This window comes from Paraherbaspirillum soli (assembly GCF_042654985.1).
GTDB classification, from domain to species: Bacteria; Pseudomonadota; Gammaproteobacteria; order Burkholderiales; family Burkholderiaceae_D; genus Paraherbaspirillum; species Paraherbaspirillum soli.
Map to the genome: position 1 here is coordinate 230687 of NZ_JBHSMT010000014.1, position 57671 is coordinate 288357.

50 protein-coding genes and 1 riboswitch (2 of these 51 running past the window's edge) are annotated in these 57671 nt (G+C 59.8%); of the genes, 23 read left to right on the plus strand and 27 right to left on the minus strand.

All coding sequences use genetic code 11. The features are described 5' to 3' along the window. The 4 genes in view from ACFPM8_RS11365 to sbnA are tightly spaced (at most 8 nt apart) and all read right to left on the minus strand, a layout consistent with a single transcriptional unit that may run on beyond the window. Positions 1-1051 carry the 5' portion of an MFS transporter gene (locus ACFPM8_RS11365; RefSeq protein ID WP_378997656.1) on the minus strand. Its footprint begins 152 nt before the window's first position, so the window shows 1051 of its 1203 coding nt (coding positions 1-1051); it begins with the start codon at positions 1049-1051; its stop codon lies beyond the left edge, outside the window. Next, complete coding sequence (locus tag ACFPM8_RS11370) at positions 1048-2799, minus strand: IucA/IucC family protein (protein ID WP_378997657.1); 1752 nt, start codon at positions 2797-2799, stop codon at positions 1048-1050. Before ACFPM8_RS11370 ends, ACFPM8_RS11365 begins: the two co-directional genes overlap by 4 nt. A 5-nt stretch (positions 2800-2804) precedes the next feature. Continuing rightward, the gene (gene sbnB, locus ACFPM8_RS11375) at positions 2805-3845 is read right to left on the minus strand and encodes a 2,3-diaminopropionate biosynthesis protein SbnB (protein WP_378997658.1); all 1041 of its coding nucleotides are present in this window, start codon (positions 3843-3845) and stop codon (positions 2805-2807) included. Between the two features lie 8 nt (positions 3846-3853). Next, a complete protein-coding gene (sbnA, locus tag ACFPM8_RS11380) occupies positions 3854-4858 on the minus strand; it encodes a 2,3-diaminopropionate biosynthesis protein SbnA (protein ID WP_378997659.1) in 1005 nt (334 codons plus the stop codon). A 197-nt stretch (positions 4859-5055) separates the two neighbouring features. Here sbnA and ACFPM8_RS11385 point away from each other — a divergent pair, with 197 nt between their 5' ends. The 4 genes from ACFPM8_RS11385 (at position 5056) to aroG (ending at position 8315) form a co-directional block, all read left to right on the plus strand. Further along, a complete protein-coding gene (locus tag ACFPM8_RS11385; RefSeq protein ID WP_378997660.1) occupies positions 5056-5538 on the plus strand; it encodes a GNAT family N-acetyltransferase in 483 nt (160 codons plus the stop codon). Positions 5539-5611: 73 nt separating this feature from the next. Next, positions 5612-6826, plus strand: a complete 1215-nt coding sequence (locus tag ACFPM8_RS11390; RefSeq protein ID WP_378997661.1) for a DUF4382 domain-containing protein — start codon at positions 5612-5614, stop codon at positions 6824-6826. A gap of 4 nt (positions 6827-6830) precedes the next feature. Further along, the gene (locus ACFPM8_RS11395; protein WP_378997662.1) at positions 6831-7160 is read left to right on the plus strand and encodes a hypothetical protein; all 330 of its coding nucleotides are present in this window, start codon (positions 6831-6833) and stop codon (positions 7158-7160) included. 84 nt (positions 7161-7244) lie between these two features. Beyond that, positions 7245-8315 (plus strand): 3-deoxy-7-phosphoheptulonate synthase AroG, encoded by a 1071-nt coding sequence (aroG, locus tag ACFPM8_RS11400; RefSeq protein ID WP_378997663.1) that lies wholly within the window; start codon positions 7245-7247, stop codon positions 8313-8315. 363 nt (positions 8316-8678) lie between these two features. Here the strand turns inward: aroG and ACFPM8_RS11405 are convergent, their stop codons facing one another. Together ACFPM8_RS11405 and ACFPM8_RS11410 are read right to left on the minus strand one after the other, a co-directional pair. Next, entirely contained in the window at positions 8679-9320 is a 642-nt protein-coding gene (locus tag ACFPM8_RS11405) for a retropepsin-like aspartic protease family protein (RefSeq protein ID WP_378997664.1), read from the minus strand. Positions 9321-9425: 105 nt separating this feature from the next. After that, the gene (locus tag ACFPM8_RS11410; protein WP_378997665.1) at positions 9426-9911 is read right to left on the minus strand and encodes a YajQ family cyclic di-GMP-binding protein; all 486 of its coding nucleotides are present in this window, start codon (positions 9909-9911) and stop codon (positions 9426-9428) included. A gap of 113 nt (positions 9912-10024) precedes the next feature. Between ACFPM8_RS11410 and murB the strand changes: the two genes are divergently transcribed. Next, a complete protein-coding gene (murB, locus tag ACFPM8_RS11415) occupies positions 10025-11062 on the plus strand; it encodes a UDP-N-acetylmuramate dehydrogenase (protein WP_378997666.1) in 1038 nt (345 codons plus the stop codon). A gap of 328 nt (positions 11063-11390) precedes the next feature. On the opposite strand, the gene ppnP is transcribed toward murB, so the two are convergent. The 6 genes from ppnP to ACFPM8_RS11445 all read right to left on the minus strand — a co-directional run bounded on the left by ppnP (position 11391) and on the right by ACFPM8_RS11445 (position 16757). Beyond that, complete coding sequence (gene ppnP / locus ACFPM8_RS11420; protein WP_378997667.1) at positions 11391-11705, minus strand: pyrimidine/purine nucleoside phosphorylase; 315 nt, start codon at positions 11703-11705, stop codon at positions 11391-11393. A 91-nt stretch (positions 11706-11796) separates the two neighbouring features. Beyond that, positions 11797-13044: an argininosuccinate synthase gene (locus ACFPM8_RS11425; protein ID WP_378997668.1), complete on the minus strand. Its 1248-nt coding sequence runs from the start codon at positions 13042-13044 to the stop codon at positions 11797-11799. A gap of 34 nt (positions 13045-13078) precedes the next feature. Next, positions 13079-13477, minus strand: coding sequence for a VOC family protein (locus ACFPM8_RS11430; RefSeq protein ID WP_378997669.1), 399 nt, complete (start codon positions 13475-13477; stop codon positions 13079-13081). A gap of 12 nt (positions 13478-13489) precedes the next feature. Continuing rightward, complete coding sequence (gene argF, locus ACFPM8_RS11435) at positions 13490-14413, minus strand: ornithine carbamoyltransferase (protein ID WP_378997670.1); 924 nt, start codon at positions 14411-14413, stop codon at positions 13490-13492. A gap of 156 nt (positions 14414-14569) precedes the next feature. Further along, entirely contained in the window at positions 14570-15493 is a 924-nt protein-coding gene (gene rsgA, locus ACFPM8_RS11440; RefSeq protein ID WP_378997671.1) for a ribosome small subunit-dependent GTPase A, read from the minus strand. Further along, positions 15486-16757: a M48 family metallopeptidase gene (locus ACFPM8_RS11445; protein WP_378997672.1), complete on the minus strand. Its 1272-nt coding sequence runs from the start codon at positions 16755-16757 to the stop codon at positions 15486-15488. Before ACFPM8_RS11445 ends, rsgA begins: the two co-directional genes overlap by 8 nt. A 58-nt stretch (positions 16758-16815) precedes the next feature. Here ACFPM8_RS11445 and orn point away from each other — a divergent pair, with 58 nt between their 5' ends. Further along, positions 16816-17412 (plus strand): oligoribonuclease, encoded by a 597-nt coding sequence (orn, locus tag ACFPM8_RS11450; protein ID WP_378997673.1) that lies wholly within the window; start codon positions 16816-16818, stop codon positions 17410-17412. 113 nt (positions 17413-17525) lie between these two features. On the opposite strand, the gene ACFPM8_RS11455 is transcribed toward orn, so the two are convergent. From ACFPM8_RS11455 to ACFPM8_RS11470, 4 genes are all read right to left on the minus strand, one after another. After that, positions 17526-18224, minus strand: coding sequence for a YecA/YgfB family protein (locus ACFPM8_RS11455; protein ID WP_378997674.1), 699 nt, complete (start codon positions 18222-18224; stop codon positions 17526-17528). Positions 18225-18339: 115 nt separating this feature from the next. Next, complete coding sequence (locus ACFPM8_RS11460; RefSeq protein WP_378997675.1) at positions 18340-19221, minus strand: PhzF family phenazine biosynthesis protein; 882 nt, start codon at positions 19219-19221, stop codon at positions 18340-18342. 36 nt (positions 19222-19257) lie between these two features. Beyond that, positions 19258-19644, minus strand: coding sequence for a VOC family protein (locus tag ACFPM8_RS11465; RefSeq protein WP_378997676.1), 387 nt, complete (start codon positions 19642-19644; stop codon positions 19258-19260). A 45-nt stretch (positions 19645-19689) separates the two neighbouring features. Then, positions 19690-19986: a cupin domain-containing protein gene (locus ACFPM8_RS11470; protein WP_378997677.1), complete on the minus strand. Its 297-nt coding sequence runs from the start codon at positions 19984-19986 to the stop codon at positions 19690-19692. 64 nt (positions 19987-20050) lie between these two features. Here ACFPM8_RS11470 and ACFPM8_RS11475 point away from each other — a divergent pair, with 64 nt between their 5' ends. Then, on the plus strand, positions 20051-21043 hold the full coding sequence (locus tag ACFPM8_RS11475) for a serine/threonine protein kinase (protein ID WP_378997678.1): 993 nt from the start codon (positions 20051-20053) through the stop codon (positions 21041-21043). 122 nt (positions 21044-21165) lie between these two features. Here ACFPM8_RS11475 and ACFPM8_RS11480 read toward each other — a convergent pair whose 3' ends face one another. Continuing rightward, positions 21166-21495, minus strand: a complete 330-nt coding sequence (locus ACFPM8_RS11480) for a DMT family transporter (RefSeq protein WP_378997679.1) — start codon at positions 21493-21495, stop codon at positions 21166-21168. Positions 21496-21552: 57 nt separating this feature from the next. Continuing rightward, a complete protein-coding gene (locus ACFPM8_RS11485; RefSeq protein ID WP_378997680.1) occupies positions 21553-22449 on the minus strand; it encodes a LysR family transcriptional regulator in 897 nt (298 codons plus the stop codon). Positions 22450-22610: 161 nt separating this feature from the next. Between ACFPM8_RS11485 and ACFPM8_RS11490 the strand changes: the two genes are divergently transcribed. Genes ACFPM8_RS11490 through fahA form a run of 3 tightly spaced genes read left to right on the plus strand, consistent with a single transcriptional unit; the run spans position 22611 to position 26661 of the window. Next, entirely contained in the window at positions 22611-24011 is a 1401-nt protein-coding gene (locus tag ACFPM8_RS11490) for an MFS transporter (protein ID WP_378997681.1), read from the plus strand. Between the two features lie 17 nt (positions 24012-24028). After that, the gene (gene hmgA, locus ACFPM8_RS11495) at positions 24029-25348 is read left to right on the plus strand and encodes a homogentisate 1,2-dioxygenase (protein WP_378997714.1); all 1320 of its coding nucleotides are present in this window, start codon (positions 24029-24031) and stop codon (positions 25346-25348) included. Positions 25349-25389: 41 nt separating this feature from the next. After that, a complete protein-coding gene (fahA, locus tag ACFPM8_RS11500) occupies positions 25390-26661 on the plus strand; it encodes a fumarylacetoacetase (RefSeq protein WP_378997682.1) in 1272 nt (423 codons plus the stop codon). Between the two features lie 40 nt (positions 26662-26701). Here the strand turns inward: fahA and lpxO are convergent, their stop codons facing one another. Next, the gene (gene lpxO, locus ACFPM8_RS11505; protein ID WP_378997683.1) at positions 26702-27604 is read right to left on the minus strand and encodes a lipid A hydroxylase LpxO; all 903 of its coding nucleotides are present in this window, start codon (positions 27602-27604) and stop codon (positions 26702-26704) included. A gap of 373 nt (positions 27605-27977) precedes the next feature. Continuing rightward, positions 27978-28143: riboswitch (yybP-ykoY riboswitch) on the plus strand. 101 nt (positions 28144-28244) lie between these two features. Here lpxO and ACFPM8_RS11510 point away from each other — a divergent pair. Next, complete coding sequence (locus ACFPM8_RS11510) at positions 28245-29255, plus strand: sodium:calcium antiporter (protein ID WP_378997684.1); 1011 nt, start codon at positions 28245-28247, stop codon at positions 29253-29255. An 8-nt stretch (positions 29256-29263) separates the two neighbouring features. On the opposite strand, the gene ACFPM8_RS11515 is transcribed toward ACFPM8_RS11510, so the two are convergent. After that, positions 29264-29596: a YnfA family protein gene (locus ACFPM8_RS11515; RefSeq protein WP_378997685.1), complete on the minus strand. Its 333-nt coding sequence runs from the start codon at positions 29594-29596 to the stop codon at positions 29264-29266. Between the two features lie 142 nt (positions 29597-29738). Further along, complete coding sequence (locus ACFPM8_RS11520) at positions 29739-30320, minus strand: DJ-1/PfpI family protein (RefSeq protein WP_378997686.1); 582 nt, start codon at positions 30318-30320, stop codon at positions 29739-29741. A 383-nt stretch (positions 30321-30703) separates the two neighbouring features. Here ACFPM8_RS11520 and folE point away from each other — a divergent pair, with 383 nt between their 5' ends. Then, the gene (folE, locus tag ACFPM8_RS11525) at positions 30704-31333 is read left to right on the plus strand and encodes a GTP cyclohydrolase I FolE (protein ID WP_378997687.1); all 630 of its coding nucleotides are present in this window, start codon (positions 30704-30706) and stop codon (positions 31331-31333) included. Between the two features lie 50 nt (positions 31334-31383). Here folE and ACFPM8_RS11530 read toward each other — a convergent pair whose 3' ends face one another. Together ACFPM8_RS11530 and ACFPM8_RS11535 are read right to left on the minus strand one after the other, a co-directional pair. Further along, positions 31384-32613, minus strand: coding sequence for an MFS transporter (locus tag ACFPM8_RS11530; protein ID WP_378997688.1), 1230 nt, complete (start codon positions 32611-32613; stop codon positions 31384-31386). Positions 32614-32728: 115 nt separating this feature from the next. Beyond that, on the minus strand, positions 32729-33637 hold the full coding sequence (locus ACFPM8_RS11535; protein WP_378997689.1) for a LysR family transcriptional regulator: 909 nt from the start codon (positions 33635-33637) through the stop codon (positions 32729-32731). 102 nt (positions 33638-33739) lie between these two features. Between ACFPM8_RS11535 and ACFPM8_RS11540 the strand changes: the two genes are divergently transcribed. From ACFPM8_RS11540 to ACFPM8_RS11565, 6 genes are all read left to right on the plus strand, one after another. Beyond that, entirely contained in the window at positions 33740-34636 is an 897-nt protein-coding gene (locus ACFPM8_RS11540) for an MBL fold metallo-hydrolase (protein WP_378997690.1), read from the plus strand. Further along, a complete protein-coding gene (locus tag ACFPM8_RS11545) occupies positions 34630-35271 on the plus strand; it encodes a DsbA family protein (RefSeq protein WP_378997691.1) in 642 nt (213 codons plus the stop codon). The genes ACFPM8_RS11540 and ACFPM8_RS11545 overlap by 7 nt, the downstream gene beginning before the upstream one ends. A 292-nt stretch (positions 35272-35563) precedes the next feature. Next, complete coding sequence (locus ACFPM8_RS11550) at positions 35564-35941, plus strand: hypothetical protein (protein ID WP_378997692.1); 378 nt, start codon at positions 35564-35566, stop codon at positions 35939-35941. Between the two features lie 288 nt (positions 35942-36229). After that, positions 36230-39046, plus strand: a complete 2817-nt coding sequence (locus ACFPM8_RS11555) for an autotransporter domain-containing protein (RefSeq protein WP_378997693.1) — start codon at positions 36230-36232, stop codon at positions 39044-39046. 261 nt (positions 39047-39307) lie between these two features. Further along, a complete protein-coding gene (locus ACFPM8_RS11560; protein WP_378997715.1) occupies positions 39308-39718 on the plus strand; it encodes a DUF4336 domain-containing protein in 411 nt (136 codons plus the stop codon). Next, complete coding sequence (locus tag ACFPM8_RS11565; RefSeq protein ID WP_378997716.1) at positions 39619-39909, plus strand: hypothetical protein; 291 nt, start codon at positions 39619-39621, stop codon at positions 39907-39909. Before ACFPM8_RS11560 ends, ACFPM8_RS11565 begins: the two co-directional genes overlap by 100 nt. Before the next feature lie 85 nt (positions 39910-39994). On the opposite strand, the gene ACFPM8_RS11570 is transcribed toward ACFPM8_RS11565, so the two are convergent. Next, positions 39995-41155 carry a saccharopine dehydrogenase family protein gene (locus ACFPM8_RS11570; RefSeq protein WP_378997694.1) on the minus strand — a complete coding sequence of 387 codons (1161 nt, stop codon included), beginning with the start codon at positions 41153-41155 and terminating at the stop codon, positions 39995-39997. Between the two features lie 350 nt (positions 41156-41505). On the opposite strand from ACFPM8_RS11570, the gene ACFPM8_RS11575 reads away from it, so the two are divergent. Further along, positions 41506-41952, plus strand: a complete 447-nt coding sequence (locus tag ACFPM8_RS11575; protein ID WP_378997695.1) for an Lrp/AsnC family transcriptional regulator — start codon at positions 41506-41508, stop codon at positions 41950-41952. 457 nt (positions 41953-42409) lie between these two features. Here ACFPM8_RS11575 and ACFPM8_RS11580 read toward each other — a convergent pair whose 3' ends face one another. Both ACFPM8_RS11580 and ACFPM8_RS11585 read right to left on the minus strand, forming a co-directional pair. Then, a complete protein-coding gene (locus ACFPM8_RS11580; protein ID WP_378997696.1) occupies positions 42410-42718 on the minus strand; it encodes a panthothenate synthetase in 309 nt (102 codons plus the stop codon). A 78-nt stretch (positions 42719-42796) separates the two neighbouring features. Continuing rightward, on the minus strand, positions 42797-43459 hold the full coding sequence (locus ACFPM8_RS11585) for a tRNA-uridine aminocarboxypropyltransferase (RefSeq protein ID WP_378997697.1): 663 nt from the start codon (positions 43457-43459) through the stop codon (positions 42797-42799). A 470-nt stretch (positions 43460-43929) separates the two neighbouring features. Between ACFPM8_RS11585 and ACFPM8_RS11590 the strand changes: the two genes are divergently transcribed. Then, positions 43930-54450, plus strand: coding sequence for a non-ribosomal peptide synthetase (locus ACFPM8_RS11590; protein WP_378997698.1), 10521 nt, complete (start codon positions 43930-43932; stop codon positions 54448-54450). A 184-nt stretch (positions 54451-54634) separates the two neighbouring features. Here ACFPM8_RS11590 and ACFPM8_RS11595 read toward each other — a convergent pair whose 3' ends face one another. Next, positions 54635-55036, minus strand: a complete 402-nt coding sequence (locus tag ACFPM8_RS11595; RefSeq protein WP_378997699.1) for a hypothetical protein — start codon at positions 55034-55036, stop codon at positions 54635-54637. Positions 55037-55388: 352 nt separating this feature from the next. Between ACFPM8_RS11595 and ACFPM8_RS11600 the strand changes: the two genes are divergently transcribed. The 3 genes from ACFPM8_RS11600 to ACFPM8_RS11610 form a co-directional block, all read left to right on the plus strand. Next, entirely contained in the window at positions 55389-55658 is a 270-nt protein-coding gene (locus ACFPM8_RS11600; RefSeq protein WP_378997700.1) for a hypothetical protein, read from the plus strand. Between the two features lie 158 nt (positions 55659-55816). Continuing rightward, entirely contained in the window at positions 55817-57187 is a 1371-nt protein-coding gene (locus ACFPM8_RS11605) for a radical SAM protein (protein ID WP_378997701.1), read from the plus strand. A gap of 4 nt (positions 57188-57191) precedes the next feature. Beyond that, a protein-coding gene (locus ACFPM8_RS11610; RefSeq protein ID WP_378997702.1) for a cupin domain-containing protein crosses the window boundary here: on the plus strand, positions 57192-57671 show its 5' portion. The gene runs 435 nt beyond the window's last position; 480 of the gene's 915 nt are visible here — the first part of the coding sequence; the start codon lies at positions 57192-57194; the stop codon falls past the right edge of the window.

Here is a 57671-nt window from a genome sequence, read left to right on the forward strand (position 1 = left end):
CGAGCACCATGAAGCTGCGGCTGATGCCGGTGATGTGGCCATAGGCCGCGGCCGGCAACTGGCGGCTACAGGCCAACAACATCGACTGCATCAGCGCCGCGTAGCATCCGCCCTGAATCACGCGCAGCAAGCCTGCCAGCCAAAGTTGATCGACGCCGGTCAACAACGCCATGCACAGCGCGCAAGCGCCGGCCGCCAGCATGAAATTTCGGCGCGGGTCGCCGCGATCGTTCAGATGGCCCCATAGCGGACCGGTCAGCATGGTGGCCAGCCAGCCCAACGCATGCAGCAATCCGGTCTTGCTGGCCAGCGCGCCGGCATGCGGAAAGCGGGCGGCGATATACAGGGCGAACACATTGATCAAGGCGAATACGGCGGCTTGCACCAGGCAGGCAGCCAGCATCCAGCGCCGCAGGTCGGGCGCGGCCAGCACGCTGCGCAAACCGGCGAACTGCACGTGGCTTGAGGAAGCCGTCCTTGGCGGCTCGCTCAGCTGGCTCCACAGGATCGCGCCGGCGACGCCGGTCACCAATGCGCTGGCGGTCAGCAGCGGCTTTAGCGACCAGTAATCCAGCATCATGCCGCCCAACACCGGACCGGCCAGCGCACCGCAGGCGACCGCGCTTTCCTGCAAACCCAGCGAACGTCCGCGTGAATGGTCGCTGCTGACATGGCCGATGAAGGCGGTCAGCACCACGCCGATGGTGCTCATGCCCTGTAGTAGCCGGCCCAGCATGAAGCCGGCAATCCCGGGACTCAATGCCATCAGCAGCATGCTGATCATGAACGCTATCAGCGACACCAGCAGCATGCGGCGATAGCCGAAGCGGTCGCACCATTGGCCGGCGTATGGCGCGAAGCACAGCGTGCCCAGTCCCGGCGCCGCCAGCGCCAGGCTGCTCCAGCGCGCGGCACTGACGGCATCCACCGCATCGACCGGCAGCAGGGTGGCGATGTAGAGCGGCATGATCGGCACCAGCATCATCAGCCCGAGCGTGGTCACTGCCTGGCAGGTCAGCAGCAGCACCAGGTTGCGGGAGTTGGCGCTCATGCCGGATGACTGACTGGATTGTTGATGCGGCCCATCGCGCTAGGCATGCCGGTGCCGAAACTGGCGCGGCCGAGCAGCGGCGCCAGTACTTGCTTGAACGGCCAGTCGGCGGCGTCCAGCAGCAGGCTGCGGATGTCAGAGGCGATGTGCGGCGGCAGCGGCACGCATGCCAGGCAATCTTCCAGAGCGCTGCGGACAAGCTGCCAGCCATGCGCCTCGTCGCGCCGGTAGCGTTCGGCCAGCGCCGCCAGGATGGCGTACAGGTTGACCTCGATCGCCAGCGTTTGCAGATAAGCTAGCAGCGCCTGCGGGCTGTCCAGTTCCAGCGTGTTGGGCGTGCTGCGATCTATTTCGTAAGCCGGCACCGTGACGCCTTGGGCCTGCATCAGCGGCGGACAGATGCGCAGGGTGTCGTGGTCGCGCAGCAGCAACCCGCCGACGTCTCGGCCGCGGCAGACCAGCAGCACGTTTTGTCCGTGCAGTTCCGGCATCACGCCATGCGCCAAGCAGCGCAGGCTCAGCTCCAGCAGCATGCGGGCGATGGTGCCGAATAATGTCCAGGCTGCGTCTTCATCGGCGGTGGCGAGCAGGTGTTCGAACGCCGGCAGCGTGCCATTGGCGGCTTGCACCGGCAAGGCCGCCATCGGGATCAGCGTGGCAGCGGGCGGCGTCGGGTAAGTCCGGATCTGGCAGGCCAGTTGGCCCGGTTCGGCTGCCAGCGTATTTTCTTGCGACAGCGCCCACCAGCGATCCTCGTCGCACAAGGACAGATGCGCGGCCAGCCAGGGGTCGCGCTGGCGCAGCTGTTGCAGGCAGGCGCTGGCCAGCATGCCGTTGTGCAGATAGCGCGGCGGCAGCGTGCGCAGCGCGCCCAGCGCGTTGACCGAGAGCGCCAGTTTGAGGTGGGTGGCGCCGCATCCGGTGACGGCGAGCGAACGCAGCGAGGCGGTCGGGGTCGCCGTGCCCGGGCCGCTGCCGAGGTCGACGCAGGCGTTCAGCACCGATGCTGCTGCGTTGCGCTTGAACCAGCTCCATTGCCATGGATGCACCGCTAGCCATAAATAGGCGTCGCCGGCGGCATTGCAAGCGTGGGCTGTGGCGTGCAGCGCGGCTTGTTGCGCCGGGTCGAGCAAGGTTGCCGCTAGCGGCTGGCCGGCGTTGTCGGTTCCGCGCACTTGATCGCGTGGTACGGCGACCCAGTGCAGCGTCAGCGCCGTCGTGCTTTCTGCAGAATAGGAGGTGGCGTCGATGTTGCCCCAATCCTTGGCGCGCGCAAGTGGGTGGAACGGCCGGTCTTTCAGGCAGCTCAAGGCTTCCCAGCTCAGTAATTGCTCCGGTGCGGCCGCCAGCCGCGCCAGGATGCGCGCTTCGTGTTCGGCGGCGTGCGCCGCCTGGCGTTCGGCCAAACGGAAGAAGCGGGCGCAGCGGCCGCTCCGGTCCTGCCACCAGTCTGCGCTTTGCAAGGTGTCGACCGCCTTGACCAGTTCCAGCTCGAGCTTGAGGGTGGCGGTATGCAACACGGCAGGGCGGCTAGCAACCCGGAACGGCCGCAAGCCGCTAGCCGGCCGGCCGTGCCAGTGCAGCGAGCGCTCGGCGTCCAACACCACCTCCAGCACCGCTGCGTCGTCGTTGCCAGCGGCCGGCGGATGGAAAATGCACCGGCTGCGAAAGCCGTACAGGTCTTCCAGCCAGAGTGCGTCGAACAGGTCCTGCGCCAGCCGTTGCTGATAGGGATGCGTGGAATGCATGGGCTTCAGCCGTACAGCGGCAGTCGGGTGCCGACCTGGCCCGCTTGCGCCAACTGGTAGAAGTGGCGCGCGCACACCAGGTCGTCGAGCGCCATGCCCATCGGATTGAGCAGGATGATTTCGTCATCGCTTTCGCGGCCGGGTTTTTCGCCGATGACGATCTGGCCAAGTTCGGCATGCAATCGTTCTCGGCTGAAGCGGCCTTCCAGCACCAGTTGGTTGATGATTTTTTTCTCGCGATTGGATTGCTCCCAATCGTCGACCACGACCTTGTTGGCCTTCTCATAGACATCCTTGTGCACATCCATGATCGAGACATTGCTGACGAAGGTGCCGGGCTTGAGCCAGTCGAAATGCAGATAGGGCGCGTCGGCCACGGTGCAGGTGACGATCACCTCGGAGGCACGCACGGCGGCTTCGGCCGAGACGGCGCGGATGCAGGCGACGGCGGGGAAGCGCTCGGCCAGCGTGCTGGCCAGGGCGTCGACGGCCGCCGGCGACAGGTCGAACAGATGCAGTCTGGTGATCGCCGGGAACTGCTCCAGCAAGGTCAGCATCTGCATCCGCGCAATCGGGCCGCAGCCGATGCAGGCGACCTCACTAAAGCCGCTGCGCGCCAGGTGGCGAGTGGCGACGGCTGTAATGGCTGCGGTGCGCATGCCGCTGATCAGTCCGCCTTCCATCAGTGCGATTGGGTAATTTGTTTGAGCGTCGTTCAACACAATCACGGCGCTGGCGCGCTCCAATCCGAAGCGGGCCGGATTGTGCTGGCGGCTGCCGATCCATTTCAGGCCTGCCACCGCCTGCTCGCCGCCCATATAGCAGGGCATGGCGATGATGCGGTCGGCGATGTGGTCGGCGCCGTCCCAGCGCAGATAGGGTTTGAGCGGTTGCACGTAGTCGCCGCGGGCGTGCGCCGCCAGTCCGGCACCGATCGCATCGACGTAAGGTTGCGAAGTGGCGCCGCCGAGCGCGACCAGGTCGGCCCGGCTCAGATACAGCAGTTGCGGCGCAGTTGGGGTAGCAGTTGAGGAGGTGGTAGTCATATTGTTGCTCATGCTGTTTGTCCAGTATTGGCGTGGATGGAAGTTCCGCTGATGCGGGTCAAGTGGCGTTGGTGCATGCGCGCCAGCCAGTCGTCGTCGTAGACCGTGTCCAGGTAGCGATCGCCGCGGTCGGGCAGGATGGTGAGGATGCGCGCCGGTCGCGGCAACTCGGCGGACAGGCGCTGGATGGCGGCGATCACCGAGCCGGACGAGCCGCCGGCGAAAATCCCTTCGCGCTCGACCAACTGGCGGCAGCCGATCGCCGATTGGTAGTCGTCGATGTGGATGACTTGCGTGATTTCGTCGCGCTGCAACAGTTCGGGCACGCGGCTGGCGCCGATGCCGGGCAGGTCGCGTGGAGTGGGCGGGGTGCCGAACAGTACCGAGCCGACCGCATCGACGGCGACCGTTTTCAGGTCCGGCCAGGCTTGGCGCAAGCGACGGGTGACGCCGTGCAAGGTGCCGGATGTGCTGACCCCTAGCACCAGGTAGTCGGCCGGACGGTCCAGCTGACGCAGTATTTCCTCGCCTTCGCCGTGGTAGTGGCTCTGCCAGTTGCGCTCATTGGCGTACTGGTTGATCCATACCGATCCCGGCAGCTCGTGCAGCAGGTGCTTGACGCGTTTGATGCGGGTTTCCAGGTAACCGCCCTGGCTATCTTTTTCGGTAACGATGTCGACCTGGCCGCCGTAGCAGCGAATGATATTCAGATTGGTGGGCGAGATTTTCGGATCGACCACCGCCGTGAAAGACAGGCCGTGGATGCGGCACACCATGGCCAGCGCGATCGCCAGATTGCCAGAGGAGCTTTCGACGATATGCGCATGCGCCGGGATCGAGCCGTCGGCCAGACCGCGCTCGACGATGTAGCGCGCCGGCCGGTCCTTGACGCTGCCGCCGGGATTGGCCAGCTCCAGCTTGGCCAGGACCTCGCAGCGCGGATCGTTGAACAAGCGGGACAGGCGGACGATCGGAGTCTCGCCGATGCTGTCCAGGATATTGTGATGAACCATTTTGTTCCCCATGGTAAATTTTGTTAATGCGAATAGTAATGATTCGCATTTAAAATGTAAACGAGAATTTCTCACTGGCATCTTTAACAGGGTGTTGGGTGGTCGGTGTGGCCGCTACGCCCCGCTGCCGTGCGGCAAGCCGCAGTACAATTCGCGCTTTGTTCACTCCCAAACTGCGTATGACGCTGGAGATAAATATGTCAAACGGAAAGAACCGCGACTCGATGCTGCACTGGCACTGGCTGCCGTTCCAGCAACTGACAACGCTGCAGTTGTATGCAGCGATGCAATTGCGGCAGCGGGTTTTTGTGCTGGAGCAGGCTTGCCTGTTCCAGGATGCCGATGGCCTCGATCCGCATGCATGGCACGGCCTCGGCTATCTGCCGGATGGCGAGTTGGCGGCATACGCCCGCATCGTGCCGCCGGGCTTGGCATTTGAGCAGCCGTCGATCGGGCGGGTAGTGACCGCGGCGGCTTTGCGCGGATCCAACGCCGGTCATGAACTGATGCAACAGGCGATGGCGCAAGCGGCCAGCTTGTTTCCCGGTAGCGCCATCAAGATCGGTGCGCAAGCGCATCTGCAGCGCTTTTACGGTCGATTCGGGTTTGAAGCGGTCGGTGAAATTTATGATGAGGACGGGATTGCGCACATCCATATGGTGGCGCCGGCAGAGTGTTGATCAGCGTATTGCGGTCGATTTATATATGATGCTTATTTTTACCAAAAGCAACTATTGAAGATAAGGAAATGCCATGAAATATCGTATTCGCCTCCTCTGCCTGTCAGCTGCCATATCGGCCGCGGCCTTACTCGCGGCCTGTGGCGGCGGTGGTAGCGCTAGCGGCTCATTTCAAGGGGCGGGTGGCTTGAGCGTGGCGCTGACCGATGCGCCGTCGTGCGGGTTCGATGCGGTCAATGTCACCGTCAACAAAGTGCGCGCGCATCAAAGCGCGGTGGCCGGCGACAACGATCCGGGCTGGGCCGACATTACGTTGAACCCAGCGCGCAAAATCAATTTGCTTGACCTGACCAACGGCGTGTTGGAACAGTTGGGCCAGGTTAATCTGGTCGCCGGCCATTACACCCAGTTGCGCCTGGTGCTCGATCCCAACCTGGGTTCGGGTTTCGCCAATTCGGTGGTTCCGGCCGGCACAGTCAATGAGATTTCTCTCGATACTCCGAGCTCGGTACAAAGCGGCGTCAAGCTCGGTAACCAGTTCGACGTCGTGTCAGGATTGCGGACCGATCTGGTGCTCGATTTCGATGCCTGTAAATCCATCGTGCAGAAGGGCAATGGCGGATTCGCGCTGAAGCCTGTGGTCAAGGTGATTCCGACCGACTTGAACGGCATCGACGGTTTTATCAATCCGGCCTTGCTGAATAATCACGTGATGGTCACCGCGCAGCAAAACGGTACGGTGGTGCGCTCGACGGCGCCGGATATGACGACCGGAGAGTTTTTGCTGGCTCGTCTGGCGCCCGGCAACTATGACGTCGTGATCACCGCTGACAACAGCGCCAGCACCGTCATCGCCAACGTCCCGGTCACCAGCACCACCGGCAAAGTGGTGGTCAGCAGCGCTAACGTGCCTATCAATTTGCAATCCGCGGCCACGGCTGCCGGCATCATCAGCGGCACGGTCACCTTGAATCCGGCCAGCGCCACTGAAATCGGCTATGTCGCAGCCAAGCAAAGCTTCGCCGCCGGTCCTACGGTGACGATCAAATACCAGGGCGCGAATGTGACGACCGGCGCATACGCATTGAATCTGCCGACAGCCGCGCCGCAGCTTGGTCAATTCAGCACCAATTTGCCGATCGTGTTTGCCACCCAGACCAACACCAGGCCCGGCACCGGCAAGTACGCGCTGGAAGCGTCGGCCAACGGTTATTTGACGATATCGAATCCATCGGTGGACATCACCAACGCCAATCAGTCGGGGATCAATTTCACATTGACGCCTTAACAGGATGTTGAAAAACTACTGCGCGTGCCGATTTTTGGTCTGCGGTGCTCACCGTACAATCCGTACGACTCCGCTCCTCGACCAAAACTCGACCCGCTCGCGACGTTTTTCAACACCCTGCTTAGCGTTGCCTCCGACGCGCATTTTTCACGAGTACGCGCCGGAAGATGCGCGGCGTTCGGCCGCCGGGCTTGCCAAATGGCCGATTTTGCTGCACTATAAGTCTCGCTTTTTAAAAAACCTGTTGAAAAATATGTCTTTCGCACGCGCTTACTTCTTTTTTTACTTTAGCTATTCCAGCCCCAAGGCGGTGAAAAGCGGTAAGCGTTCGTAATAAAAGAGCCAACCGAATTTTCTAAGAAACCGCCCCCGAGGGCGGTTTTTTTATATCCGTCACTTTTAGAGTCAGGAGAAAACCATGCTACGCACCGACGATTTGCGCATCCGAGAAATGAAAGAGTTAGTCCCGCCATCCCATTTGATTCGCGAATTCGCCTGCTCCGAGAAAGTTGCCGATACCGCGGCAAATTCCCGGGTTGCGCTGCACCGCATTTTGCACGGCCAGGATGACCGCCTGATGGTGGTGATCGGACCATGCTCGATTCACGATACCAAGGCAGCGATGGAATATGCGCGCCGGCTGGCGGGCGAGCGCGACCGTTTCAAGGGCGAGCTGGAAGTGGTGATGCGGGTCTATTTCGAAAAACCGCGTACCACGGTCGGCTGGAAAGGCTTGATCAACGATCCGTACATGGACAACAGTTTCCGCATCAACGACGGCTTGCGCATGGCGCGCGAATTACTGATGAATATCAACGAACTGGGCCTGCCGGCCGGTACCGAGTTCCTCGACGTCATCAGTCCGCAATACATCGCCGACCTGATTAGCTGGGGCGCAATCGGCGCTCGCACCACCGAGTCGCAAGTGCATCGCGAACTGGCATCCGGCCTGTCCTGCCCGGTCGGCTTCAAGAACGGCACCGACGGCAATATCAAGATCGCGGTCGATGCGATCAAGGCTGCGTCGCAGCCGCATCATTTCCTGTCGGTGACCAAGGGCGGCCATTCGGCGATCGTGTCGACCATCGGCAATGAAGATTGCCACATCATCCTGCGCGGCGGCAAAACGCCGAACTACGATGCGGCCAGCGTCGATGCGGCGTGCAAGGACATCGCCAGCAGCGGTCTGGCATCGCGCCTGATGATCGATGCGTCGCACGCCAACAGTTCGAAGAAGCCGGAAAACCAGATTCCGGTCTGCGCCGATATCGGCCGCCAGGTGGCCGCCGGCGACAATCGTATCGTTGGCGTCATGGTTGAGTCGCACTTGATCGCCGGCCGTCAGGATCTGGTGCCGGGCAAGGAATTGACCTACGGCCAGTCGGTGACCGACGGCTGCATCAGTTGGGAAGAAAGCGTGGCGGTGCTGGAAGGGTTGGCGGCGGCGGTCAGGGAGCGGCGGTTGTTGAATAGCAGTGCTGGAAACTAAACTGCTTTTCATTGCAATTGAAGCGTCGTTTCTGACACATCGAACGCATGTGGCGCATCAATCGGCGGATAACGCTGCGCTCATCCGCCCTACGGCCGGCTACGGATTTCGAACGGGCTCTTGAACTCGATCCCGCAATGAATTGAAGAGTTAGAACCTCTTCGTCAGCACCATCATTTCACCCTCGCGCCGTATTTCAGCAAGTAGCAAGTAGGGCGGATGAGCGTAGCGTTATCCGCCGTTTCTGACACATCGAATGCATGTGACGCATCAATCGGCGGATAACGCTGCGCTCATCCGCCCTACGGCCGGCTATGGATTTTGAACGGGCTCTTGAACTCGATCCCGCAATGAATTGAAGAGTCAGAACCTCTTCGTCAGCACCATCATTTCACCCTCGCGCCGCATTTCAGTCCGGTTCAGGAACGACATGCCGAGCAGGGCGAACGGCAGGCCGCGTTCTTGCACCAGCGCTTCAACCTGATTCATTTCAATATCGCCGATCTTGACGGTGTTTAGCGTGACCATAAACGCCGGCGCCGGACCGTTGGCGGTATTCACCGTTATCGGGCGTCCCTTTTTGTAATCGACGCCGAGCCGGCCCGCATCCGAAGCAGGCAGGGCGATCATGGTCGCCCCGGTATCGACCAGCATCGTCATCATGCCGCCGTTGATCTGGGCTTGCGCGACAAAATGGCCTTGCGGATTGACTTTCAGGGTGACGCTGGCCGATGCGCCCGGAGTGCTGCGGCTGACGTATTCGCCAATCCCGATCACTTGCCGCTTGCCCTTGACTTCCAAGGTCGCGCTGGAGCCGTCGGCCTTGACCAGCAGCACGTCGTCGGTCACTTTGCTGCCGACCGAATAGGTCTTGGGCGAGGAGCCGTTGATGACCAGCACCGCTTTGCCGGGAAACAGGCCGACCACGCCGATATCGGCCGCTTGGGCCGGCATCAGCATGGAGGAAAACAGGAACAGGCTGGAGCTCAGAATCAGTGGGCGCATGAGGTATTCGATTTTCTTATTGAAGAATTGAGGGTGCGCCGTAAGGCGGATCAGCGCAGCGCTATCCGCCGGAAGTTGCAGAGAACAGGTGACTGATCGCGGTGATTAGTCGCGGAAGTTGTTGAATTCCAGCGGCAAATCAGCCACTTCCTTGCGCAGCATCGCCATCGCGGCTTGCAGATCGTCGCGCTTGGCGCCGGTGATGCGCACGGCGTCGCCCTGGATGCTGGCTTGCACTTTCATCTTGCTGTCCTTGACGATGCGGACGATTTTTTTTGCGGCATCGGATTCGATGCCGTTTTTGATCTTGATGACTTGCTTCACCTTGTCGCCGCCGATTTTCTCGATCTTGCCCTTGTCCAGAAAGCGCACGTCGACATTGCGCTTGACCAGTTTTGAGGTCAGTACATCGAGCACCTGGTTCAATTGAAATTCGGAATCGGCATACAGGGTCAGGTCGCGCTCTTTCAGCTCGATCCGGGCGTCGCTGCCCTTGAAGTCGAAACGGGTCGAGATTTCCTTGTTGGCTTGGTCGTTGGCATTCTTGACTTCGACCAGATTGGCTTCCGAGACGGTATCGAATGATGGCATGGTGGTACTCCTTCAATGGGTTCAAACTATTTCAAGTAACGCGCATTCTATCGGACAACAAACCGGGTGGCTATTGCGTTGTCCCGGAGCGATGCGTCTATAATCCCGAAGCTATGACTTCTACCGCATCCACACTCCCGCTTCAATACGATTTTTCGCTACGCCAGCATAATACTTTTGGCATCGACGCCGTCGCTCACGCTTATTTGCCGGTCACTTCCGTTCAGACCTTGCACGCATTCAGGCGCGCATCCGATTTGTCCGGGTTGCCGCGCCTGGTGCTGGGCGGCGGCAGCAATCTGGTGTTGACGCAAGACTTTGCCGGGCTGGTCTTGCATATGTGCAATCGCGGGCTGGAAATTGTCGGCGACGACGCCGACGCCACTTATGTCCGCGCTGCCGCCGGCGAGAGCTGGCATGGGCTGGTGCAATGGACGCTGGCGCAAGGATTGGGCGGCCTGGAAAATCTTTCGTTGATTCCCGGCAGCGTCGGCGCCGCTCCGATTCAAAACATCGGCGCCTACGGGATTGAGCTGCAAGACCGTTTTCATGCGCTGACGGCAATCGACATCGACACCGGTGAAATATTGACGTTGGACCGTGCCGCTTGTGCTTTCGGTTACCGCGACAGCGTCTTTAAACATGATTTGCGCGATAGGGCGGTGGTGCTCGACGTCACGCTGGCGTTGCCCAAGCGCTGGCAGCCCAATCTGCGTTATGCGGATGTCGCGCAAGAACTGGATGCGCGAGGGCTGCAAGCGCCGACCGCGCGCGATGTCAGCGATGCGGTGATCGCGATCCGGACCCGCAAGTTGCCCGATCCGGCATTGATCGGCAATGCCGGCAGTTTTTTCAAGAACCCGATTGTGCCTGCCGCACAGCGCGACGCGCTGCTGGCGCAGCATCCGCAATTGGTCAGTTACCTGCAGCCGGATCAGAACTTCAAACTGGCGGCGGGTTGGTTGATCGATCAATGCGGTTGGAAAGGGAAAACCCTGGGCGCCGCCGGCATCTACGAAAAACAGGCGCTGGTATTGGTCAATCGCGGTGATGCGACTGGGCAGGATATTGTGCGGCTGGCGCAGGCAGTGCAGGCTGATGTGATGGCGCGTTTTGGGGTGGCGTTGGAGCCGGAACCGATTTTTATTTAGCGTCTGACAGGTATTGTAGGTCGGAAAAGCGCAGCCCTTGCAGGGCGCGTATTCGCTTGCAAGCGAATACCGTTCCGCAGGCAGATGGCATGCCATCTGAAATCCCTGCTGCACCCTTCCGACGGCGTGAATTGCATCAGCCAGTCAAGCCCTTAACACTCTTCGGCGGCTCGCCGCACGTCGGAAGACGCTGCGCTTTTCCGACCTACCTTCCAGTCCTTGTCATAAACAGGTCACATTGAGGCATTAAAGTGTGGGCTGTCTCATCCACACTCCCTAAGGTTTGGATTTTGCCCGCAGCGTGCGCATGCCCTGCGGGCTTTTTTTATCAGCCGAAATGGCAAACGTAATTCACCGTTTCCGCCGCCTCGATATCGAAGCTGGAATTGGCCGGAACATCAAACCGATCGCCGGCGGAATATTTGATCCACAGCTGTTGTCCCTTTTGACGCACGCGGCAAGCGCCGCTGGTGATTTCCATGATTTCGGCGACGCCGGTGTTGAAGCTCAGCGAGGACGGCAGGATGACGCCCAGGGTTTTTTTGCTGCCGTTCGGCAGGATGACGGTGTGCGAAACGCACTTGCCGTCGAAGTAGACGTTGGCTTGCTTGAGCACCGATACGTGGTCGAATTGCGTATTCATCTGAAGAGGCTCCTGAGGTTAAATTTGTCGAAAGCAGCACACCAATAAAAAACGCCCCGGAAAAAGGGGCGTTTCTTGTTCATCCAGCCTGTTACTTGCCGCGTGCATTGCGTGCATTTGCCGCAATCCGCATCCGCAACGCGTTGAGTTTGATAAAGCCGCCGGCATCGGCCTGGTTATAGGCGCCGCCGTCTTCGTCGAAGGTCGCGATCTTCATGTCGAACAGCGAATCGGTTTTGGAATCGCGCGACACCACGATCACATTGCCCTTGTACAGCTTGACTCTGACCCAGCCGTTGACTGTCGCCTGGGTGTGGTCGATCAGGGTTTGCAGCGCGACCCGTTCCGGCGCCCACCAGTAGCCGTTGTAAATCATCGACGCATAGCGCGGCATCAGATCGTCTTTCAGATGCGCGACTTCGCGGTCGAGCGTGATCGATTCGATTGCACGGTGCGCGCGCAGCATGATGGTGCCGCCCGGGGTTTCGTAGCAGCCGCGCGACTTCATGCCGACGTAGCGGTTTTCGACCAGGTCGAGACGGCCGATGCCATGCTTGCCGCCGAGGCGATTCAGTTCGGTCAATACGGCCGCAGGCGACATGCGGGTGCCGTTGAGGGCGACGATGTCGCCTTTTTCGTATTCGATATCCAGGTATTCAGGCTGGTCCGGTGCGGCTTCCGGGCTGACGGTCCAGCGCCACATGCTTTCTTCGGCTTCAGCGCTTGGGTTTTCCAGGTGACGGCCTTCAAAGCTGATGTGCAGCAGGTTGGCATCCATCGAGTACGGCGCGCCGCCGTTCTTGTGTTTCATGTCGATGGCGATGCCGGCATCTTCCGCATATTTCAGCAGCTTTTCGCGCGACAGTAGATCCCACTCGCGCCATGGGGCGATGATCTTCACGTTCGGCATCAGCGCATAGGCGCCGAGTTCGAAACGAACCTGGTCGTTGCCCTTGCCGGTGGCGCCGTGCGAGATGGTGTCGGCGCCGGTTTCGCGAGCGATTTCGATCAGGCGCTTGGCGATCAGCGGACGGGCGATTGAAGTGCCGAGCAGGTATTCGCCTTCATACACGGTATTGGCGCGGAACATCGGGAATACGAAATCGCGGACGAATTCTTCGCGCACGTCGTCGATGTAGATGTTTTCTTCCTTGATGCCGAATTTCAATGCCTTCTGGCGTGCCGGTTCCAGCTCTTCACCTTGGCCGAGATCGGCGGTGAAGGTCACGATTTCGCATTGGTAATTATCTTGCAGCCATTTCAGGATGACCGAGGTGTCGAGTCCGCCGGAGTAAGCCAGCACTACTTTCTTTACGTCTACTTTTTTTGCGTCGCTCATGATTCGCTTTCTGATGTCTCTGTATGAATGATGATTATGGGGATTCGTGACAGACAGCTTCAATATTGTGGCCATCCGGGTCGGTCACAAATGCGCTGTAATAATTCGGGTGATAGTGGGAGCGCACGCCGGGTGCGCCGTTGTCCTGGCCGCCGGCTTTTAGCGCGGCGTCATAAAACGCATGCACCAGTGCGCGGTTCGACACGCGGAAGGCGAAATGCATTGTTTGCTGGTGCGCAGGTTTTTGCGCGGTTGCATTGGATAGCCAGAAGTCGGGTTTGTGCGGTTCGCCGAAACCGGCGACGTCGGTGTTGCCGGTGACGCTTGCCGGAAATTCCAGCAGCAGCAGATAGCCGATGGCGCCCAGAGCTTGTGTGTAAAACGCCTTGCTTTTGGCGTAATCGGCAACGGTAATGCCGGTGTGATCGATCATGTCTGTCCTTAACTAATCAGATTCCGCAATTCTGCCCATCACCAGATATTCCAGCAGTGCCTTTTGCACATGCAGGCGATTTTCCGCCTCGTCCCAGACCACCGACTGCGGGCCGTCGATGACTTCGGCCGAGACTTCTTCGCCGCGATGGGCCGGCAGGCAATGCATGAAAAGCGCATCGGGTTGCGCGCGCGCCATTTTGGCTTGATCGACGATCCAGCCGTCGAAGGCTTTCAGCCGCGCCGCGTTTTCGGCCTCATAGCCCATGCTGGTCCAGACGTCGGTGGTCACCAGGTCGACCCCTTCGCAAGCGTCGGACGGGCTGGCGAACAGCGTGTAACGATCGTTGTCGGCGGCCACCTGGGCCTGGTCGATGTCATAGCCTTTGGGGGTCGAGACGTTGACGTGGAAGCCGAACACTTGCGCCGCTTGCAGCCAGGAGTACAGCATGTTGTTGGCATCGCCGATCCAGGCCACTTTTTTGCCGGCGATCGAGCCGCGATGTTCGATGTAGGTAAACACGTCGGCCAGCACCTGACACGGATGTTGCTCGTTGGTCAGGCCGTTGATCACCGGTACTCGCGAATGGGCGGCGAAGCGCTCGATGATGTCCTGGCCGAAGGTGCGGATCATGATGACGTCGCACATGCGCGACATGACTTGCGCCGCATCTTCCACCGGCTCGCCGCGTCCCAGCTGGCTGTCGCGGGTATTCAGGTAGATTGCGGCGCCTCCCAGCTGGTGCATGCCTGCTTCAAACGACAGGCGGGTACGGGTCGAGTTTTTCTCGAACACCATCACCAAGGTGCGGTCGAGCAGCGGATAGTGCTGTTCATAATCCTTGAATTTGCGCTTGATGACACGGCTACGCTCAATCACGTATTCGTATTCGTCCAGCGAAAAATCGGAAAACTTCAGATAGTGTTTGATTGCCATAAATGAAAATGGCGCCCAGTTTGGCGCCTGCCGCCGAAGATTGTAAGTGCTTCAATTATAAGGGATTTGCTTGGAAAAGATACCCATGAAGACAGCACAGGTGGGAGGGCTGCGGAAGCATCGCCTGTGCCGATAAAAGGAGTCCGGCAATCGCGCTCAATATAGTTTTTGCGAAGATTCATGCAGCAATTGCACATACAGCTGATGCCGCATGGCCGAGATTTCACCGGCCTTGACCGCTTCCAGCACGGCGCAGTTCGGCTCGTTCAAATGATGGCAGTTGTAAAACTTGCATTTTCCCAGACGCGGTGAAAATTCACGGAAAGCGCGTTCCAGCATGCCTTCGCTCAGCTGATATAGGCCGAACTCCTGGAACCCAGGGGAGTCGATGATGCTTGCGGGGCTGTCGGTATCGGCGTCGATTTCGTACAAGCGGGTGAAGGTGGTGGTGTGTTTGCCGGTATCCAGCGCCGCGGAAATTTCACGGGTGGCAATATCGGCATCCGGCACGATCAAATTGATCAGCGACGATTTGCCCATGCCGGATTGACCGATCAGGATGGTCGACTGGCTCTTGAGCAGCGGCATCAGCGTGGCGCAGGTTTGTTCCGGGAATGCGCGCGCCGATACCTCGTGTACCGGATAGCCGAGGCTGGCATAGGTTTGCAGCCGCTGCCGGGTTTTCGGCAGCGCGTCGGCGATATCGGTCTTGTTCAGCACGATGTGGGCGGTGACGCCGGACGCTTCCGCCGCCACCAGCGCACGCGAAATCAGGTCGTCGGAAAAGCCCGGTTCGGTCGCCACCACGATAAACAACTGGGTGACATTAGCCGCCAGCAGCTTGGATTTGTACTGGTCCGAGCGATACAACAAGCTATGCCGTTCGCCGATGGCTTCGATCACGCCCTGATTGGGCGAGGTCAGTTTCAAGTTGACCCGGTCGCCGACGGCGACATCGCTCTTTTTTCCGCGCGTCACGCATTGCAATTTAAGCGATTCCGATCCAACCGTGGCATGTACCAGATAGTGACGGCCATGTGCGGCGATAACGATGCCGGTGCCGATAGCGTGATCAAGCATGAGCGGCCATCAGGTGATTGATGCGGGCCGTTGCAGACGGGTGCGAATCGTAGAAGGCGGAATACAGCGGGTCCGGCGTCAGGGTAGAAGCGTTGTCTTCATACAGCTTGACCAGTGCCGCCACCAGATCGTTGGCGTCGGTGTATTTGGCGGCAAAGGCATCGGCTTCGAATTCATGCTTGCGCGAGGTGATCGACGCCAGCGGCGACAACAGGAAAGTGAAAATCGGCAAGGTCAGCATGAACAGGATCAAGGCCATCGCGTCGTTGTTGCTCAGATCGGCGGCTAGCAACGGATTGACGCCGAGCCCGGTGTAGAACCAGACTTGCTGCTTCAAATAGCCCAGCAAGGCCAGGAAGGCGAGTGAAATCGCGAACATTACGACGATCCGTTTGACGATGTGCTTAAGCTTGAAATGGCCGAGTTCATGCGCCAGTACCGCTTCGATTTCCTGCGGCGCCAGGCGTGCCAGCAGGGTGTCGAAGAAGACGATTCGCTTGCCGGCGCCGAAACCCGAGAAATACGCATTGCCGTGGGCGCTGCGCTTGGAACCATCCATCACGAACAAGCCTTTGGAGGCGAAGCCGACCCGGCCCATCAAGCCTTCGATGCGGGCGCGCAGGGTGTCGTCGGTCAGCGGCGTGAACTTGTTGAACAGCGGCGCGATCACGGTCGGGTAGAGCACCAGCATCAGCAACTGAAAGCCGCTGAACACCAGCCACGCATACAGCCACCAGTGGTCGCCCGATTTGGCCATCAACGACAACACCACCCACACCAGCGGCAAGCCGATGACGGCGCCGATCAATGTGTTTTTCACCAGGTCGACAAAAAACAGGCGAGGAGTCATCTTGTTAAAGCCGAAGCGGGCTTCCAGCACGAATTGTTTGTAATACTCCAGCGGCAGGTCGATCAAGCTGGAAATCACCGCCACCGCGACCAGCAAGCCGAGTTGATATGTCATGCCGGGTCCGGCCTGGTTGAACAGCAAACCCGAAACCCACTGCAAGCCGCCCAGCAGCGTGAAGCCGATCAGGACGACGGCATTGACCAGCAATGAGATCATGCCGAATTTGGTCTTGGCGATGGTGTAGTCGGCCGCTCTTTGATGCGCGGACAGCGGGATTTTTTCGGCAAAATCGGCTGGCACCGCGCTCCGATGACTGAGTACATGGCGAATCTGGCGCGAAGCCAGCCAGAAGCGTACTCCCACGGTGATTGCCAGAAAAACTACGAATAAAACCGAAAATGCAAGTGAAGACATGCCGCCCCTATGTGAGAAAATACCGAACTTGCCGAACCAAATACAGAAGAGAACAATTATGTCACAAGCCACCGAGATTGCCGCCGCTCCCGCTCCTATGGGGACGCCGCTGCGGCCCAACGAGTTCAACCTGATCTGGCTCGACATGGAAATGACCGGGCTCAACCCGGACACCGATCGCATCATTGAAGTTGCGGTTGTGGTCACCGATCCGCAATTGAATATCCTGGCGGAAGGGCCGGTGTTCGTGATTCACCAATCGGATGAGATGCTGGATGGCATGGATGCCTGGAATAAAGGTACGCATGGCCGTTCAGGACTGATCGAGCGAGTCAAAAGCTCGACCGTCACCGAGGCTGACGCGGAACAGGTGCTGATCGAGTTCCTGAAGAAATACGTGCCGAAAGGGAAGTCGCCGATGTGCGGCAACTCGATTTGCCAGGATCGCCGTTTCATGGCGCGCAGCATGCCCAAGCTGGAAGCGTTTTTCCATTACCGCAACCTGGATGTGTCGACGCTGAAGGAATTATGCCGGCGCTGGAAACCGGAACTGGCAAGCGGTTTCAAGAAGCATCAAAAGCACACCGCGCTGGCCGACATCATTGAGTCGATTGAAGAGCTGCGCTATTACCGTGAGCATTTTATTAATGCGTAATTAGCGTAGGGCGGATGAGCGTAGCGTTATCCGCCGTTGGATGTACCACATGCGTTTGATGCATCCAACACGGCGGAAGGCGCTGCGCTTTTCCGCCCTACGTACCCGCCAGCTTAATCCTCCGCCGTTTCTTTCCCGCAGCACTTCTTGAATTTCTTGCCGCTGCCGCAACTGCACATGTCGTTGCGGCCGACTTTCGGCGTTTCGCGCTGGATGGTGGTGACCGCCGATTTGCGGTGCGGCAGCCAGTAGCGATAGATTTCGGGAATCGCAGCTTCGACTTCGACCGCTAGCTTGTGCCGTTGCACCGGATCTTCGCGCAGGCGCATTTCGTCTTCTTCCAGCTCTTCGGCGCCCAGCAGGTAAATCGGCCGCACTACCGTTGCCAGGTTGGAATGCCAGATCGGTTCCCAGGCTTTGGCGCGCAGATTGATGCCTTCCCAGAAGCCCCAGCTCCAGGCTTCGCCGTCCAGCAGGTTCTTGCCTTCGTGTTCGTGCTCGCAAAATAGCGGTTCGTATTCTTTCGGTGCGACTTCCAGCGTGACCGCGATTTCATTCATGTAGCGGGCGATCAGGCCGACGATTTTTTCGTATTCCTTGTCGGACTTGAACTTTGGCGCGTCTTTCAGCGACGGCCCCCATACATGCGGCAGCCACTCGCCCAGCAATACCTGTTCCGGGCCGACCACCAGCGCGGTCAGGTAACCGTGCAGCGTGTCCATCGTCATGCAGTCTTCGGCACAGCGATCGGACAACAAAAAATCGTCCAGTTCGTCAAATTCTTTGTCTGACAGGGGTTCGTCGAGATTCATGGGGATGAGCTTAAAAAATGAGGATACGGATTTTATGATTGAAATCCGCTCAAGCTGCAAAATATTTAATGAGTATCCATAAAAAATCGCTCGCTACGATGTTTTAGCAATGCCTCTATTCAATATCCACGCTGCCGCGTCCGAGTTCTATCACTCTGCCGCCAACCTGTATTTCCCGGTTTTCAGTGACAGTAAGCAATAAACGGCAGGGCCGGGCGACCGCCTCGCCCTGGCTTACCTGGATGTGGGCAGGAATTGCCCGTCCTGTTTCAAGCAGCCAGCCGCCCAGGTTGGCGCAAGCCGATCCGGTGCCCGGATCTTCGCCGATGGCGCCGCCCTGCATCGCGAAAAAATAACGCGCCAATACCCGTTGCTCTTCGCCATCGTTGACGAAGGCGAATACGTACACCGTTTTTCGTCCCAGGCTGCTGACCGGCCAATGCCCCAGCTGGTCGCTGGCCGGCGCTGCGCGGCGCACCGCGTCCGCCGAATTGAGCGGGACCAGCAATTGGTCGCTGCCGGTATCCACCCATAGCGGATCGCTGAGGAGGTCGTCCTCCTTGAGACCGAGCATGCCGGCGATGAATGCATTGGGCAGCCCGCTGCTGCGCGTGAAGGATGGCGTTGCTGCCTGGTTCGCTGAAGCGGGCGCGGTAAACGTCCAGACATTGCCGTCGGCCGATGCCGCGACCACGCCGGCCTTGAATTCCAGCTTGACGCTATCGCCTGTTTTCCGCAGTTCGCGGACGACGTGCGCGCTGCCTAGCGTCGGATGCCCGGCGAAGCGCATTTCAAAACCGGGCGTAAAAATCCGGACCCGGGCGTCGGCGATCTCGGATGGCAGAACGAATGTCGTTTCCGAAAGATTGAACTGGCGCGCCAGGGCTTGCATGGTGTCGTCGCTCATGCCGCGGGCATCCTCGAACACGCACAAGGGATTGCCGCCAAAAGTCGTTTCGGCAAACACATTCAAAATACGATACTGGTAGCGCGGCATAAGGTGTTGTTCTCGATCTGCTGGTTGAGCTGCTTGTTAAGCCGTCATTGCAAAATTCAACTCGACGCCGTTCCCGGCCGGGTCCTGAAAAAAGATTTGTTTCTCCGTCGACGCCGGCACATGCGCCACTTCGTATTGCACCTGACGCGCCTGCAAGCGCGCTTCCATTTGCTCCGGATCGACGCAGCTAAAGGCAACATGATCAAAGGTGGTGGCGGTATGCGTCGCCCTGGGATCGCCGGCCTTGGCCTCGCTCAAATGCAGGATTGGGTGGCCGCCGGCATACAGCCAGTAGCCGAAACTGTTGAAAGGCGGCCGCGGGCCTGGTTCCAGTCCGACCACTTCGCAATAAAAATCCTTCAGTTGCAGCAGCAGGTCGCGCGGCGCGCGCAGATTGTAGTGATTGAGGGCGATGGCGGGCAAAGTTGGCTCCTGGAGTGGAAGTTATTTTTTTTGGAAAATAGTCTGTCAAACGTCGACGAACATCAAAGTGCCGTGACTGCCCGGCGCTACCGAGTGCGGGACATGGGCATCGACCACAAACATTTCGCCGGCGCGGATGCTGACGGTCCGGCCTGCAACGATCAAATTCATTTGGCCGTCCAGCACCAGAAACGCTTCATTGTAGTCATGCGTTTCTTCTTCGTAAGGCAAGCCATCCATGCGCAGGATCTTCAACCTGGCTGCGCCGACTTGTCCGATCACAGCGGAGCGCCAGGCCGATGGCAATTCGGACGCGGCTTGTTTTAAATCGATGACTCCCATCAGGTTTTCCTCGGCGTTGGCAAACGCTTAGTTTAATAGTTTGCAGGCGTTTACAATAGCCGCCATGAATACTCCAAACCCTGCATCATTCACAACCCTGACTCCCGACACCGTACTGGACGCGCTCGACAGCATCGGCTTGCATGGCGACGGCCGCCTGCTGGCGCTGAACAGCTATGAAAACCGGGTGTACCAGATCGGCATGGAAGAGGGGCCGCCGCTGGTGACCAAGTTCTACCGGCCGCAACGTTGGAGCGATGCCGCGATCCTGGAAGAGCATGGTTTCGTGCAGGAGTTGGTCGAGCGCGAAATCCCGGTGGTGGCCGCATGGGCGGACGCGGACGGTCGAACGCTGCATCAATTCGAAGGCTTCCGGTTTGCGGTTTTTCCGCGTCACGGCGGCCGTGCGCCGGAGCTGGAAGATCGCGCCACGCTGGAATGGCTGGGCCGTTTTCTAGGGCGCATCCATGCGGTCGGCGGTTTGAAGGTTTATCAGCAGCGGCCGACCCTGGATATCGCCAGTTTCGGCGAAGACCCGAGCGCCTATCTGCTGGCGCAAGGCTTCGTGCCGGACGATTTGCTGGAGGCCTACCGCAGCACCGTGACGCAGGCGCTGCAAGGCGTACGCCACTGTTTTGAGCGCGCCGGCAGCGTCCGCCATCTGCGCTTGCATGGCGATTGCCACGGCAGCAATGTGCTGTGGACCGATGCCGGACCGCACTTCGTCGATTTCGACGATAGCCGGATGGGGCCGGCGGTGCAGGATTTATGGATGCTGCTGTCCGGCGAACGCAAGGATATGGTGCGCCAGTTGAGCGACTTGCTGGCCGGCTACGAGGACTTCTGCGATTTCGAGCCGCGCGAATTGTATTTGATCGAGGCGCTGCGCACCTTGCGGCTGATTCACTATGCCGCCTGGATCGCGCGGCGCTGGGACGATCCGGCGTTTGCGGTGGCGTTTCCCTGGTTTAATACCCAGCGCTACTGGCAGGACCGGATACTTGAATTGCGCGAGCAGATTGCGCTGATGGATGAGCCGCCGTTGTGGCCGGCTTGATGCAGGGCGGTGAAAAACGTAGCGAGCGTGCCGAGTTTTGGTCGAGGAGCGGAGTCGTACGGATTGTACGATGAGCACCGGAGACCAAAAATCGGTGCGCGCAGTAGTTTTGCAACACCCTGCTAATGCGCGGCTGATTTCGAGAACAGATTCAGCACCACGACGCCGGACACGATCAAGCCGATCCCGCACAGTGCCGCGGCATCCAGGCTTTGCTTGAGAACCAGCCAGCCGACCAGCGCAATCAGTGCAATGCCGGCGCCCGACCATATCGCGTAGACCACCGCCACCGGTAAGGTGCGCAACGTCAGCGACAGGAAATAGAACGCGGTCAGGTAGCCCACGCCGACGATGATCGACGGCAGCGTGCGGGTGAATTCCGCGCTGGCTTTCAAGGCGCTGGTGGCGATGACTTCGGCGATGATGGCAATGCCCAGATAAATCCACTGCATGAAATTCTCCTAAAGGTGGGGGAGTGCCACATCTTACCGGCAATTATTTGTAAAACGTCAATCCAGACCGGCAAAAAGTTCAGTCACGAAATCGACAAACACCCGCACCTTGGCTGACAGCTGATGGCTTTGGTGATACACCACCGACACCGGCGGCCCGGGTGTGGCCCAGTCGGCAAGCACCGGCACCAGCCGGCCGTCGCGCATCTGCGGGTTGAGCGACAAGGTCAGCAACTGGACGATGCCGGCGCCGCTGACCGCCGCCTGGATCAGGGTTTCGGCGTGGTTGATCGAGATATTGCCGGGCGGCTGCCAGCTCAACTGTTGCTTGCCCTTGCTGAAAGTCCACGGCACGTTCTGGCCGCTGTTCGGATGAATGAAGGCCAGACAGCGAAAGTCAGCCAGCTCCTGCGGCGTGCGCGGCGTGCCGTGACGCGCCAAAAAATCCGGCGCGGCGCAACACACATTGCGCGGTTGATAGATGCGGCGAGCCACCATGCCGGAATCCTTCAGCTCGCCGATCCGCAGCCAGACATCGCCGCGTCCTTCCACCATATCGACCATGCGGTCGCCGACATTAACCCGGATCGACAGTTCCGGGTACAGCTCGGTAAAGCGCGACAGCGCCGGCGCCAGGTAAACCCGCGCAATCACGGTCGGCACATCGACCCGCAACACCCCCTGCGGCGTGGCGCGCCCGCCTTGCAATGCGCCTTCCAGTTCCATCATGTCGCCCAGCAGCCGTTGCGCACGCTGGTAGCAGCTATGGCCATCGTCGGTCATCGAAATCTTGCGCGTGGTGCGGTTCAGCAGGCGCACGCCGAAATGCCGTTCCAGGCTGGCGATATGGTTGGTGATGGTGGCGTTCGACATTTCCAGCTGCTCCGCCGCGCGGCTGAAGCTATTCAGTTCGACCACCTGGCAAAACACCCGCAGCGATTCCAGCCTATCCATGATTGTTTAATCTATCTAAAAAATGATTTTAATTATTACCTATTTTTATGCAAAATAAAAAGGATGATAATGGCAAAATTATCCGACGCGGCCAGCACTCGATCAGCGCTTCGCCTGATTCGGTACGGTCGCGAGACACTAAAAATAACCAGGAGACATGGATGGTCGCGACAGCGAACAACGATGCAACGGACGCAGTAGGTGCCATAGGCGCAGCAGGCGCAATCGACATTCCCGCCTTGATCGACCGCAGCAGGATCGGCGGATTTCAAATCGTGATGCTGATGTTGTGCGGCATCTGCCTGGTCATCGACGGCTTCGACGTGCAGGCGATGGGTTATGTGGCGCCGGCCATCATCCATGACTGGGGCATCGCCAAGGCGAATCTGGGGCCGGTGTTCGGCGCCGGTTTATTCGGCATGCTGGTCGGCTCGTTGACCTTGAGCATGCTGGCCGATCGTATCGGCCGGCGTCCGGTGCTGATCGGCGCGACCTGGTTCTTTGCCGCTTGCATGCTGCTGACGCCGATGGCGGGCAGCGTCGGCCAGCTGGAAATCCTGCGCTTCATCACCGGCCTCGGCTTGGGCGCGATCATGCCGAATGCCATGGCACTGGCGGGGGAATACAGTCCGCTGCGCAAGCGCGTGACGCTGATGATGCTGGTCTCCTGCGGCTTTACGCTGGGTGCTGTGCTGGGCGGATTGCTGTCGGCGGCGTTGATTCCGCGTTTCGGCTGGCAGTCGGTGTTCCTGGTGGGCGGCGCGGTGCCGCTGGTGATCGGCTTGCTGATGCTGTTCTGGCTGCCGGAGTCGATGCAGTTCCTGGTGTTGCGCGGCAAAAAGCTGGAGCAAGTCGGCCGCTGGCTGCGACGGATCGACCCTAACGTCGCGGTCGATGGCGGCACGCGCTACATCGTCCGCGAAAAAGCAGGCAAGGGCGCGCCGGTCATGCAGTTGTTCCGCGACGGCCGGGCAAAGGTCACGCTGCTGCTGTGGGTCATCAATTTCATGAACCTGGTGAATCTGTATTTCCTGTCGAACTGGCTGCCGACGATTGCCAAGGACGCCGGCCTGTCGACCGCCAGCGCGGTACTGGCCGGCACCACCTTGCAGATCGGAGGTACGTTCGGCACGCTGATCATGGGCCAGTTGATTGACCGCTCCAGCTTCCGCCGGGTGCTGATTCCGGTGTTCCTGATCGCCGCTGTTTCGGTAGCGCTGATCGGCCGTCCCGAGGTGTCGCTGGTGTTCCTGTTTGCCAGTATTCTTGTTGCCGGCTTCTGCATCGTCGGCGGTCAACCGGCGGTCAATGCGATGGCCGGCACTTACTATCCGACCACCTTGCGCTCGACCGGCATCGGCTGGAGTCTCGGCGTCGGCCGCATCGGGTCGATCGTCGGGCCGGTACTCGGCGGCGAACTGATCCGGCTGAACTGGCCCAACAGCACCATCTTCATCGTACTGGCGGTCCCGGCGCTGGTATCGGCGCTGATGCTGGTGCTGATGGGCAGCGCATCACATGCATCAAACCGTATTGCAGCCAACGTCAGTACGGCCAATTAAGGAGAGAACCAATGAATATGCCAGTACCAAACCAGAGCGGCGAGCTCCGCTATCAATCCGGCTTTTGCAACGACTTTGCAAGTGAAAGTTTGCCCGGCGCACTACCGCCGGCGCAAAATTCGCCACAAAAAGCACCGTACGGCCTGTACGCCGAACAACTGTCAGGCACCGCTTTCACCGCACCGCGCGCCCACAACCGGCGCAGCTGGCTGTATCGGATACGGCCGGGGGCGATGCATCATGCGTTTGAAAAAATCGACAATCGGCTGCTGTCCAGCGGCCCGTTCAATCAAGTCGCAGCGCCGCCGAACCAGTTGCGCTGGAACCCGCTGCCGATTCCGGCGGCCGATGCGCCTACCAATTTTATCGATGGCCTGATCACGGTGGCCGGCAATGGCGACCCGGCCAGCCAGGTCGGGATCGCGATTCACCTGTATACGGCCAATTGCTCGATGCAGGATCGCTTCTTCTACGATGCCGACGGCGAGTTGCTGATCGTGCCGCAACAGGGGCGCTTGCTGGCGCGCACCGAAATGGGCGAGCTCGAAGTAGCGCCGGGCGAAATCCTGGTGATCCCGCGCGGCGTGCGGTTCCAGATGGTATTGCCGGACGGCGTCGCGCGCGGCTACGTTTGCGAAAATTACGGCGCAGCATTCCAGCTGCCAGAGTTGGGGCCGATCGGTTCCAACGGGCTGGCCAATGCCCGCGACTTCCTGGCGCCGGTGGCGGCCTTCGAAGAACGCGAAGGGGAGTTCCAGCTGGTGGCCAAATTCGGTGGTCAATTATGGGCCGCCCGGATCGATCATTCGCCGCTGGACGTGGTCGCCTGGCACGGCAATTACACGCCGTACAAATACGACCTGAGTCGCTTCAACACGATCAACACGGTTAGCTACGACCATCCCGATCCGTCGATCTTCACCGTGCTGACCTCGGCCTCCGACACACCCGGCACCGCCAATGTCGATTTCGTGATTTTCCCGCCGCGCTGGATGGTGGCGGAAAACACTTTCCGGCCGCCATGGTTCCATCGCAACGTGATGAGCGAATACATGGGACTGGTGCACGGCGCTTACGATGCCAAGGCCGACGGCTTCGCGCCCGGCGGCGGCAGCTTGCATAACTGCATGAGCGGTCACGGTCCGGACGCGGCGACTTTCGACAAGGCCAGCAACGCTGCGCTGGCGCCGCACCGGATCGACAATACAATGGCCTTCATGTTTGAAAGCCGCTACCTGATTCACCCGACCCGCTATGCGCTGGACACGCCGCATTTGCAAAAGGATTATCTGCAATGCTGGCATGGCTTGAAAAAGCATTTCAACGGCCAGCCATAACACTATCGACGCACTAACACCAAAAAGAGAGAGAAAAGATTATGCAAACCAATGACCCCGCGTTGAAATCATTTATTCCAACGCCGCCGGAATCCCATTTTCCGATCCAGAATTTGCCGTTCGGCGTGTTCAGCACCGCCGCCAATCCTGCGCCGCGGGTCGGCGTGGCGATCGGCGACCAAGTGCTGGATCTGGCCGAACTGTCCGAGGCTGGATTGCTGACCGTGGGATCGGATGTATTCCGCCAAGCCAGCCTGAATCCCTTCATCGCGCTGGGCCGGCAAACCTGGCGCAGCACCCGCGCCAGCATCAGCCAATTGCTGCAGCACGATAACTTGCAGCTGCGCGACAACCAGGCGCTGCGCACCAAGGCCTTGGTCGCGCAGGACCAGGTCACGCTGCACCTGCCATTGGAAATTCCCGGCTATACCGATTTCTATTCGTCGAAAGAGCATGCGACCAATGTCGGCTCGATGTTCCGCGATCCGGCCAACGCGCTGCTGCCGAACTGGCTGCACATTCCGATCGGCTACAACGGCCGCGCCAGTTCGGTGGTGGTCAGCGGCACGCCGGTGCAGCGTCCGAACGGTCAGTTGAAATTGCCGGATGCCGAAGCGCCTATCTTCGGCGCCTGCCGCAAGCTGGATTTTGAACTGGAGACCGGTTTCATCATCGGCCAGCCGAACGCGCTGGGCGAGCCGATCGATATCGCCGACGCCGAACAGCATATTTTCGGCATGGTCCTGCTCAACGACTGGAGCGCGCGCGATTTGCAGCAATGGGAATACGTGCCGCTCGGCCCGTTCAACAGCAAGTCGTTCGCGACTTCGATTTCGCCGTGGGTGGTGACGATGGAAGCGCTGGAACCGTTCCGCGTCGCCAGCCCGGTGCAGCAACCCGAGCCGCTGCCGTACTTGCGGCAGAGCGGCAACAACGGCTATGACATCGCGCTGGAAGTGAGCCTGAAGACCTCGGATGCAGCGCCGGCGCAAACCATTTGCCGCACCAATTTCAAGGCGATGTACTGGACCATGACGCAGCAGTTGGCGCATCACACGGTGTCCGGTTGCAATACGCGGATCGGCGACCTGATGGGCTCAGGCACCATCAGCGGCAGCACGCCGGACTCCTACGGCAGTTTGCTGGAGTTGACCTGGAACGGTAAAAACCCAGTTACCTTGGCCGACGGTTCGCAGCGCAGTTTCATCCAGGACGGCGACCAGGTGGAGATGACCGGCTGGTGCCAGGGCGATGGTTATCGCGTCGGTTTCGGCAGCGTTAGTGGCAAGATTTTGCCAGCACGAAGCAAGTAAAGAGAAAGGGTGCCGCGGCACCCTTTTTTATAAGCTGTAATCAGATATAAATAATGCCGACCACCGCACCGATGATCAAACCGAACTTGACCACGTAATACAGCGGTTTGCTGAATTTCTTCAAGCGCCGCCGATATTGGCCGGCCGACCACACGAAGCGGAACAGCTTATTGATGCCGCCGGTCTCGTCCCCGGTTTCGTTCGGCGAAGCGGCGGCGGTCATCATGGTTTTGCCGAGCCAGCGGTTGATCGCCTGCGCCCAGCGATAACGCATCGGCCGTTCGATGTCGCAGAAAATGATGATGCGATTGATGGCGGTGTCGTTATGCGCCCAGTGGATGTAGGTTTCGTCGAACACCACGCCGTGACCGTCGCGCCAGCTGTAGCGCTCGCCGTTGACTTCGATAAAGCAGCGGTCGTCGTTGGGCGTGACCAGGCCCAGGTGGTAACGCAGGGAGCCGGCATACGGGTCGCGGTGCGGATTGAGCATGCCGCCCGGTCCCAGTTCGGCAAACATTGCGGCCTTGACGCTCGGTATGCTGCGCAGCAGGGCCACGGTTTTCGGGCAGAATTTCTCGGCCGACGGGTGGCTGGCGTCATACCATTTCAAATAAAACCGCTTCCAGCCGGCCTTGAAGAAAGAGTTGAAGCCGGCATCGTCGTTTTTTTCCGCGGCGCGAATTTTTTCCAGTCCGATCAGGCTTTTGGCTTCATCGCGAATGGTTTCCCAATTGTCTTCCAGCACTTTCAGGTCGTTGAAGGTGCTGGTCGGCAGGTAGGGGGTATTGGTCGGCACCTTCGAAAACAAATACATGAAGATATTGAGCGGGGCCATGATCGACGAGTGGTCGAACAATTGCCGGAAAAAAGGCAGGCGTGCCTTGCCGCGAAAGTGCACGAACAAAACCGATAAAAGAAAAATGCTGACTACTGCCCATTTCATGAAAATGTGCTCCGCTTCAAAAAAATCAGATTGCAGGACAGTCGCCGGTAACGGCATGAACCCTGTCTTGCGCTGGGAAAATGGCGATAAAAATCGAAAAGATCGCCATTTTATCCTTTTGTGCGGTGCGGGCGTGATTTGGCGCCGAGTTGTTCATCCTCGCACCTTATGACTTCCTACGCCACGTTCAGCAGTAGGTCGGAAAAGCGCAGCGCCTTCCGACGGCGTGAATCGCATCAGACGGTCAAGTCCCTGGCATTTCTCGGCGGCATGCAATATGTCGGAAGGCGCTACGCTTTTCCGACCTACAATTGTCGATGCCTCCGCGTCATTGCCGCGTTGCAAGCGTCGATATTTCGGTGCTAATATTGCGCCTCCTTAGGGGAGTAGCCGCCTTCATTTCATGTGAAGAGCGCATGTCAACATACTTGGCGCATATCGCCATGGCATGCGCGACCGCACGGTTTGGCAAGACCTATGGTGCAATGCCTTTACCCGGCCGGGCCAAGGCGCTGCGCCATTTGTCAGTGCCCGGCCCTAGGAAACTCCTGATGCGTCTTCTCATCTCTTTACCGCTTTCATACGCCGCCAGCGCATTTCTTGCGCCTCAGCCATCTGTTCATTGCCCGGGAGCGCACGCATGATGCTCGCCATTGCGCTCTTGCTCGGTTCCGCCGTCCTTATTTATTTGTCGTGTGAGTATTTCGTCAATAGCATCGAATGGGTCGGACGCCGGCTCGGCATCGCGCAAAGCGCGGTGGGTACGGTGTTGGCGGCTTTCGGCACCGCCTTGCCGGAAAGCGTGGTGACTTTTGTCGCGGTGGTGTTCGGCGCCGATGCCGCGCACAGGGAAATCGGGGTCGGCGCGGCGCTTGCCGGGCCGCTGGTATTGAGCACGATTGCCTATGCGGTGGTGGGGCTGGTGTTTATCCTGCAGCGCAAAAATAGCGGCAATATTTTGCTGTCGGCCAGCGCGGCCGGCCGCTTGAGTCGCGATCAATCCTGGTTCATGGGGATTTTCGTGCTCAAGGTCGGCCTCGGGCTGGTTGCGTTCGCGATCAAACCGTGGCTAGGCTGGCTGTTCCTACTGGCCTATGGCGTTTATATCTGGGGCGAGATGCGCAAGGAAGAGGAAGAGGATGCCGATGCCGAAATCAATGAACTGGAACCGCTGAAGTTCCGCCCGCACGATCCGCTGCCGGGGATAGGCTGGGCGCTGCTGCAAACGGTGGTGGCGCTGGTCGTGATCTTCCTCAGCTCTCAGCTATTCGTGCATCAACTGGGGGAAATCGCTCCCTGGCTTGGGATTTCGCCGCAGCTGGCGGCCTTGTTGCTGAGTCCGATCGCCACCGAGTTGCCGGAGATTTTGAACGCGGTGATCTGGGTGCGGCAAGGCAAGCAGACGCTGGCGCTGAGCAATATCAGCGGCGCCATGATGATCCAGGCCACCATCCCGACCGCGCTGGTGCTGATGTTTACACCGTGGATGCTGAACTCCGCGCTGGTCTGGGCGGCGGCGGTGACGATGCTGTCGATTGCCGGCTTGTACGGCTTGCTGCGCAGGGGCATGTTGAGCGGCGGCCGGCTGGCCTTGTTCGGGCTGCTGTACCTGGCGTTTGCGCTTGGTTTGGGGCTGATCGGGGTGCGTTGATTGCAACTTCAAGCGCGCGAGCCCAGCACTATCACTGCCGCACCGGCCAGTGCCAGCCCGACCCCGCCCAGATCGGTCCATCTGGGCGTGATGCCGTCGACGCTCCATAACCAGCAAATCGCCGCGGCGATGTAGACCGCACCATACGCGGCATAAACCCGGCCGCTGGCCGTCGGATGCAGCGTCAGCAGCCAGATGAACGCCATCAGGCTGATGGCCGCCGGCAGCAATAGCCAGGGCGAGCCTTTGCCGTTGAGCCACAGCATCGGCAAATAGCAGCCAAGCAGTTCCGCCAGAGCGGTCAGCAGGAATAATCCGAAAGTTTTTGTGAGCGCAAGCATGGGGCGGAACCTTCTTCTGTTAAAGGCCATATGGTAGGCCGTGGCCATGCATCTTGTGCGCTATTTCCCGATTTCCATATGGCTGCGCAGATCTTGCTTGTGCTGTCGGCAAGCGACAGCACAAGCATTCAACGACAGCGCATCACAGCTCGATGCGGGTGCCCAAGGCCTGCAGGAACAGCGCCAGCCAGGCCGGATGCGCCGGCCATGCAGGAGAGGTCACCAGGTTGCCGTCGCGGTGCGCGGCGCCGATATCGATTTCGGCATATTTGGCGCCCGCCAGTTTGACTTCGGGCGCGCAGGCGGGATAGGCGGAACAGGTTTTTCCTTCCAGCACCCCGGCTGCAGCCAGCAATTGCGCGCCGTGGCAGACCGAGGCGATAGGTTTGTCGGCGGCAGCGAATTGCTGGACGATTTCAATCACGCGAGGATTCAGGCGCAGGTATTCCGGCGAGCGGCCGCCGGGGATCAGCAATGCATCGTAGCGGCCGACATCGACTTCGCTGAAGGTGGCGTTCAAGGTGAAGCGATGACCCGGCTTTTCGCTGTAGGTTTGATCTCCTTCAAAGTCGTGGATCGCCGTGCGGACCTGGTCCCCGGCAGCTTTGTCGGGACAGACCACATCGACTTGGTGGCCGACCATCTGCAGTGCTTGAAACGGCACCATCAGTTCATAGTCTTCAACGTAATCGCCGGCCAGGATCAGGATTTTCTTTGCGCTCATGGTAGACCTTTCAGTAACACTTCATGGGAGGACTGCTGGGATAAATTGGCGAACATGCAATGGCGAAAAAATGCCGGGTAGTAACAGCTTACTACTAGCGGACTGTAGCAACCAATTCAAGAGCGCCTGTCACGTACCCGACACGCATGGCGGCGTTGCAAATGCTCGCAATAGTCTCGCTATTGCTGCGCTTTGCGCCTTGCCCTGCGCGCCGGGAACGCGCCCTTCGCTCTCGAATCGGCTGTTACAGTCCACTGAGCGATTTTCGATCTTGCAGTGCAAAATTCTGTGCCTTCGCTATCATGCTGCTTGTTGCTTCCTCTGCGGTTCAGTTTAGACCGGCAAAAACACATTCCATTTCAGAACAGATAAAGGTAATCCAGATGGCCTTAAAAGATAAGTCGCAACCCGTTGCATTGGTTGCATCGCCCGAGCGTCCCAGCCGCGCTGACGCAGAATCGGCCATTCGTACCCTGTTGCGCTGGGCCGGCGATGATCCGGACCGGGAAGGGCTGCTGGATACGCCGGCGCGCGTAGCCCGTGCCTACGAAGAATTTTTCGCAGGCTATAGCAAGGACCCGATCGAGATCCTGTCAACCACTTTTTCGGAAGTGGAAGGTTATGACGAGATGGTGATATTGACCAATATCCGTTTCGAGAGCCATTGCGAGCATCATATGGCGCCGATTATCGGCAAGGCGCATGTGGCCTATCTGCCGGATCATCGGGTGGTGGGTATTTCCAAGCTGGCGCGGCTGGTCGATATCTATGCCAAGCGTCTGCAGATTCAGGAAAAGATGACTGTGCAGATTGCGGATGCCTTGCAGGAAGTATTGCAGCCGAAGGGGGTTGCGGTCGTGATCGAGGCTTCGCACCAATGTATGACCACGCGCGGTATTCATAAACCCGGCACCAGTCTGGTGACCAGCCGTATGCTGGGTGCGTTCCGCGACGATCCGGCCACCCGCCGCGAATTCATGAGCATCATCGGTTCACAGCAGATTCACGACTAAGCAGTTTGATGTCCAGCGCGGTGTCAATCCGCGCTGGAGTTTTGCAAGACTCAGATCGTCACCCCATGCCCCGTCACCCGCGCCAGCATCGCCCGGCGCACCACGCCTCGCGACAAATACCAGTAGACCAGCGCAACCACGGTCGACAGCAACGCAAATCCCATCATCCCGGCGTGCAGGTAGAACAGCTTGTACAGCTCGATGCCGATCGCGTACAGCAGCATGTTGATGATACCCAGCGCGGCGCCGGCAGTGGCTTTGGAGATCGTGCTTTCGGTCAGCGTGAAACGAATCATGACCGCTGACGACAGTCCCTCGCCGAACGCAATCACGCTGATGCCGGCCACCAGGAAATAAGGTTTGTCGAGGAAGGCGGCGCCCACCAGCATGATTACAATACCCAGCCCGATCGGATACCAGGCCAGTTTGACCGAGTTGCCTAGTCGCCAGCGGTCGACCTGGCGCGCCAGGACCAGGTTGCCGGCGATCAGGCTGCCGAACACAGGGATTTGCCAAAAGCCGTACTCGACCACGCTCAAGTGCCCATCCGCCACCAGAATCAGCGGCGACATGGCGATCCATCCGATCAACGGCATCGCCAGCAGCGGGATGCACAGCGCGCCCATTAAAAAGCGGTGGTTGGTAAATACCGCGCGATAGTCGTGCCAGATCTGTATCAGCGGCAATTTTTCAGCGCGCGATATGACCGTCTCCGGCATGTGCCGGGCCAGACCGATCAAGGCCAACGAGGCGACTGCGGCGATGAACACAAACACCATGCGCCAGGGCCAGATTTCAATCATGAAAGCGCCCGCGACCGGGCCGATCAACGGCGCGATCAAGGCCACGTTCGCCATCAGCGCAGTGACCCGGATCGCGGCTTTTTCCTCGAAAGCTTCCTGCACCACGGCATAGCCGACGGAGGAAATAAAGCAGAGTCCCATGCCCTGCGCCACGCGCAACAAAATGAAGCTTTCAATACTGTTGGAAAGCAAGGTTGCCAGGCAGGACAGGATAAAAAAGACGGTGCCGCCCAACATCACGGGCCGCCGCCCGATGCGATCCGAGAGCGGGCCGAACAGCCATTGAAACAGCGCGCCGCCAACTAAAAATGCGGTCATGGCCGAAGCCATCCACGCGGCGCTGGCGCCGAATTCATGCGTCACAGTCAGCATCCCGGGCTGGATCATGTCGTTGGCGATATAAACCGAAAACTCGAATAACACCAGGGCTAGCGGGAACATCAGGGTAGTACGGGTCAGAACGGAGATTTTTTGCATTGATGTATTGGTTGAAGCGGACGAACGTTATTTGATAAGCGAAGAAGCATTACACAAAGGCGGACTCAATTGGCAGCTCATTTGCAGATTTGTGGCGGATTTCGATTGAATTGCATCAGGCCGCTGACCCATCCCAATCGGCATCGGCCGCGAATTGCTCGACCAGGAAATCCAGCATCACGCGCAGGATCACCGGCATTTGCCGGCGCGACGCGTACACGCCGTAAATGTTCATCTCGCGCGCTTGGTAATCGCCCAGCAATGCCACCAGCTTGCCGCTACGCAGCAGCGGTGCGGCCGAGTACAGCGGTTGCAAGGTAATGCCGGCGCCGCTGGCAGCGGCTTCCAATAGCACCGACGATTCGTTGGCGCTCATGTTGCCGCCGACCGGCACCGCCACCGGCGCGCCGTTTTTTTCGAATTCCCACAGGCTTTTGCCGAAGTAAGAATAGGTCAGGCAGTTATGCAGCGCCAATTCTTCAGCCGTCCTCGGCGTGCCGTGTTGTTGCAGGTAGGACGGCGCAGCACACACCACCGAGCGGCAGACGGCAAGTTTGCGCGCAATCAAGTTGGGATCGAGCGCATTGGTGATGCGAATCGCCAGGTCGACCCGTTCTTCGATCAGGTTGACCGCACGATCCACCAGCAGCATCGAGACCGCGGTGCCCGGATATTGTTTCAGGAAGCGGGTCAGGACCGGAGCAAGGTAAGCCTGCCCCAGCGACATGCTGCAAGTCAGTCTGAGCGTGCCGCGCGGGGTGTTGTCGGGAGGCGCCGCCGAGGCCTGGATCTTGCCGGCCAGTTCCAGCATGTGGCGGCAACGGGGCAGGGTTTCGCTGCCGGCCGATGTCAGGCTCAATTTGCGCGTGGTGCGGTGTAGCAAGCGGGCCCCGACCCATTCTTCCAGCTCCGCCAGATAACGCGACACCATCGCCCGCGACATATCGAGTTGGTCCGAGGCCGCGGTCAAGCTGCCGCGGTCCGCCACTTCCACAAAAACACGCATTGCTATCAGCCTATCCATGATTCGCTCGATCCATGCAACTAACTGCGCACTATTATGGGGTTTTTTGCGACGTTTTTGGCAACTATGATGGCGGTTCTTTATCCCTTTCTGGAGATCGCAATGTTGAAATCGAAATTGAAACGCACTTTGTTCCGCTCGCTGCTGGCCGCCACGCTTGGATTTGCGTTTGCCGGTTCCGCCGTCGCAGCGTCCAAGCCACTGACGCTGGAAGTCTACAATCCCGGCGCCAACGGCATGTTCCCGGTGTCCTCGGAGCTGATTAGCGGCGAGCGCGATGCGATCCTGATCGACGCCCAGTTCGACCGCGCCAACGCCGGTCAATTACTGAAAAAAATCCAGGACAGCGGCAAGCAGCTCACCACGATTTACATCAGCCACGGCGATCCCGATTACTACTTCGGCCTGGAAGTGCTGAAGGCGGCCTATCCGGACGTCAAGATCGTGGCCAGCGCGCCGGTGATCGCCCACATCAAGGCGACCATGCAGGCCAAGCTGGCATTCTGGGGACCGAAACTGGGCGTCAATGCGCCGCAGCAACTGATCGTCCCTGAGGCATTACAAGGAAACACGCTGACGCTGGAAGGCCGCAAGCTGGAAGTGATCGGCCTCGATGGCCCTGGCGCCAACCGCAGCTTCGTCTGGATTCCTTCGTTGAAGGCGGTGGTCGGTGGCGTGGTGGTGGACGGCAATCAGCACGTCTGGACCGCCGACACCCAGACCCCGGCTGCGCGTCAGCAATGGCTGAAGACGCTGGATAGGATCGAAGCATTGCAACCGGTCACTGTCGTGCCAGGACACTTCAGCGCCGGCGCGCCGCAAACCATAGAATCGGTCCGCTTCACCCGCAACTACCTGAAGACCTATGAAGCCGAAACGACCAAGGCCAAGGATTCCGCCGAGCTGATCGCGGCGATGAAAAAGCACTATCCGGGGCTGACAGGCGAGTCCTCGCTGGAACTCGGCGCCAAGGTCAGCAAAGGCGAAATGAAATGGTAAGCAATGCCCCGATTCTGCATTACATCTACGACCCGATGTGCGGCTGGTGCTACGGCGCAGCGCCTTTGCTGAAGGCCGCGCGCGAAGTCGACGGCCTCGGTATCGTGCTGCACGGCGGCGGTATGATGAGCGGCGCCAATCGCAAGCAGGTCAGCCAGGCATTGCGCGATTACGTGATGCCGCACGACCACCGGATTGCGGCGCTGACCGGGCAGGCATTCGGCCATGCCTATTTCGACGGTTTGCTGCTCGACACTACGGCGCTGCTGGATTCGACGCCGCCGATCACCGCCGTGCTCGCGGCGCAATCGACGGCAGGGCGCGGCGCGGATCTGCTGGAGCGGATCCAGCTGGCGCATTACGTGCAGGGCCAGCGGGTGGCGGAGACGGCTGTGTTGCAGGCGCTGGCAGCGGAGATCGACCTGGATCAGGCCGCGTTCGAGGCCGAAATCGTGCGCCTTGGCGGGGCTGCCACGCAGGCGCATATCGACAGCAGCCGGGCGCTGTTGGCGCGGGTCGGCGGTCGGGGCTTTCCGACTTTTGTATGGCAAAGAGGGGAGCAAATGACGGTATTGGAAACCGGGCGTTTTCTGGGACAGCCGGAAGTTTGGAAAGCGGCGTTGAGCGCGATGTGAGTCGCGCTGCCTGAAAGCCTGCCTTGCGAGGCAGGCTTTTTCGGGCACCTCTAAAAACCTACTGCGCGACCCAATCTCTGGGCTGCGATGCTCACCGTACCCCTGTACGGCTGCGCTTCTCCCCCAGACCTTGGGCCGCTCGCTACGGTTTTTAGAGGTGCCCTTTCGTTCGTCGATGCGCAAAGATTGCAATCGACAATGCACAGTGAACGTTTGGGCGTATGCTAGCTGACGATGCATCCAGGTAATATCAGCTGCAAACCAGCAGCCCAACAACGATCCGGAGAATGAAATGAAAACCCGCATTTATTCCACTCTCAAATACATCATCCCGCTCAGTCTGGCCGGCCTGTCCATGGCGGCGCAGGCCCAAGGCGTACCGCCGCCGCAAAATGGGCATCTATTAACGCCGTTGCCAAAGACCATTGTTGCGCCGGAATCCCTCCCGTCGCCGGCAGCCGCAGCCCTGACCAGCCCGATAAATACGATCAGCTCGGGAAATCCGGCCAGCCCGACCAATCCAAGTACCACACTCCCCAATCAAACGCCAACACAGCCGGCCTCGTCGGAAAACATCTCCGGTTCCGGGCCAAGGCCGGCAGTCAGGGGCATGTCGGGGGGCGACATCAGCGCACCCGACAGCAGCGGCAAGAGTCACCTCCCCAAGTAGCGGCGATGCAGTTTCGACGCCTGATCGAATAGCCATCATGTTGCCGTTCAGCAGCTATCTGTTGATATCTTGTTGTTATTTAACGCGAAAATTAACGATATTTCATGCTGTGTTTTCATAGCATTTAGCTGTTTCTTAGATTACTTAGTGCGATTTATTGTGAAATCGGGGAGCCGAAGGTATCTTTGCGGTCATTATTTTTGACCACGCAATTTGACGTGAAAGTACTACCAAGACACCCTCGGTCAGGTAAGTGTTCGCTGCAAGTTATCCCTCCCCGAGAGAGTTATGAATCGCGAACCAGTAAGCCATTTTCCTAGCCGTTTTCCGTTGTCCGTCGTGTCGGTTGCCGTCCTCACCATGCTGGCCGCTTGCGGCGGCGGTGGCGGCGGCAGCCAGAATCCCGGCGCTGCGACCCCCACCCCGACAGCGCCGCCGCCGTCAAGCTCGACGGTGCCGGCCCTGAGCGCCAGTGATCCGAGCAATGCCAACCCCGCGCATGCACGCGGCATTACCGGAAAAAACGTGACGATAGGCGTGGTCGATACCGATTTCAACGTCTCCGATCCCGAGTATGCCGGGCGCCTGACCAAGACCGTCTATTCCGCCGGCGGCGCCAACGGCAATCCGCACGGCACCGAGGTGGTGGAAGCGCTGGCCGGCGTCAGCTACGGCATCGCGCCCGCCGCGACGATACAGGGTGCGGCTTCCGGTACCACTGGCGAAGGCTTGATCCTCAGCAGCCAGATCTATCAAGACATGTTCAACAAGGGCGTCAGGATTTTCAACCAGTCGAACGGCTTTGGCTCGATTACCACGCCGGGCACCGATGCCGCGACTTACTACAATATTTATCAGCCGTACGCGGCGCAGGGCGGCTTGTTTATCTGGGCCGCCGGCAACGATGCCAGCGCCCATCCCACTTTAACTGCGGGTTTGCCGGCGCTGTATCCGGCGCTGCAAAAGAACTGGATCGCGGTGGTCGCGGTGAATGCGGTCGGCGGCGCGCAAGGTTATTCCAGCAGCGACACTACTCCCGGCGTGCTGTCCAGCTATTCGAATCGCTGCGGCGAAGCCGCCAACTGGTGCCTGGCGGCCCCCGGCGATTTCATCTCGCCCAGCGCCGGCAGCCGCGTCTACGGCACGTCGTTCGCCACGCCGGCGGTCACCGGCACTGCGGCGCTGGTGCAGCAAGTCTATCCGTGGATGAATGCCGACCTGATACGCCAGACCATCCTGTCGACCGCCACCAGCATGGGCGATCCCGCCACTTACGGCTGGGGCATGTTGAACGCCAGCAAGGCAGCCAACGGCCCGGCGCTATTCGATACCCGGCTGGCGCTCGGCAACAACGTCAACGTCACATTCGATGCGGCCAGCGCCACCTTCAGCAACAACATCGGCGGCGATGCAGGATTGATCAAGGATGGCAGCGGCCAGCTGACTTTGTCGGGTATCAACACCTATACCGGCGCCAATGAAGTGGTCAAAGGCACCCTCAACATCACCGGTTCGATTGCCTCCGCGGTCACCGTCGATGCCGCCGGCACGCTGTCCGGCGCCGGCGGCCGGATCGGCGGCAGCGTCGTCAACAATGGCCGCCTGAGCAATACCGGCGCCGGCATGACCATCGTCGCCAATTACACCGCATCGTCCAACGCGGTGCTGGCCAATCAATTGAATACCACTCTGACGGTCGGCGGCAGCGCCGCGCTGGGCAGTTCGCACCTGGTCGCCACCACGCCGGCCGGCAGCAGCGATCCATCCGGCTACGTCACGCAGCAAGTCGGGGTCAAGGGCAAAGTGCTGACCGCCGCCAACGGCGTGACGGGACAATTCAGCGATGTCTCGTTCGAGCATGACGGCATCACTTTCAACCCCGGCACCTTCCTGACCGCGACGCTGGCCTATAGCGCCAAGGAAGTCGATCTGAACATCTCCCGTAACGACGTCACGGTATTGGCGGCGCAAGCGTTCCCGGCCGACGCCACCCGCAACAGCAGCGCCGCCAACGTCCAGCAAGCACTGAAAGCCGCCGACACCATGGTCGCCAGCGGCAACGCCGGCGGCGGCAATGCCGCCTTTGTCGCCAGCGCCGCGGCATTGGAGCGTACCGCCAACATTGCCGCCGCAGCCCAGGTCCTCGACAGCCTGTCAGGCCAAATCCATGCATCGGCCCAAGCCCTGACATTCCAGCAGTCGCAAGCAGTCAACCGCGACCTGTCGAACCGTCTGGCCTTGTTGGGCGACAGCCAGTCGGCGCGGGCCCAGAGCGGCCTGTGGGCGAGCGTCATCGGCGCTTCCGGCAAATTGTCCGAAGCAGGCTATGCCGGCGCCAACACTTCCACCTGGGGCGGCCAGTTCGGCTTTGATACCCGCCTGAATGACAAAGCGATTGTCGGCGCGGCGATTTCCTATTCGGACAGCCGGGCCAATTTCGACCGTTTCGGCGGCGTTTCCAAAAGCCAGAATACCGGCCTCTCGTTGTACGGCCGTTATGCGCTGACCCAGGACGGGATTTACGTCTCCGGCCGCACCGGCGTCGCCAGCGTCAACAACAAAGTCAATCGTACCGCCATCGTCGGCAGCGAGACCGACAGCCTGTCGGCCGAGCACAGCGACAAGGTGTTTTCCGCTTATGTCGAAACCGGTTATGTGCGGCAACTGTCCGCGACATCCAACCTGACCCCGTTCGCCGGGATTGCCTACGATAGACTCAAACGCGGCGGCTTCACCGAAAGCGGCAGCCCGTTCGGCCTGAGCGCCAATAGTCAGTCGTACCAGCAAACCGCGGGCCTGCTCGGATTGCGCGGCGATGCCCATTGGAACTGGGTCGGCGGCAGCAGCATTCTGCAAGCCTACGCCGCCTGGCAACATGGATTCAACGACGGCAAGCTGGATTTCGGCGCCGCCTTCGTCGGCGCCCCGGGCGCAGGCTTTACCGTGCAAGGCATCGGCTTGGCGCGCAATAGCGGCTGGGCCGGGATTGGCATCACGACCGCGGTGGATAAGAGCTGGAGCTGGTATGCCAACTACGATGCCCAGCTTGGCAGAGGCGGTTTGGCGAACAATGTCCTGTCGGCGGGGATACGGATCGCTTTTTAAAAAATAGAGGAGTAGGGCGGATGAGCGCAGCGTTATCCGCCGCTGGATGTGCCACCTGCGCTTGATGCATCCAGGACGGCGGAAGACGCTACGCTTTTCCACCCTACGCTGCTGTTGTTACGTAGAAATTATTTAACTCCTATAATGCCTCACTCCTGTTTCGTATCAAGTGAGGTCATTGCAATGCTTCAAGCTATCGCCCCCAACATATGGCATGCGCAGCACGAGTTCGTGGTGAGCGGCCTGCGGATGTCCTCGCGCATGACCGTGGTGCGCCTTAAAAATGGCGGGCTGTGGATCCATTCGCCGGTGCCGCTATCGGCTGAGATCCACTCCCAGCTTTCGGCTCTGGGCCAGGTGCAGTTTGTCGTCGCACCCAACAAGACCCACCATTTGTTCGTCTCGAAATACCTCGCTGCTTTTCCGCAGGCCAGACTGTTCGGAGCGCCCGGGCTGCTTGCCAAGCGGCCGGATCTGGCAGGCATGCATGAATTGACGCGAACCATCGAGCCGGAGTGGCGCGAAGATCTGGACCAGGTTTTTTTGACGGTATCCCGTTTGGCAATGAGACCGTGTGGCTGCACAAAGCGTCGCGCACGCTTATCGTCACCGACTTGTGTCAGTTGTGGCTCGGCGATTTGGCATTTGCGGCCAAGGTTTTTGCACGCCTGACCGGCGTCCGCACCCGGCTTGCGGTGCCGCGTACAGTGCGTTTTTTGGTCAAGGACAGGCAAGCGGCGCGCGCCAGCGCCCAAAAAATTCTGCAGTGGCCGTTCGAGCGGGTGGTGGTGGCGCATAACGCCATCATCGAGCATGACGCGCATGCGGCTGTGGCCAGGGCGTTTGCCTGCTTCGACAATTAGCCAGGCGGCTGGTACAAATGACAATCGGCCTGAATAACTCGCAAGAGTTATTCAGGCCGATTTTTTTGAAGCAGCTAATGAAACCTTAAGCAACCGCCTTCAGTTTGCTGAATTCAGCATGGTTGGCCGGCGCAAAGCCGCTGTTGCCCGGCGCGTTGCTGGCATAAAACTGGCCGAAGCGATTGCCCAGGAAATCCGCCAGCGTCACTTCTTCCTGCCGCACAAAACCGACTTGCGGCAACACCCCTTGCACCACCAGATCCACCATCGCGCAAATGCCGGCCGCCGTGGTCAGCTGGATCGCCGACAGCAATTGACCGTTCACATGCTGGCTGTAAATCTTCTTGGCATAGGTTTCTTGCTCAAGCCGGCCTTCACGGATGCCGCACACGCTGACGAAGGTCAACACCACATCTTGCTTGGTCATCGGGATCGAGGTTTCCAGCACTTCCTTCAGGATCGGACGACGTTCCAGTTTGCCCAATTGCAAATCGCGCACCAGGATCTTGATGATGTCGCGATGGCCTGGATAGCGCACGGTCTTGTAATCCAGGTTCTGCACCTTCTCACGCAAGCTGTCGCACAGAGTGCCCAAGCCGCCAGAAGTGTTGAACGCCTCGTAATTGATGCCGTCCAGCGAAAAGTTTTCCAGCTCTTCCAGCGGCGAGGTTTCGCGCAGATGACCATCGACAATCGCTTCGCAAGGATTGCAATACTCATTGATCAAACCGTCGGTGCTCCAGGTCAAATTGTATTTGAGCGCATTGCTGGGGAAGGTCGGCAGCGCACCGACCCGCATTTTGACGTCGTGCAATTGCTCGAAGCGGCTGGCAACATCGTTCGCTACGATCGAAATGAAGCCCGGCGCCAGACCGCATTGCGGCACGAAAGCGGTGTTTGCGTCCTTGGCCAGCAGCTTGACGAAGCGGGTGCTCTCGACATCTTCGGTCAGGTCGAAATAATGCGAGCGCTCGGCTTTGGCCGCGGCAGCGATCACCGGCGTCAGGAAATACGGGCAAGCAGACAGCGTTACGTCATGGCCGCGGATCAGCTTGCTCACGGTTTGCGGATGCGAGATATCGGCCAGGATCGTCGTCACGTTCGGAAAGCCGGCCTGCTGCACATACTGCAAACGTTGCGGATCGCGATCCGCGACAGTCAAAATGTAATCGCCGGTATGCGACAGCAGATTAAGAATCGCATCGCCGATCTTGCCGGCGCCTAAAAGAATCAATTTGGTAGTCATAGCTGTCACTCGTATCGTGGATTATTGTCTATTAGTAACGCTGCCAGTGGTGGTGCCGATACAGCCAGCTCAGTATGCGACAGCGCATGTCCACACTTAAGGCACCTCTAAAAACCTACTGCGCGTCCCAATCTCGGGGCTGCGATGCTCGCTGTACCTCCGTACAGCTGTGCTTCTCGCCCCGACCTTGGGCCGCTCGCTACCGTTTTTAGAGATGCCCTTAATGCCGCCTCCGCGGTAAGTGCTGCCGATATTCTAAATTCAAGCAAAGTCAGATAATAGAGTGTAAATAGTCGTCAAAATATATAATAACGATACACTTTGACCACCTTATAAGATGGATTGTAGCGATGAGAGACAAACTTGATGAAGTTGACCACCAGATCCTGGCTTTGCTGATGGACGATGCGCGCATGTCGATGGCCACCATCGCCAAGCGTGTCGGCGTCGCCAGGACCACCGCGATCGCCAGGCTGGCGGCGATGGAAAAGAAGGGGGTGATTGCCGGCTACGGCGTGCGGCTCGACCTGGAGTTATATCAACCGGCGGTGCGCGCCTACGTCGGCATCTCGATCGACTCCCGCAACGCGCCCTTATTGGTGCAACAACTGCAAAAAATGTCCCAGGTGGAAACCCTGTGCGCAGTCAGCGGCGTGATCGACTATATGCTGACCCTGCGCTGCCAGTCGACCGACGAGCTGGACCGCTTGCTGGACCAGATCGGCGCGATGGAAGGGGTGCGCCACACCTCGACCTCTATCATCCTGAGCAAGCGCATCGACCGCGGGCCGATTTAAAAGGCGGCGGGGCCGGGTGCCGGCAAGATATGCGATTAATTGATAACTGGTATTCGAAGAATAAAGCAGACAGTCATGTTGCGGCGCCATATAGTTACACCTGTCTCCTCCAACACCTCCTAAGGTTTGGATTCAACCCGCTACCGCAAGGTCAGCGGGTTTTTTTTCGTTTGAAAAAAATGATAGTGAAATTTGTTTAGTAAAATGACAGGAGCGGCGGAAATGGTATTTCGACCAGCCGACCGAAGAAAATCGAGCGCAACCCTGTGCGGCGCGACAACACGCAAGATATATCAATTACTAATAACTGATATTCGGAGAATAAAGCAGACAATAATGTTGCAGCGCCATATAGTTACACCTGTCTCCTCCAACACCTCCTAAGGTTTGGATTCAACCCGCTACCATCAGGTCAGCGGGTTTTTTTTCGTCTGTGTCCCCCGATTAGCAACAGTCTCTACGACGACCATTTCCGGCCCAGCACCTCAAGTCCCGCTTGCTTCAGGTCCTCCGGCGTCATGACCACCCTTAACTCCACAGTCGCATTAAAGATAAGAAACCATGGCTCGGCAAGCGCCGGGATTTTCGACGGATCGGCGAGGTCGATCAGCAACAGCGCGGAACGCTGTCCTTGCTGTTCGGTGAAATAAACCGCTTCCGGTTTTAGCTCATCCAGAATCCGGTCCATTTTCTTGCCGACGCTGCCGTCCTTGACGGCAAGGTTGAACTCGGCGTGGGGAAATTTGACGTTCAATAGCATGCGCACGATTGCCTCCTCAGAAATTTTAGTTAGCCTCGAAAAGCTAATTTCCATTCTAGGATTTCCGGCTACTTTAGATACCCGTCATTTCGCTTCGCGCGGATCCAATCTGTATCCAGACTGCTGCGCCACAAAACCGTCAAACGCGTCGAGCAAAGGCCGATATTTCTGATCGTTGTTTTCCAGTTGCATTAACGCGTAACAAGTCGCTTCCAGCGTCGAAAGCTGCTCCGGGCGATGGGCTTTGCGGATCAGGTAGTGCGATGCCGGCGTGTCGCGCAGGGCCAGCCGCGGCAGGGCTTGCAGCAGCGGATTGAGGTAGAGCATGTTGCGGCTTTTGCGCCAGGTGCCGTCCAGCACCACCAGGCGGCATTGCGCCGGCTCACGCAATATCGCTTCATCCAAAGCTGGCGGCGTCGATAGCTTGAGGGCTTGATCTTGCGGGCTGTCCGGATACAGCAAAATTGTGTGCTTGATGGTCCGTTCAACGTCCGCTTCGCCGCTCTCCCGCGCACGAAGAGGCGCATGCAGCAATGCCTGCAACGCTGCTTCGGCAAATACCTCGCCGATCTCCAGCGCGCTGCGAGGCAAGCTCAGGTGCAGCAGGCGAGCGCTGCCTTTGGCGTTATCGACTTCCAACGGATGCTGCAGGATAAGCACCTCGGCCGCATGCTCGGTGGCGGTGATCCAGTCGCATATGCAGGTGCGTTGCGGGCGCAGGCAACGCGGGCAAGTGGGGCGTTTCATATTGGCAGGCTGGGTCATCGGTTGCTTTGTGCTGAAGCGAAGCGGCATTGTAGATCGGCTCGCAGCGCGTGCAAATATTGCTTTGCAACATGATGCTGCAGACAAGCGATACGAAACCCTGTCAAAGCGCACAGTTACCGGATTCTATAGTTTATATAGAGTAACTTTTAGCCGATATTTTTTTATTTGCGGCGTTGCAACAATCGTTATGGTGCCATTGAGCGGCAGCATGCTGAGTGCAATGAAATCTCCATCAGCACGCGCTCGCAACCATCAGTATTTGCTTATTCCGTTCCCGACTGTGCCTTCTCGCTTTCGACGGTCAATCCTTACTTCGCAGTAGAAGACCGACTCTCCACAGCTATGCAACGCGAGAGTCCGTGACGTCGACCGAAAAAAAACACCTTTCACAGCGCGCCATGCGTTCGGCAGATTGCCTGTGCCATCAAGACCATGAATAGAGGATTGTTATGTTGAACTTAGTTGATACATTCGCTCCACCTGACACTGATTCAAATGGCACTGCGGCTACCGCCCATTCACTCTCCTCTGTGCAGCAAGTTATCTGGCTGGATCAAACGCTGAACCCGGACCTGCCTCATTACAACGTCGGCGCCGCGATACAAATCGACGGCGAGATCGATGCCCCCTTGTTTGAATACGCCGTCAAGCGCTTCGTCGATCAGAACGATGCATGCCGGATGATACTCATCAAAGAGTCGGACATGGCGCGACAGCAGGTGTTGCCGTGGGTCGATAGCTGCGTGCCGGTGATTGATTTTTCCAACAAGGCCGACGGCAACAACCGGGCCTGGCAACACATGCGGCAAGCCTTCAGTCAGCCATTCGATCTCTATGGCGGCTTGCTGTGGGAAATGCAACTGGTGCGGGCCAGCCGTTCCCGCTATTACTGGTTCCAGCGCTATCACCATTTGATCGCCGACGGCATCAGTGTGTCGCTTGCGACGCTGGGCGTCAGCAATGAATACAACCGGATGCTGGGCCTCGATACCAGCGACTCTGAAGCCGGACCGTCCTATCTTGATTTCATCGCGAAGGATCAGGCTTATCTGGCTTCGCAGCGGTTTTTGCACGACCAGCAATTCTGGAGCGAGCGCTTTACGGCACTGCCGGCGCCGCTGGTGCCACAGACGGGTGCGCCGGCGGCGCGAGAAATTTCGCCGGGCGACCAGGTGCTGTGGCCGATCAAGCGCGCATTCTTCAATCGCATGAATGCATTCGCAGCCGAACATGGATTTTCCAGCATGCATTTCATGCTGGCATTGGTGAGCATCTATTTCGCCCGCGTCAGCGATCTGGACCAAGTTGCTATCGGCGTTCCGGTGCACAACCGCAGCACGGCCAACGACAAGAAAACCTTCGGCATGTTCTCGTCGATGATTCCGGTCGGGATTGCGCTTGATCGAAATCAGTCTTTTGTCGATGTCATGCAGACCGTTGCCGCCGAATTGCGCCGCAGCTACCGCCATCAACGCTTGCCGATCGCGGAGATCAATCGCAATCTGAAACTGGCGCAAAGCGGACGCAAGCAATTGTTCGACGTCTCGCTGTCGTTTGAAACCTACTACGGCGAACTGTTTGTCGGCGATGTCAAAAGCAAGGTGATCCGGCTCAACCATGGATTTGAGCAAGCGCCGCTCGCGATTGCGGTCTGTAACTACCATCAGGAAGACGATGTCGTGGTTGAGCTTAACTACAACACCGGCAGCTTCGGACGCGATGAGATCTTGCGCATTCGATCCCGACTGGCCGCGTTGATGAAGGCCGCGGTAGAAGGCATGGATTGCGCGATCGCGCGCTTGCCGATGCTGTCCACATCGGAACGGCAACAAGTCGTGAGCGGATGGAACGCGACCCAAAGCGCGTATCCCCGCGAACAATGCATTCAAAGCTTGTTTGAAGAACAGGCAGCCAAGACCCCGGATGCGGTGGCGCTGGTGTATCAGGATGAACAACTGAGCTATGCCGAACTCAATCTGCAGGCCAACCAACTGGCGCATTACCTGCGCGAGCAGGGCGTCAGGCCGGACGACCGGGTGGCGTTGTGCGTCGAGCGTGGACTGAGCATGGTGGTCGGTCTGCTGGCGGTACTGAAGGCGGGCGGCGCCTATGTGCCGCTGGATCCGGCCTATCCGGCGGAGCGGCTGGCGCACATGCTGGCCGACAGCGCGCCGGTGGCGGTGCTGACGCAAAGCGGCATCACGGGTGCCTGGCCGGAAGTGTTGGCCGGCATCCCGCCCGGCGTGCCGGTCATCGATCTGGCTGCGGCAGCGTCGCTCTGGGGCGGCAATGTCACGCACAATCCGGATCCGGCCAGCATCGGCCTCAGTTCGGCCCACCTGGCGTATGTGATCTATACCTCGGGCTCGACCGGCACGCCGAAGGGGGTGATGGTCGAGCATCGCAATGTGACTCGCTTGTTCGCCGCCACGGCTGATTGGTTTCATTTCGGCAGCGACGATGTGTGGAGCTTGTTTCATTCGTTCGCGTTCGACTTTTCGGTCTGGGAAATCTGGGGCGCGCTGCTGCATGGCGGGCGGCTGGTGGTGGTGCCGAAGGACAGCGCGCGTTCGGCCGACGATTTCTATCGCCTGCTGTGCCGGGAACGGGTCACGATCCTGAACCAGACTCCGAGCGCGTTCCGGCAACTGATCGCGGCGCAAGCGTCCAGCCAGGATGTACACCAACTGCGGCATGTGATTTTTGGCGGCGAAGCGCTGGAAGTGGCCACGCTCGCGCCCTGGTTCGCGCACAACGACGAGCAGCGCACCCGGCTGGTCAATATGTACGGCATTACCGAAACCACGGTGCACGTGACGTACCAGCCGTTGACTCGGGCCGATTGCGAGCGGCGCGGCGCCAGTCCGATCGGTCGCCGGATTCCGGATCTGAGCATTTACCTGCTTGATGCCGAAGGCGAGCCGGTGCCGGTCGGCGTCGCCGGCGAGATGTATATCGGCGGCGCCGGCGTCGCCCGCGGGTATTTGAACCGGCCGGAACTGACGGCGCAACGCTTCGTGTCCGATCCGTTCTCGGCACTGCCCGGTGCCCGTATGTACCGCAGCGGCGACCTGGGACACTGGCGCGAGGACGGCACGATAGCCTACCTGGGTCGCAATGATTTCCAGGTCAAGATTCGCGGCTTCCGGATCGAGCTGGGCGAGATCGAGGCGCGCTTGACGGAGCACCCGGCGGTACGCGAGGCGGTGGTGCTGGCGCGCGAAGACAAGCCGGGCGACCAGCGCCTGGTCGCGTATATCGTCGCTGCCAGGACGGTCGATGCCGAGCAGCTGCGTACCCATCTGAGCGCGCAGCTGCCGGACTACATGGTGCCGGCCGCCTACGTGCAGCTGGACGGCATGCCGCTGACGTCGAACGGCAAGCTCGACCGCAAACGTCTGCCGGCGCCGGATGCCGACGCCTATGCGGTGCATGCTTACGAAGCGCCGCAGGGTGCAACCGAAACCACGCTGGCGGCCATCTGGTCCGAGCTATTGCAGATTGAGCAGGTCGGCCGTCACGACAATTTTTTCGCGTTGGGCGGCCACTCCTTGCTGGCGGTGCAAATGATTTCGCGCCTGCGGCATAGCCTGGGGCTGGAAGTGGCGCTGAGTGCGTTGTTTGCGCAGCCGGTGTTGGCAGAGTTTGCCGCCGGACTGAACTCTGCTGAAACGACGGCCTTGCCGGTGATTGTCGCGGTCGACGGCGTCGAGCGGCAAGCGCTGTCGTTCGCCCAGCAGCGGCTGTGGTTCCTGGAACAAATGGGCGGCGTCAGCCAGGCCTATCACATCCCGGCCGGCTTGCAGTTGAACGGGCAACTCGATCATGCGGCGCTGGCGCAAGCGCTGGACCGTTTGCTGGCGCGGCATGAAGCGCTGCGCACCACGTTCCACGAAGTCGACGGCCAGCCGCGGCAGTGCATTACGTCGGCGGAAGAAAGCTGCTTTCTGTTGTTGGAACACGACTTGCGCGACCATCCGGAGCCGGCTGAAGAGCGCGAACGCCTGCTGGCCGAAGAAGCCGGCACGCGGTTCGACTTGAAGCACGACCCGTTGATCCGCGGCCGCCTGATCCGCGAAGCGGCCGAGCAGCACACGCTGCTGATCACGATGCATCACATCGTCTCCGACGGCTGGTCGATCGGGGTCTTGGTCAATGAGTTCAGCGCTTTATACAGCGCGTTCCGGCAAGGTCAGGACGATCCGCTGCCGCCGCTGACGGTGCAGTACCCCGATTACGCGGCATGGCAGCGACGCTGGCTAACGGGATCGGTGCTGCAGCAACAAGCCGACTATTGGCAAGCCAACCTGGCGGGCGCGCCGGCGCTGCTGGAATTGCCGGCCGACCATCCGCGCCCGGCGCAGCAGGATTATGCCGGCGCGGTGATCGATTGCCGGCTGGATGCCGAGCTGACGCGAGGGCTGAAAGCGCTGAGTCAGCGACACGGCACGACCTTGTTCATGACCTTGTTGAGCAGCTGGGCGCTGCTGCTGGCGCGCCTGGCGGGTCAGGATGAAGTGGTGATCGGGACGCCGACGGCCAACCGCGGCCGGGCCGAAGTGGAAGGCTTGATCGGTTTCTTCGTCAACACGCTGGCGTTGCGGATGGATGTCGGCGACGCGCCGACGGTGGCGCAGCTGCTGGCGCGGGTCAAGCAGCAAGCGCTGGCGGCGCAACAGCATCAGGAACTGCCGTTCGAACAAGTGGTGGAACTGACGCGGCCGGTACGCAGCATGGCGCACAGCCCGTTGTTCCAAGTGATGTTCGCGTGGCAGAACGCGCCGCAAGGCAGCCTGGCGTTGCCGGGCTTGACGCTGACGCCGCTGGCGTTGACGCAGGCGACGGCCAAGTTCGACCTGACGCTGGCGCTGGGCGAGGTCGGCGACACGATCGCCGGCAGCATCGAATATGCGACGGCGCTGTTCGAACGCAGCACGGTGGCGCGCTACCTGGGCCATTGGCGGACCCTGCTGGCGGCGATGGTGGCCGACGATCAGCAATCGGTGATGCGCTTGCCGCTGCTGTCGGCGGTAGAGCGGCATCAAGTGGTGACCGGCTGGAACCACACCGGCACCGACGATCAGCCCGGGCAATCCATCCACAGCCTGTTTGAAGCGCAGGTCGCCAAGACGCCGCATGCGGTGGCGCTGGTGCATGAGGATACTCAACTGAGCTATGCCGAACTGAATGCGCAGGCCAACCAGCTGGCGCATTACTTGATAGGGTTGAGCGTCGAGTCGGGCGAACGGGTGGCGCTGCAGCTGGAGCGCTCGCTGAAACTGGTGGTGGCCCAACTGGCGATCCTCAAATGCGGCGCGGCCTATGTGCCGATCGATCCGGCCCTGCCTGACGAGCGCAAGATTTTCATGGCAGGCGATAGTGCAGTGAAGGTGGTACTCACCACCGCCGGCAGTGCTTGGCCCGAGTTGGCCGCGGTGGCGCGCATCGACATCGATCAGCCGCTGTCGGTCGAGAGCAAGGCATTCACGGCTACCGACAATCCGGCAGGGGCGGCCGATGGCGAGACCGTCGCTTACATCATGTATACCTCGGGTTCGAGCGGCCACCCCAAGGGCGTGCTGGTGTCGCATCGAGGCGTCAAGCGGCTGGTGCTGAATAACGGCTACGCCAATTTTGACGCCGGCGACCGGGTCGCGTTTGCCGCCAATCCGGCCTTTGACGCGTCGACCATGGAGGTGTGGGCGCCATTGCTCAATGGCGGAAGGATCGTGGTGATCGACAAGCCAACGCTGCTCGACCCGGCGCTGTTGGCGCAAGCGTTGGAACGGCAAGGGGTCACTGTACTCTTTTTGACCACGGCGTTTTTTAATCAATGCGCGGCGCTCGTGCCGCATGCATTTTCCGGCTTGCGTTTTCTGATCATCGGCGGCGAGCGCTGCGATCCGGCCTCGTGCGCGCGGGTACTGCGGGCAGGCAAACCGCACCATCTGATCAACGGCTACGGGCCGACCGAAGCGACGACCTTCGCCACGACTTACGAAGTCACCGAGATCGACGCAGCGGAACAGTCGGTCCCGATTGGCCGCCCGATTGCGAACACCCAGATTTACTTGCTCGATGCACAGGGCGAACCGGTGCCGGTCGGCGTCGCCGGCGAGATTGTCATCGGCGGCGCCGGTGTCGCAAAAGGATATTTGAACCGTCCCGAGTTGACGGCGCAACGCTTCGTGCACGATCCGTTCTCGGCGCAGCCCGGCGCCCGCATGTACCGCAGCGGCGACCTCGGGCGCTGGCGGCAGGACGGCACGATCGAGTATTTGGGCCGCAACGACTTCCAGGTCAAGATTCGCGGTTTCCGGATCGAGCTGGGCGAGATCGAGGCGCGGTTGACGGAGCATCCGGCGGTACGCGAGGCGGTGGTGCTGGCGCGCGAAGACAAGCCGGGCGACCAGCGGCTGGTCGCGTATGTCGTCGCGCAGCCGGAGCAAGCGGCGCTCGACGCCGAGCAGCTGCGTGCCGATCTTGGCATCCATCTGCCGGAATACATGGTGCCGGCCGCCTATGTGCAGCTGGAGCAGATGCCGCTAACCTCGAACGGCAAGCTCGACCGCAAGCAGTTGCCGGCGCCGGACGCCGACGCCTATGCGGTGCATGCCTATGCCGCACCGCAAGGCGAGATTGAAAGCGCGCTGGCGGCCATCTGGTCCGAGCTGCTGCAAATCGAACAGGTCGGCCGTCATGACAATTTCTTCGCGCTGGGCGGCCACTCCTTGCTGGCGGTGACGCTGATGGACAGGATGCGCCGGCAAGGATTGCAAGCGGAAGTGCGGGCCTTGTTTGCCGCGCCGACAGTGGCCGGGCTGGCCGCCGCGGTAGGTGGCGAAAGCCGGCTGGCGGTGCCGCCCAACCTGATCCCGCCGCAGAGTGAAGTCTTGACCCCGGCGATGCTGCCGTTGATCGCGCTGAACAGCGTCGAACTTGCCCGCGTCGTCGGCACGGTGCCGGGCGGCGCCGCCAATGTGCAGGATATCTATCCGCTGGCGCCGCTGCAGGAAGGCATCCTGTTCCATCATTTGATGGCGAGCGAGGGCGATCCGTATCTGTTGATGGGCCTGACCAGTTTCGACAGGCGGATGCAACTGGAGCGCTATCTGAGCGCGTTGCAAGCGGTGATCGACCGGCACGATGTTTTTCGCACGGCAGTGGTGTGGGACGGCGTGCCGGAACCGGTGCAGGTGGTGTGGCGTCATGCGCGCTTGCCGATAGAGGAGATCCAGCTGGACCCGGCGGCGGGAGATATCGCGGCGCAATTGCGGGCCCGCTTCGATCCTCGCGAATACCGGCTGGATATCTCGCAAGCGCCGTTGCTGCGGACTTGCCTGGCCTACGATGCGCCGCAGCGGCGCTGGCTGTTGCTGACCTTGCTGCATCACCTGGCGGGCGATCACACCACGCTGGACGTGGTGCGCGCCGAGATCGAGGCGCATCTGCTGGGCCGGGCGCAGCAGCTGCCGGCGGCGCTGCCGTTCCGTAACTTTGTCGCCCAGGCACGGCTAGGCGTGACGCCAGAAGCGCATGAGGCGTTCTTCCGGAACATGCTGGCAGACGTCGATGAACCGACCGCACCGTTCGGCTTGCTGGAGGTGCGCGGCGACGGTAGCGGACTGGAAGAAGCGCAACGGCCATTGAATCCGGGTTTGGCGCGGCGGCTGCGGCAGCAGGCGCGGCAACTGGGCGTGAGCGCCGCCAGCATCTGTCACCTGGCTTGGGCGCAGGTGCTGGCGCGGGCCGCAGGGCGCACGGATGTGGTGTTCGGGACGGTGCTGTTCGGGCGCATGCAGGGCGGCGAAGGTGCCGACCGGATGATGGGATTGTTGATCAACACGCTGCCATTGCGGATCAAAATCGACGAGCAAGGGGTGGCGGCCAGTGTCCGCCGTACCCACGGCTTGCTGGCCGAATTGCTGCAACACGAGCATGCGTCGCTGGCATTGGCGCAGCGGGCCAGCGCGATTCCGGCGACCACGCCATTGTTCTCGGCCCTGCTCAATTACCGTCACAGCGCCGACAGCCTCGCGCCGTCGGCAGAAGCGCAGCAAGCCTGGGCCGGGATCGAGATGCTGGCAGGCGAAGAGCGGACCAACTACCCGCTGGTGTTGTCGGTGGACGACCTGGGCCAGGGTTTTCGGCTGACGGCGCAGGTGGCGGCAGCGGTGGGCGCGCTGCGGGTGTGCGACTTCATGCAGACGGCGCTGGAACGGCTGGTCGCGGCACTGGAGACGGCGCCGGAGCAGGCGTTGATCAGCGTCGATGTATTGCCTGCGGCAGAACGGAAGCAGGTGCTGATGGATTGGAACGCGACCCAGGTCGCTTATCCGCAGCAGCAATTGATTCATCAGCTGTTTGAAGCGCAAGCCGCCAAGACCCCGGACGCGGTGGCGCTGGTGCATGAGGATGCGCAATTGACCTATGCCGAACTGAATGCGCAGGCCAACCGGCTGGCGCATTACCTGATCGCGCTAGGCGTCAGGCCGGACGACCGGGTCGCGCTCTGTGCCGAACGTGGCCCAGAGATGGTGGTCGGCTTGCTGGCGGTGTTGAAGGCGGGCGGCGCCTACGTGCCGCTGGACCCGGCCTATCCGGGCGAGCGGCTGGCGCACATGCTGGCCGACAGCGCGCCGGTGGCGCTGTTGACGCAAGCCGGCATAGGCGGCGCTTGGCAACAAGTATTGAGCACCATCTCGTCCACTTTGCCGGCGCTCGATCTGGCGGCAGTGGCGCCGCCGTGGGCCGGGCATGCCGCGCACAATCCGGATCCGGCCGCCATCGGCCTGAGCGCCAGCCATCTGGCGTATGTGATTTATACCTCGGGCTCGACCGGTAGGCCGAAGGGGGTGATGGTCGAGCATCGCAATCTGGTCAATTTGATTGATTGGCATTGCAGCGCCTTCGCCTTGCAGGCCGGCCATCGTTCATCCTGCGTGGCGCGACTGGGATTCGACGCTGCGGCCTGGGAGATCTGGCCGACACTGTGTATTGGGGCAACATTGCTGTTGCCATCAGAACGCCAGAGCAAGGACCCGGCCGCCTTGCTGGACTGGTGGGTTAGGCAAGATCTGGATGTCAGCTTTCTGCCGACACCGATGGCAGAGTTGGCGCTCTCCAGCGGGATGCGCAATCCGCGGTTGCGGCAGCTGTTGATCGGCGGCGATCGCTTGCGCCAACTACCGCAACAGCCGCTGCCATTCTCGCTGATCAACAACTACGGTCCTACCGAGACCACCGTGGTGGCTACTTCCGGCCGCCTGCCGGAGTCGGCTCCAGTGCTGCATATCGGCCGGCCGATCGCCAACACGCAGATTTACCTGCTGGATGCACAGGGCCAGCCGGTGCCGGTGGGCGTCAGCGGCGAGTTGTACATCGGCGGCGCCGGCGTCGCCCGCGGCTATCTGAATCTTCCGGAATTGACCGCGGAGCGTTTTGTGCACGACCCGTTCTCGACACAAGCCGGAGCCCGCATGTACCGCAGCGGCGATCTGGGGCGCTGGCTGGCGGACGGCAATATCGAGTATCTGGGCCGCAAGGATTATCAGGTCAAGATCCGCGGTTTCCGCATCGAATTGGGCGAAATCGAAACACGGCTGAGCGCCCATCCAGCAGTACGCGAAGCAGTGGTGGTGGCGCGCGAAGATAGCCCGGGCGAGCAACGGCTGGTCGCTTATTACATCGCACAAGCGGATCAGCCGGCGGTCGTCGCCGAGCACCTGCGCACTCACCTGAGCATGCATTTGCCGGACTACATGCTGCCGGCGGCCTATGTGCAGCTAAGCAGCATGCCGCTGACGCCAAACGGCAAGCTGGCCCGCAAGCGCTTGCCGGCGCCGGAAGCCGACGCCTATCCGGTGCGTGTTTACGAAGCGCCGCAAGGCGCGATCGAAACCACGCTGGCGGAAATCTGGAGCGACTTACTGAAAATCGAACAGGTCGGACGTCACGACAATTTTTTCGAGTTGGGCGGACACTCATTGTCGACCGTGAATATGGTCAACTTGCTCGGACAGAGGGGGATTGCCAGTTCAGTGGGAGACGTGTTCATGCATCCGACCATCGTCTCCCTGGCCGAACATATCGCGCGTCACAAGCCGCAGGAGCAAAGCGCATTGGCGATACGCGCCGGCGGCTCTCAACGGCCGTTGTTCCTGATGCATGAAGGCACCGGTTTCCTGATCTACGCGCATAAGCTGGCAACTTTCGTGGATGCCGAGATTCCGGTCTATGGCTTGCCGTCCGTGCCGTTTGCGGAGGAGCAGTTATGCACCGTACCAAGCATGGCGTTGCGGATGGTGGAAATGATACGGGAGGTGCAGCCGGCCGGGCCTTATCGCCTGGCAGGGTGGTCCTTCGGCGGCGTGCTGGCCTATGAAGTTGCGCGGCAACTGATGAACCATGGTCACGCTGTCGAGTTTCTTGGACTGTTCGATGCCCATTGCGCACTTGACGACGCCAACGCACGGTGCGTGCTGGAAGCGGACGACAAAAGTTTGCTGCTGACGATGATGCAGTCTGCGGTTGCCGACAATGAAGACCTGCTGCTAGCGGTTGATAGATTGAAATCAGCGGCAATGGATATGGATCTGGCGACCTTGATAGAGACAGCGCGGCAGAGCGCGATCATGCCTGATTTCCTGCCTGGTCTAGCGATACCGGAAGTCCAGCAAATCCTGGCGCGTCATCGCGCCATATGCCAGGCCTATTACGACTATGCCGCGCCGCCGATTGCCGTCCCGCTCCACCTGTATTGCGCAGAGGACGACAACAGCTATCCGCCGCTGCGCGGTTGGAACCTGGTTTTGCCGGAAACCTGGATACGTCTGATACCGGTGCCGGGAACCCATCAAACCATGATGATTGCCCCGCATATTGCCGCTCTCGGCCAAGCGCTGAGTGCGGGACTGTATGCGGCCGGAGGGGACCGGCGGGCGGGGGTGGAACAGGTTGCCGCCTGTTGACGCTGATGGGCGTTTGAGCGGCAGACCAGGTCGAGCGCTGCAAATGACCTGGTCTGCGTTATTCCATTACGAAAATTTACGCCCATCCTTTTTACAAAACACCAGATTGACGCATATGAAAACCGCGATGGTCAGCATCATGGCGGATGTTGCGCTGGTCGCGGCATTGGAATACTGGCCTGATTCAATGATTCAGCTGCTTGATGGTGCAGTTCTGCGCCAGCACGGCGAGCTTGACGGAGGGCACGTCCGGGCTGTTACCCAACTGGATCAATTTGCAATCCATGGTTCCCGCAAGTCTTCCCTGGAAGTTGGTCAAGGCCGTCAGCCGGGACTCGGGAACCGAAGTGTCGAAAATGATAAAGGCCGGCAAAGGCTGCCCCCTGAAGTCATTGGTGGTGCCGGCGATGCCGTTCAAGTTGCGGCCTGCGCCTATGGTCGCAATCGCGCCTTGCTCGATCCGCAGCAGCGCATTTTTCTTTTGCTCCATGACGTTGGCGTGCTGGGGTATTTGTTCGCTGGCGGCGATAGCGGATTCAGCAACCGTCAGAACGGCGACGCCGAGCAGTCCGAGTATTGTGTGCATTTTCATTTTTTGGCTTTGGAAAATATGTTGTGTTGTGCGTTTGGCTTGCCTATTTATTCAAGCCAAATAGCGCCTGAAAACGTCCTTTATTCCGGGCTGAAAAAGCTGTCAAAACGCGCCTTGAATAACGATGGGCAGTGTACTACGCTTCGGTTGCGTTACGGCAATATAGGGGCACCTCGAAAAACCGTAGCGAGCGGCTCAAGGTCGGGGCGACGAAGTTGCAACACCTGCAGCTGTACGGAGGTACAGCGAGCATCGCAGCCCCGAGATTGCGCCACGCAGTAGGTTTTTCGAGGTGCCCACAGGATTCGATGACTTACCCTCAGAAACGATTACCAAGGAGATCATCATGGCAACTAGGACCGAAGTGAAAGCTTTGCTGGCACGTTCGCAAGTAGCAATCAATGACGCCTTGCATAACGTCGATCAGATGACGCCTGCCGAGCTGCAGGACGTGACAAAAATCGCACCGGTGGCATTTTTCGACAAGAACGGATCGTGCGGCGCGACCAGCGTTGCGGACCTGCGCGCTGTGTTCGACAAAAACGGCTCCTGCGGCGCCGTGGACGTCAGCCTGGAAACAGCGCTGCAAAATGTGCTGAGCAAGCCGGCGCGTTAATGATCCGGGCCGTCTTCGTCATTCCGATTTGTCTTCATCCTTACGCAAACAGTACGTCGCAAGCAAAAACAGTATCGTCAGCTGAGGTAAGCAGTTACAGCTGACGATACTGAAAATAACAAATCAAGGGCCGAGCTTGCCCGCCGACGGGGATACTGATGCTTACCTCACTCAAGCTATCCAGGTATATCGTCACCAGCGACCTGTTGTCGGCTGCCCGCACCGGTTTTCAGGGACGGGTGGTGTTTCCGACCCGTTCAAGTTCACCGCTGACTGTTGACGAACTCACTTGGCGACGGATCCAGGACGGCGCACTGGACGCGCTGCCGCCAAACGCAGTTCAGCGGCTGATCGAAGCCAAGGTGCTGGTCCCCGCTGACGAGGATGAATTTGCCGCCGTCGTCAGCGAAAACATGGCCGCGATCGAACAGCAAGACGTGCTGTACCAGGTGGTCCAGCCCAGCGCATGGTGCCAACTGGACTGCAGTTACTGCGGCCAGGAACACAGTAAAAAATGGCTGGGCGAGGAGCAGCAAGAGGAGTTCCTGCAGCGGATCCGTGCCCGGCTGGCTTCGGGCCGTTATCGGCACCTCAAAATCGGCTGGTTCGGCGCCGAACCGCTGACCGGCCTGACGGTCATGCGCCGTCTGGGCGCGAGCGCACAGGCGCTGGCGAAGGAACTGGGCTGTGGCTATTCGGCCCGCATCATCAGCAACGGCATCGGCTTGACCCCGGCCATCGCCAGGGAGCTGCTGGAACAGCATTGCATCAGCGAGGCGGAAATCACGCTGGACGGTCTGGCCGCGGACCACGATCGCTTGCGCTTCACTAAAACCGGCAAGGGCAGTTTCCGCAAAATATTCGATAACCTGCGCTCGGTCGCCGCGGCCACCGAACTCAAATTGGTCATCCGATGCAATGTCGACCGCTTGAATGCCGACGGGGTGGCGCCGCTGATCGAACAGATCGCGCAAGCCGGGCTGGCGCAGCGGGTGCAGTTCTACACCTCGCCGGTCTACGCCTGGGGCAATGACGCCGACCAGACAGCGTTGGACCGGGAAGAGTTCGCGCAATGCGAAGTCGAGTGGCTGGCCTTGCAAATGCGGCTCGGCTTCCAGGTCGGCTTGCTGCCGCCGCGCCGCAAAATTGTGTGCATGTCGGTCCAGCGGGAAGCCGAGGTGGTCGATGCTTACGGCGCCACTTTCAACTGCACCGAAGTGCCTTATGTTCCTGCCTACGGGCAGCCGAACAGCTACGAAATCCGGATTCCGGTCAGCAGCATCAAGGTGCGCAGCGGCGCCAAGCTGCATGCCGGCAGCAACGAGACGCCGGCTAACAAGCTGCACAACTTCAACCAACAACTGTTGCAAGGCGAGCATTTGCAATGCGCCAGCTGCAACATGCTGCCGGTGTGCGGCGGCCAGTGCCCGAAATCGTGGCACGAGGGGCATGCTCCCTGTCCATCGGCAAAAATCAATATGAAAGAGCGGCTCAACCTGCTGTTCGCAGCAGACCAAATGACGGAGTGAACAATTGGCAGATCGACACACCATTCCCGCTTTTCTCGCCCCGATCACGGCCAGGACGTTTGTGTCCGAATACCTGGACCGGGCCATGCTCCTGATCCAGCGCCGTGATCCGGACTATTTCAAGCAGCTGATCAGCTTGTCCGAGATCGACCGGCTGGTGACCTCGATCAGGATCCCTGCCACCAACTTCAACCTGGCGCAAGACGACCTGCCGTTGGCGCAGAATGCTTATTGCGACGGCGCTTCTTACGTCAACAAGGAGCGCGCTCTCAATTTGCACCGCGAGGGCGCGACCATCATCCTGCGCTCGGTGGAGCAATGGTCGCCGGCGCTGAACCGGCTGCGGATCGAGACAGAAAAATTCTTTGGCTGCGAGGCGCAGACCAACGCCTACCTGACGCCGCCGTCCAAGAAAAGCACGCCGCCGCATTGGGACACACATGATCTGGTGGTGCTGCAAATCACCGGACGCAAGCGCTGGCGC

What these genes read in the sequence shown, in the direction of transcription:
- ACFPM8_RS11370 (WP_378997657.1), bottom strand. Translation starts at nt 2,799, where the DNA reads ATGCATTCCACGCATCCCTATCAGCAACGGCTGGCGCAGGACCTGTTC.
- sbnB (WP_378997658.1), bottom strand. Translation starts at nt 3,845, where the DNA reads ATGACTACCACCTCCTCAACTGCTACCCCAACTGCGCCGCAACTGCTG.
- sbnA (WP_378997659.1), bottom strand. Translation starts at nt 4,858, where the DNA reads ATGGTTCATCACAATATCCTGGACAGCATCGGCGAGACTCCGATCGTC.
- ACFPM8_RS11385 (WP_378997660.1), top strand. Translation starts at nt 5,056, where the DNA reads ATGTCAAACGGAAAGAACCGCGACTCGATGCTGCACTGGCACTGGCTG.
- ACFPM8_RS11390 (WP_378997661.1), top strand. Translation starts at nt 5,612, where the DNA reads ATGAAATATCGTATTCGCCTCCTCTGCCTGTCAGCTGCCATATCGGCC.
- ACFPM8_RS11395 (WP_378997662.1), top strand. Translation starts at nt 6,831, where the DNA reads ATGTTGAAAAACTACTGCGCGTGCCGATTTTTGGTCTGCGGTGCTCAC.
- aroG (WP_378997663.1), top strand. Translation starts at nt 7,245, where the DNA reads ATGCTACGCACCGACGATTTGCGCATCCGAGAAATGAAAGAGTTAGTC.
- ACFPM8_RS11405 (WP_378997664.1), bottom strand. Translation starts at nt 9,320, where the DNA reads ATGCGCCCACTGATTCTGAGCTCCAGCCTGTTCCTGTTTTCCTCCATG.
- ACFPM8_RS11410 (WP_378997665.1), bottom strand. Translation starts at nt 9,911, where the DNA reads ATGCCATCATTCGATACCGTCTCGGAAGCCAATCTGGTCGAAGTCAAG.
- murB (WP_378997666.1), top strand. Translation starts at nt 10,025, where the DNA reads ATGACTTCTACCGCATCCACACTCCCGCTTCAATACGATTTTTCGCTA.
- ppnP (WP_378997667.1), bottom strand. Translation starts at nt 11,705, where the DNA reads ATGAATACGCAATTCGACCACGTATCGGTGCTCAAGCAAGCCAACGTC.
- ACFPM8_RS11425 (WP_378997668.1), bottom strand. Translation starts at nt 13,044, where the DNA reads ATGAGCGACGCAAAAAAAGTAGACGTAAAGAAAGTAGTGCTGGCTTAC.
- ACFPM8_RS11430 (WP_378997669.1), bottom strand. Translation starts at nt 13,477, where the DNA reads ATGATCGATCACACCGGCATTACCGTTGCCGATTACGCCAAAAGCAAG.
- argF (WP_378997670.1), bottom strand. Translation starts at nt 14,413, where the DNA reads ATGGCAATCAAACACTATCTGAAGTTTTCCGATTTTTCGCTGGACGAA.
- rsgA (WP_378997671.1), bottom strand. Translation starts at nt 15,493, where the DNA reads ATGCTTGATCACGCTATCGGCACCGGCATCGTTATCGCCGCACATGGC.
- ACFPM8_RS11445 (WP_378997672.1), bottom strand. Translation starts at nt 16,757, where the DNA reads ATGTCTTCACTTGCATTTTCGGTTTTATTCGTAGTTTTTCTGGCAATC.
- orn (WP_378997673.1), top strand. Translation starts at nt 16,816, where the DNA reads ATGTCACAAGCCACCGAGATTGCCGCCGCTCCCGCTCCTATGGGGACG.
- ACFPM8_RS11455 (WP_378997674.1), bottom strand. Translation starts at nt 18,224, where the DNA reads ATGAATCTCGACGAACCCCTGTCAGACAAAGAATTTGACGAACTGGAC.
- ACFPM8_RS11460 (WP_378997675.1), bottom strand. Translation starts at nt 19,221, where the DNA reads ATGCCGCGCTACCAGTATCGTATTTTGAATGTGTTTGCCGAAACGACT.
- ACFPM8_RS11470 (WP_378997677.1), bottom strand. Translation starts at nt 19,986, where the DNA reads ATGGGAGTCATCGATTTAAAACAAGCCGCGTCCGAATTGCCATCGGCC.
- ACFPM8_RS11475 (WP_378997678.1), top strand. Translation starts at nt 20,051, where the DNA reads ATGAATACTCCAAACCCTGCATCATTCACAACCCTGACTCCCGACACC.
- ACFPM8_RS11480 (WP_378997679.1), bottom strand. Translation starts at nt 21,495, where the DNA reads ATGCAGTGGATTTATCTGGGCATTGCCATCATCGCCGAAGTCATCGCC.
- ACFPM8_RS11485 (WP_378997680.1), bottom strand. Translation starts at nt 22,449, where the DNA reads ATGGATAGGCTGGAATCGCTGCGGGTGTTTTGCCAGGTGGTCGAACTG.
- ACFPM8_RS11490 (WP_378997681.1), top strand. Translation starts at nt 22,611, where the DNA reads ATGGTCGCGACAGCGAACAACGATGCAACGGACGCAGTAGGTGCCATA.
- hmgA (WP_378997714.1), top strand. Translation starts at nt 24,029, where the DNA reads ATGCCAGTACCAAACCAGAGCGGCGAGCTCCGCTATCAATCCGGCTTT.
- fahA (WP_378997682.1), top strand. Translation starts at nt 25,390, where the DNA reads ATGCAAACCAATGACCCCGCGTTGAAATCATTTATTCCAACGCCGCCG.
- lpxO (WP_378997683.1), bottom strand. Translation starts at nt 27,604, where the DNA reads ATGAAATGGGCAGTAGTCAGCATTTTTCTTTTATCGGTTTTGTTCGTG.
- ACFPM8_RS11510 (WP_378997684.1), top strand. Translation starts at nt 28,245, where the DNA reads ATGATGCTCGCCATTGCGCTCTTGCTCGGTTCCGCCGTCCTTATTTAT.
- ACFPM8_RS11515 (WP_378997685.1), bottom strand. Translation starts at nt 29,596, where the DNA reads ATGCTTGCGCTCACAAAAACTTTCGGATTATTCCTGCTGACCGCTCTG.
- ACFPM8_RS11520 (WP_378997686.1), bottom strand. Translation starts at nt 30,320, where the DNA reads ATGAGCGCAAAGAAAATCCTGATCCTGGCCGGCGATTACGTTGAAGAC.
- folE (WP_378997687.1), top strand. Translation starts at nt 30,704, where the DNA reads ATGGCCTTAAAAGATAAGTCGCAACCCGTTGCATTGGTTGCATCGCCC.
- ACFPM8_RS11530 (WP_378997688.1), bottom strand. Translation starts at nt 32,613, where the DNA reads ATGCAAAAAATCTCCGTTCTGACCCGTACTACCCTGATGTTCCCGCTA.
- ACFPM8_RS11535 (WP_378997689.1), bottom strand. Translation starts at nt 33,637, where the DNA reads ATGGATAGGCTGATAGCAATGCGTGTTTTTGTGGAAGTGGCGGACCGC.
- ACFPM8_RS11540 (WP_378997690.1), top strand. Translation starts at nt 33,740, where the DNA reads ATGTTGAAATCGAAATTGAAACGCACTTTGTTCCGCTCGCTGCTGGCC.
- ACFPM8_RS11545 (WP_378997691.1), top strand. Translation starts at nt 34,630, where the DNA reads ATGGTAAGCAATGCCCCGATTCTGCATTACATCTACGACCCGATGTGC.
- ACFPM8_RS11550 (WP_378997692.1), top strand. Translation starts at nt 35,564, where the DNA reads ATGAAAACCCGCATTTATTCCACTCTCAAATACATCATCCCGCTCAGT.
- ACFPM8_RS11555 (WP_378997693.1), top strand. Translation starts at nt 36,230, where the DNA reads ATGAATCGCGAACCAGTAAGCCATTTTCCTAGCCGTTTTCCGTTGTCC.
- ACFPM8_RS11560 (WP_378997715.1), top strand. Translation starts at nt 39,308, where the DNA reads ATGACCGTGGTGCGCCTTAAAAATGGCGGGCTGTGGATCCATTCGCCG.
- ACFPM8_RS11570 (WP_378997694.1), bottom strand. Translation starts at nt 41,155, where the DNA reads ATGACTACCAAATTGATTCTTTTAGGCGCCGGCAAGATCGGCGATGCG.
- ACFPM8_RS11575 (WP_378997695.1), top strand. Translation starts at nt 41,506, where the DNA reads ATGAGAGACAAACTTGATGAAGTTGACCACCAGATCCTGGCTTTGCTG.
- ACFPM8_RS11585 (WP_378997697.1), bottom strand. Translation starts at nt 43,459, where the DNA reads ATGAAACGCCCCACTTGCCCGCGTTGCCTGCGCCCGCAACGCACCTGC.
- ACFPM8_RS11590 (WP_378997698.1), top strand. Translation starts at nt 43,930, where the DNA reads ATGTTGAACTTAGTTGATACATTCGCTCCACCTGACACTGATTCAAAT.
- ACFPM8_RS11595 (WP_378997699.1), bottom strand. Translation starts at nt 55,036, where the DNA reads ATGCACACAATACTCGGACTGCTCGGCGTCGCCGTTCTGACGGTTGCT.
- ACFPM8_RS11600 (WP_378997700.1), top strand. Translation starts at nt 55,389, where the DNA reads ATGGCAACTAGGACCGAAGTGAAAGCTTTGCTGGCACGTTCGCAAGTA.
- ACFPM8_RS11605 (WP_378997701.1), top strand. Translation starts at nt 55,817, where the DNA reads ATGCTTACCTCACTCAAGCTATCCAGGTATATCGTCACCAGCGACCTG.